We start from the raw sequence: 45,799 nt of genomic DNA on the forward strand, positions 1-45,799 counted from the left end.
ATCTTGCTTGGTGAATTTCTCGCCTTTCAACCTATAGCCAAATGCCCTTAGATGCCTATGAACCACACTATGCGATGTTCCATGTGCATCCGCAGTTTTATGAACACTCTTTAGCTCCAGATAGGTTTTCCAATAATCATTAGCTTTCTTTTTAGCTTCTGGATTTTCTGTAAGTTTTGCGCCCATTTATACGCCCACCCTATTCTTTTTCCCCGACTTGGTTTTCACACTAAATCGAGGGCCTAGTCCGGCTTTACGCGCTTGTGCTGTGGTGATGCGGAGGTTAGTCATTAGCACCTCGCTTCAACTCACCCACCTTCCCCAACAGCACTGCATTCTCTTTCCGGCAGCATTCGAGCTGGGCTTTTAACTCACCAATTTCACTCTGACGAGCATTCCAGCCCTGATAAGCTATCTGCACTGGCAACACCCGATAAATATCACCATCCTTATCAAACAGCCTGTCACCATGAATGAACCGCATGTTTGTGTAGAAGTCTTGATCCTTAAACCATTTTTCGAAACCTCTCATCACCCTTCCTCCCTACGCTGTCCGCAGATCATGCAGCTTTCAACTACACCACCTGTTACTTGATTACCCCAAAAGTGCTCACACTTCCGGCGTTCAGCTTCAAGAATGGCATCTGGTACGCCTCGGTTGAGTTTATTGAGTTCGGTTTGCATGGCTTGAGCATATTCCACAGCCCAAGCAACAATTTCCCTATCATCCACATCGTGATAGCGCGGCATACTCATGTGCAGCAAGGCATACTCATGCGCCATATCCTCAATTGACTTCATGGCATGCCTCCACGTCTGCGATGGCTTGTTCAGCCTTCTCAATTTGAATGAGAACAAGTGGCTTGTTGCAATGAAAATAAGTCGCAAGACTGAGTTTGCTCTTTGTCTCTTTTACCCATGCTTTTAGAGAGTTTAAACCGCCACACCTCTCAACTAGCTCATGACTCTCAACAATGCGTTTTAGGTCATTAATATTTACGCAATGGTCGGCATAGTTCTCTGTGGTGTTTAATCCAAACTTCTTAACAAACTCAGTTGCTTTCATAATTCCCCCTAGGCTCACGTTGTCATGCTTAGTCATGCGGTGGCTCCAAATAGTTGTTTTGCGTAATCCGTTGCACGAAAGGTGGTTGTATTTATTTTTTCGAGATAACCAAGTCTCACTAGGTGATATAAATACCCCCTGATCACTGCCTGCTTCTCATCAAGTACCGCTTCTCTCACATCCAGCACCTTGAATGGCTCCGCATGAACAGCAAAGAGGAGAATGGCGAAGTATTTCTCGAACCACGAAATCCCGGAACCTTTTAGACCTAGCTTCATGCCCCACCTCCTTGACTACTGACCTTGATTTCAACAGTGCAAATGGTGTCGTTGTGATTGCCACCATGGGCCACGGTTAATAGCTCGACAATCTGAAAACCTTTTGTTTTGCCAATACCATTAGAGTTCCAACCGAATGACAAAACTTTTCCACCTACTTTAGTGATGCGGGCAATTTCCTTTTTAAGATCTCCCCAGAATTTGGCCTGTGTGTCCTGGCTACTCACTGATAAGCCTAATTTTTTATAGCACTCTGAAACTTGTCTTGGGCTGTAAGGCGGATCAAATAAAACGAGGTCTACAGACTCATCCTCAAAAGTCTTTAAGAAACTCAAAGCATCAAGTGCAAAGTCCGTATCCATAGTCCAATCAATATCGTTGGTGACCTTTGCTATTCGTGAAGTATTTGCAAAAGGATCAATGCTCAATAATTCGCAGCTGTTATGTTTTTCAATTAGCTCTCTGATGGGCTTAATAGAAAATGTATTTTTATTTGGCATGGCCCATGCTCTGGAAAATTGACCCACCCAATCCACGGTTTTGTTGTCATGCTGATCTTTCACACCCCACCTCCCATACTCCACAACGCTCTGATCCGCTGCTCGCTGTACTGATCAATCTTGCTCATATCCAGATTCTTGTACTCGTACTGCTTCGGCTTGGGAGTACGTTTTGAACTGGCTCTACGCTTAGACTTGCTGCATGTGAAGCAGAGGCATGTTGATTTGTGGGTCATAGAGCACCTCCGATACGAGCATCAGCCCAGTTACACTGAACTACCGTCAATCCGCCATGCTGGAACCTGGACCACAAGCGATCACCCAAGTTTTCTTCAAGCTGCTTGATGGTCCAGTTAGAAATCAGCATCGTCGGCTTTGCTTCGTCATAACGGGCATAGAGGACTTTATGGACCAGCTTTAAGCGGTTTTCGTGCTGATCATTCAGGCCGTATTCATCCAGGATCAGCAAGTCATATTCGGCAAAGCGGAACACTGCATTGCTTTCGTTGTCGTCTGTTTTCTTCCATGCATTCGCAATCTCGTTTGCCATATCCTCAGAAGTCACATAACGGGCATATTTCTGTTTATCCAGAACATTACGAGCCACAGCACACGCAAGATGGGTTTTACCTGTACCAGTACGTCCCACCATGATCAGATTACGCTGTACGCCTTTGTTGAAGTCTTTGGCGAAAGTGGCACACTGATGCTTTGCAGTTTTCTGGCCGTCGTTACTAACCTGGTAATTGAGAAAACCACTTTCAGCATGACGCTTAGGCAACATGGCTCCGGCGAAGTGTTTTTCACGTACCATCTGGTTTACAGAGTGAGCATGTTCATCTTGGGCTTTGGTGACGGCTTCAACTGCGCATGACTTACAAACGGACCGGCCAAACATCGTGACCATTGCTTCGCTGTGTTTAGAGCAGAATTCAGAGGAAAGCTGAATCGTTTGTTGAAACTGAGTATGCATTGCGTTCATAGCATGCCCTCCGTGTCTACATCGTCTGTTGCTGGTGCGTATTGCTTTTCATCACCCCAAGCATCATTGACATTTCTTGAGCCTGGTTTCTCAGAACGAGAGTAGCCAGTTACCTGTTTGTTTTTGCGTTCAGCTTTTTCGAGATCTTTTTCAAATTCCTCAACAATCCACTGTGCAAACTTTCTCAGCTTCTGGTTGTCAGTGAGCTGGAAATTGTTCTCATGGTGAGTGTTGAAGTTTCCAAGATGGAATTGGAAATCTTGCATACTGAGAATTTCAGAAATACGGTGAGAATATTTTGTGCTTCTCAGAATTGAGCTTAGGTTTTCAAAATTTGGATTCCAAACTTGAGCACCTGAATTTTCTTCCTGCGCGTTTGTGTGTGTATTCTCTTGTTCCTGCTCCTGTTCCTGCTCTTGGCTTGCAAGGGGCTTGGAAGGGGCTTCGTTTTCTACTGGTTTTTTAGTGATATTTTCACGCTTTTCAGTCATGCAAAATGCTTGGCTGTATTTGTTGTAAAAGCTTTCCAGATAAGGGTTTGAAGGTAATGAGTTGTACTCGTTTTGAACCCCAATACTACGCTTATCTGTATTCTTTAATTTGTCGGCGATCTGGAAGCGAGCCATCTCATGCACCCACACCATTTCAGAAGCATCGTCATAACTACAAAAACCAGCTTTACAAGCCCATTTAAGCCCCTTCGATGCCCCTTCTATGCCTAGTCCAGTTTCGTGAGCAACATACAAAAGAGGCATGTAATAAAGGCCTAGCATGTTGGCATGAGGACAGGTCATTAGGTACAGGGACACCACGACAGATTCCGGGCACTGCCTTAACTGTTTGCCAGTTGAGCCAGTCCAAAAGTGTGGGGAAACTTTCCCATATTCACGCATAGCTTCTAAGCTCCTTCAAAGGGGCTTGTAAGGGGTAAATCATTAAATAAATGATTCCGTTTAGGGCTTATGCATTTGATACTGCATAAGTTGTGTGCTAAATTTGATTTGTTCATTTAGATTTCCTAATGTTGGTGAACACTAAAAGCCTGATCTCATCCATCAGGCTTTTTCTTTGTCTGAATCCCCGTGAATCCCTTCCGATCCCTCAGCGATAAACACCTCTGTACTTAAATCCCTTAGTAAAGCAGATACTCCCAAGCGCTCCATATTTCGAGCCTCTATACTGAGAACATGCCACTCACCAGCAATCTCTTTTTCGAGTAGCCAGGCGAGATACTGGGCCAAGTCCTTTCCTTTGATATTGGATAGAACACGTGCCCGTTCATGATTTTCAGGAGATAAACGAACATGCGTAGATTTCTTTTCAAGACTCATAAATTCACCTATGCCACTTGTTTAGTTTTGCAATGCTTTTTCCAAAGCTTTTGGAGTTTTGTTGCCAGACCATGTGAAAGGCGCTTACCACATACACCACGTTCCAGATCACTTACATAATTTTGGGAACAGCCGATTTCTATGCCGATTTGGGTCTGAGTTAGGCCTTGATTGCGCAATTCAGAAATCATGTTTTGCCACTGATTCATAAGAACCTCCTATATTTTTAAACCAATATATAGGTTTTCCGATATTTATACAATAGCCAAACCGATTGTGATTTGTATCAGAATTCCGATAGCAGTACTTAAGGAAAAATACTCATGCCAACTTTGGGTGAAAATTTAAAAAATATTCGCAAAGCGAAGAAAATGACCCAAAAGCAGTTAGCTCAAAAGTCTGGGGTAAAGCAGTCTGTAATATCAGATTTAGAAACCGGCAATGCAAAGTCAACTGGTTCTATTCTTGAACTGGCTAATGCCCTTGGGGTTACTGCCGAAGAACTAAAAAAAGGCGCATTTAGTGAAGACTCTCTAACAAACGTTATTCCAATCTCCCCTCGTATGGCTCCTGTTCTGTCATGGGTTCAAGCAGGTACGATGACGAATGTTGAAGCTGTTGATATGTCTGAGGTTGAGGAGTGGCTGCCGCTTCCAGATGGAGACTGTGAAAAATGCTTTTACTTGAAGGTACAAGGACTAAGTAATTATCCGGAATTTCATGAAGGTGATTACATCCTAGTTGATCCAACCTTGCCATTTTGCGACATGAATTCTGGTGACATTGTAGTGGTCAGGAAGGTTGACGAAGCAACCTTCAAGAAACTGGTTATCGAACCAGATGGCACTAAGTACCTCAAGGCAATAAACCCTGATTTTAAACCAAATATTATTCCACTGGATGAGGAGTGCGAGTTTCTTGGGGAGGTAGTGGATTGTATTCGCTATGTTTATCGAGCTAAGAAGAAACCACGTAAGAATTGAAAAGAGTCATTATTAAATTAAGCTGTAAGCTAGGGATGGCTTCTATTAAACCTGGAGGGGTGTTTTGCAAAAATCGAGCAGAACCTTTAATGTTTCCAATCAGACATTGAAAGATTTTTTATTACAAAAAAAATTTGTATATGAAGGTGTTGAAATGATGCAGCACCCCACAGCCACAAATAAAAATATATGGAGAACCAATGTTGTATATAATGAAGATGGGGAAACCATTCAGGGCGGATCTCTCTTGTTTTTAAGCACAAGAGCTGTTCATTATGAGTACCACTCATTTGCGCTGATTCTTAATCATAAGAATCATCAGAATATTGCAGCCCAACTTGAGGTTTTGCCCCTTGAAGAGCGTAGTCATGTTGAAGAAGGCCTAACTTGCTATGGTCCTCATTATGTAGCTTTGAATGTAACTTGCGAAGCAAGAGAAACATCTCAAGGCTGGAATTGGTTCAATTGGCTAAATGATTTTAGCTCTAGAACCAACTTGGAAATATTTGGAAATCACATCCCACCGTTTAATGGAGAGCTAGACTTATGAATAATCTGCTAACTTCCATTTTTAACAAGCATGGCAATCAATCATACTGGGCTACCGATAATACCTTGTGTGTAAGTACGCCTCATATCTTTACTGGTGGCCGACCATCAATATATTTTATTAGTCAAAACCCCAGTGGTCTTGTAAAAATTGAAGATTTTGGACTAAATTTTAACTATTTTGCACAATCCCTTCCTAATCCTGAAAACGCTGAAAAAACCATGCAAAGATTAGTCAAGAGACTAGATAACAGTGTGCAGTTTGAAAATCAGGGTTTAATTTTAGAGGCGCAGTCAGAGGATGTTGATCTGGCTATAGGACGTTATTTGGATGTCTTGTCTCACTTAACTACCTACTCCCCTAGAACCACAAATAATCAAGAACTTAGAGAGATTCTTGATGCTATCTATGATTTTTTATCTCTTAAGTTTGGTGAAAGTTTAATCTTAAAACCAAAGATACTCGGGCACTCTGGCAGTGAACACAGTTTTAATTTTCAAGCTGGAAATAAGCTGGTTGATTATGCCAAACCTAAAGCAGAAAAAACTGGGAATTTACTCAGAAAGATCGTTGATGTAACCAATTTAAATGAAGAAGCTAAGATTCAAATCGTTCTTGAGGATAGAGAGAATAAAGAGGCATTTAAAAGGGAGAGTCAAATTTTAGCCAATTTTGCCAGTATTATGCCTGCAAGCACACTCCTATCAAGTAGATCTTTGCTTTCTTAGTTTTCTTAACTCCCTTCTCAACCCACCCCGTGTGGGTTTTCTTTTGTCTATCAAAACATAGTTAAAAATAAAAATATCGGTTTTTCTATATTTTTATCGGATTTCCTATTGACTAATAATATCGGAAATGCGATATTTAATTCACCAAGACAACAAAAAAGCCCCTAGCTTTCGACGGACAGGGACTTTTACTCAGTGAGTGAATTAATTATGAATGCAAAACTTACTTTATTCAATAGCCTCCTAATTGCTTCAGTAGTATCAGGCTGCAACTACGCCGATGCAAGTGGGCCTGCACAAGAAGTTGAAGTCTCTATCAATCAGGCTAAACCATTCGTTGCCCTTCAAGAGCTATCAGTTCAGGGCAAGCTTTACCCACATGAACACGAAGGCACGGAATCAATCGGCAAGGCAATCGTATGGCTAGAAGGTCAGGAGGATTGCTCACTACAAGTTGAGGTTCTGCAAGTCAATGAAGATGGTCAGCAATGGATTGAACTTGGGGAAATTCGATTTATCACCCCGGATGACCGCGATTTAGGTGCACCTGATTTTGAAGAAGGTATGACCAGCAAAATCGTTGCAGAGCTTACGACTGAGTTTGAAGAACAGCTTGTTGTGACGAAGGAGGCTTAGTGATGGCTAAAAATCCAATAAAAGTCATGTCGTCAATGCTGACTGGTCGAATTTATGCAGGTCGCGTTAATCCTAAAAACCAAATGTTTATTGGCGAAAAAGATGATGTGACTGATACCGCTGTTAGTGCTGTGGCGCAGCACCTTTTGAAAGAAGAAATTTGCTTGCAGTTTGAAGTAAAAGGCAAAACTTACAGATTAGAAGTTCGTGAGGTGCAGCAATGAAAATCAAAACCGCTTTTGCCGAGCAGTTCAGCACTCACGACTACGACCCTGATTTTGCAGCCCACTACTTTGGCCGCATCGAAATTCACTTGGATACGCAGTACATGCTGCTTGATGACTTGCACACCCAGCGCGTCACGCTATCCATTTTAGTGCTACAGGACGGCACAGTCGACACAGACCAGGTGTGCACAGTTAAGACTTACCGTGGTCTGCCGGATGACTGTGTGTTTAACGATGAGTTTATCGCAATTGATGAATTGACGACTCAGCAGTTTGATTACTTCACGAATTTAGAAGAAGTGAAGCGCGAAATTGGATTGTTTGGGATGGAATTGGCACAGGTTGCTTAGGAGAAGAATATGAATGCACCGGTAAATACCTTAGTTACAGCTCAAATTGCACAGGTTGCAGATGTATTGGGTTTATCAAATATAGATCCGCAAGAGCTGAAAGATACACTGATTCAAACAGCTTTTCGTACTGAAACGCCTGCAACTGATGCTCAAATGGCTTCTCTCTTAATTGTTGCAGGCCAATACAAGCTAAATCCTTGGACAAAAGAAATCTATGCTTTTCCAGATAAAAACAAGGGGATTATTCCGGTTGTTGGTGTAGATGGTTGGTCTCGCATCATCAATGGGAACTCTAATTTCAACGGCATGGAATTTAGGTTTTCAGAAAACATGGTTCAAATGGATGGTGCCAAGGTTGAAGCGCCTGAGTGGGTGGAATGTATTATCTACCGCAAAGACCGTGAACACCCTACTATTGTCCGCGAATACTTGGCTGAGTGTTACCGCGCTCCATTTAAATCGAAATCTGGTTATGTAGTTGAAGGCCCATGGCAAAGCCATCCTTCACGCTTCTTGCGCCATAAAGCTACTATCCAGTGCGCACGTTTAGCCTTCGGTTTTGTAGGCATTCATGATCAAGATGAGGCTGAGCGTATTGCTGAAAATCAAGAAGTTAAAACTGTTTCTGGCGTAACCAATAGCACTGTACCAGAGGGCTACCAAGCATTTGAAGCCGAACACCTGCCACACTTCAAAAATGAAGCGCAGTACGGAACCAAGCGCCTGCAGTCCGCCTACTCTGTCCTGCCAAGCAGCAATCTAAAAAATACATTCTGGTCAAATCATGCTGCAGGTCTAAAAGAAATCGCACAATTTGCTGATCAGGCTTTGGCTCGCGAAGGAGAAACCTATGAACATTCTCCAGCGTAGTGATGACTGGCATTCTGAGCGATGTGGCAAAGTAACTGCTAGTCGCATCAAGGATATAGATGCCAAGCCAGCCAAGGGCAAAGTGCTTAATTCATTAGGCTTAATCATTCTTTCCGAGCGCCTCACTGGCGTTCAGGAAGAAACTAAAACTACTCAGTTGATGCAATGGGGAATCGATCACGAGCCACATGCAATCACAGCCTATGAAAATGAAACAGGTGAATTTGTAGAAGGTACAGGCCTAATTGACCACCCTTCTATCCCGTTGTCTGGCGCTTCTCCTGATGGGTTGGTTGGCAAGCAGGGTCAGCTTGAAGTGAAGTGCCCAAACACGACTACGCATTTAAACACGTTGCTCAGTCGCAAAGTGCCAGATGAGTACATTCCACAAATTACATGGCAGTTGGCTTGCACAAAACGCCAATGGTGCGACTTCGTGAGTTATGACCCTCGCCTGCCTGAGTATTTGCAACTCGTAATTATTCGTGTGTTTGCAAAAGATTTAGATATTGCCGGGCTTGAGGAAAGCGTGATTGCTTTTAACAAAACGATAGATCGGGCAATTGACCAGCTCGCATTAAATCAGAAGCTAAAAGTCGCATAAACCTACTTTAATAAAAAAGTAGCCCGGATTTTTAGCATAGTTATTTATTTTAATAAAAGATTGGTGGTGAAGATGGATAAGAAAGATGAAGCTTTTGAATTAGCATTTTCAAAGACTAATTTTTATAAGGGGATGGTTGAGTCATTAAAAAACAAAGACTGTCCTTTTGAATCTGTTTTAGAAATTCGTAATGGCAAATATCGTAGTTCATACGTTCAGTTGTCACATGAGATATGGCAAGCAGCCCAAGCGGTGCCGGAAGGGTTTGTTCTAATGCCGCGCCAGTGCACAAATAGTATGGCTCAGGCTGCTAAAGAAATAGATGGTCGATTATCTGCATTTAAATATGGCGATGTCTATCAAGCTATGATCGAAGCCCAGGAGTCCACATGAAAAAACATCACATGGAACACCTCGAATATTTGTTTTTGGGTTGGCTGCTGTTGGGGCTGATTGGGTTTGGTCTGGCTGCGATGGGGTTTTGAGATGATCCTAAAAGACAGTGATTTGCCGGAAGAAGTGGTCATCAGTTTGGGAGAGGTGGTATGAATCTGATTGAACAGTTGGGCGGGTCTAAGGCTAGACACAAATCAAGAACTGGTGTGGCAGGAGTTGGTTACAACACATCAAACATACCCGCAAAAGTTAACGGGAAGCACACCAGCGAATACGTGCTATGGAGAGAAATGCTAAGGAGATGCTACAGTGAGTCTTTCCAAAAAAAATGCCCTCAATACAAAGGGTGTTATGTTTGTGATCGGTGGCACAATTTTATGAACTTCTATGATGACATAATAAAAATGAAAGGTTATGAACATATCTCCGAAAAGCGGGCGGTTAACTTGGACAAGGATATAATCCTCAAGGGCAACAAAGTTTATTCACCTGAGCTTTGTCGGTTAGTTCCACAAGAGATAAACAAACTTATCACTAATAGAAAAGCCTGTAGAGGAGACTTGCCCATAGGAGTAACTTTCTCAAAATCAAAAGGAAAGTATGTGGCGTCTTTGGGTTTTTTGAAAGGCGAGCAAGTAAAGGGGAATGTGTTTGATACACCCAATGATGCTTTTCTTTTTTATAAGAAGCATAAGGAGGCTCATATTAAAAAGGTGATTGCTAAATTTAAAGATAGACTAGATGTTGATGTTTTTAATGCCTTAAATAACTATGAGGTTAACATAGATGATTAAAACACTTGATGAATATGAAAAGGCTAAAGGTTGGATTGAAGTAAATGCAATCGATGTCGATTGGTTGCAACTGGGTAAATATCGGAAGGAGCTTCTCGAATACCGCCGCCAGCACAATATTTTTGAGGTTGGGGATAAGGTTGTAGAGATAACAGATTATCCCAGCAATGATGTACTAACAGTTAAATCTATATTCGATAAGCTATTAGTGTGTGAGAGTGATGATTTTAACGCAAGTTATGTTTTGTCTAATAAGTATAAGCCTTATTTTTATGTTAGACACGCTACCGATGCAGAAATCGAAGCAGGTAAAAGATTGGAGGTGGTTTGATGGGTATATACCAGATCACTGTACAAGGTGAGGTGCCTCAGCTCTTTTTAGGGGCTGAGGTTGGTGGTGCGAAGGTTGTGGCAATCAAAGATGTAAGTCCAAAACTGGTCGGATCTAAATATCTTGCGGAAATTTACAATATCAGTGAAGAAACAGTTAGGTCGCGATGTGCTCATATCAACCGTGGCACTAGAGGGAAATCACAATACAATCCGGATGAAGCACATCTGGTCTTGAGCGAAAAACCAAGTAAACGCGTAGGCAGACCAAGGAAAAACTAATGGATCTAAATGAAATCAGAAAGAACGCGCCAGAGGGTGCGACGCATTATAACTTGATATTCGGGGATATTATTTACTGCAAGATAATATCAAGTCAGCTATATGGATATGCCGACGGTATCGGGTGGTATAAGTATTACGGAAACATTCCAATCAAGCCCCTATAATGGGGCTTTAATTTATGCATCTAGCATATCTGCAATATCATTCACATCAGGGTTGTAATAAGTATTCACAAGCATCTTGATATTCCTGTGCCCTGTCACTTTGGCTAACACTTCAACCGGTAGCTTTTGATTATTCACAAACCGTGTAATTGCTTCATGGCGAGTATCGTGAAAATGAATATCAGATAGCCCTGCCTTCTCCTTTCTGCGCTCCCACATTAATCTAAAAGCATTCTCAGTCTGAGGAATTAGTTTGGTTCCGTCATGCCGGATTAGCTCAAGCAAAGCTAATGCCTTTTTGGTTAAAGGAACATTACGGGCATCACCATTTTTAGTTTTCGGCAAATGGACATGACGATCATAAATATCTTTCATCTGAATACCAAGTATCTCCCCTCTACGCATGGCGGTTTCCATGGCAAATAGAAAAGCCCATGCAACATAGTGCTCAGGGAGCATTGGGACCTTGCCTTCGTGATAGTCTAGTGCGCTTAGAATCTGGGCAATCTCATCTTCCCGGATTCTTCTATGTCGAGACTTTGGCTTCTGTGGTTTCTTAACTAGAGACCAAGGATTGCTGTCCAAAAGGAATAGCTCTTTAATGGCATAAGAAAATACAGAGCTATATAAAGCCATTTCCCGAAGCACAGTGTTTGCACCTACTTCTTTAAGTCTTTTGTTTCGCCAGTTTGTTAAATGCTTGGGTGTGATGTCATGAATCGACATTTCAGCCAAAGCGCCAAACTTCTCATCGAATGGCTTGAGCTGTTCTTTAACGTATTTGGCACCACGAAGCTTTTTACCGACTTCATCATAGTATTTATAAAAAAGCGTTTTGAATGGATAGTGTGGCTTTATTCCAAGATCATCGGCAGCCTGTTTGGCTTTGCTTTCTAATATTTTTTGGGCAGCCCATTGCTCACATTCTTTTTCAGTATCTCGGGTAGCAGAATGGCGCTTACCCTTAACCATAATTTCAATAAAGTAGCTTTGCCCGCGTTTTCTCGGTTTTGGTATCTTCATGACGTAAACTCGGAAACCTTGACGTAATTCTGACGTAAATCATAACCGCAAACTGGCGAAATCCGCCAGTTTGACCAACATGACCAAAAATAAGATAAAAGTGACAGGCAATAAAAAAAGGCTTCAAGTACTTGTATTTCCTTGAAACCTTTACACCATAAGGTGTCATATTTGGTAGGCATATCCAGACTCGAACTGGAGACCTCTACGATGTCAACGTAGCGCTCTAACCAACTGAGCTATACGCCTAAGTGTTTTGCATCATATGCATTTTTTATTTTTCTGACAAGTTTTTTTATTCAGCTTTAAAGCAAATGAACAGTCTTTAAGCAATTTCTTAAACATTTTAAGATTCTCTGGTGTGTCCTGTTGCATGAACCGAATTTTTTGGTCAAGTTGAGCTAGTTCATAAAAAGAACTTGTATCATTACTGTATTGAGCCAATCTTATCATCCAATGTTGAAAAGTCTCATAAGAGTCCTTATGCAGTTCAACGGGAAGATTCTTAGTAAATTTTCTTATAGAACGTTCATAAGGGGTCATTTTTTGCAGATTTTGACGATACTGTATCAACAAGTAGATTAGAACCAGCATCACAATACTAATAAACAAAATCAGAATATAGCTATAGACAGATTTTAAACCTAAACGTGCAAGCCAGTTTTTTTGTTTATCAGTATCATATCCTACGACCTTGCTTTGCCATTGATAAGAAGCATAATCACTCCATACCCGAATATTTTTAAGCAAAGCAAACTGTTGATATTGCAAGCCAGAACGGTGATTATTGCCTAGTGTAGAAGGCTCTTGTTCCAGATAGTCCTGCATGCCCGACCCTACCCGTTCTGGTGCTACCGCAGCTGTTGCATCAACTCGATGCCACTGGCCATTTAAATAGACTTCCGACCACGCATGAGCATCCATCTGTCGCACCTCCCAGCTTTGTCCATCTGGAGCCGGTTGTCCTCCCTGATACCCGACTACTACCCGAGCAGGAATACCGGCATAGCGCATCAACATTGTAAAACTACCTGCATAATGCTCACAGAAACCCTGCCGGGACTTAAACAGGAATTCATCTATTCTGTCTTGCCCGAGACGGCCTGGACTTAAAGTATAGACAAAGCCATTGCGACGATACCAGTTCAATACATTCTCTACATACCGGGCAGGTTGCTGATTACTCTGTTTAAATAAATTGCTGGCTAACTGCCGGGTCCGGGGATCAGTGCTACTCGGTACTTTCAGGTTTATAGCCTGAACTGTATCCGAATACTGGGGTGCTACCGTCTGAGCTGACTGTCCCAACCATTGCAGTCGAATGGGCTGTGCACCCTGATTTGGACGGGTTGGAGTAATACTCCAGTCTTGATGTAACTGGAAGTTCGCCTGTAAAGGAATAGACTTTTCAAGCGATATTACCCATTGCTGTTGTGAGTCAGCAGGCAGATACTGGTAATCTAGCCCGTCAGTTATATGAAGAGATGGCAATGTCTTAGGTTGCTGATTAATAAAATGGCTAGTCCAAGTCCGTCCATCAAATTCATCCAGCACCATCGCGCGCCAGTACAGCTGCTCACGCTCAGGTAGTTTCTGTATATTGCCTAAAATCCGGAATGCCAGCGCACTGGATTGAGAAATCTGGGCGATATCTCCTGGTGACATCCGGTCACTTATGCCGGTGGTGGCACGATCGGTCTGTAATGGTACTGACCAGAGTGGAGGCAACCGTGGGAAAAAAATAAATAGTACTATAAAAAATGGTATGGCATACAGAATCAGCTTAGTTACATGCTGAAAGTCCTTTCTTAAACGGCCTTTAACCTGCTCTTGTTGAAAATCACTTATCTGAATCCGGTACAGCCCGATCAAGCAGCTGATGAGTGAACATAAGATCAGGATAGCCATCCCGATGTTTTGGCTGTAAAGGAACAGGCTGGCGCTTACAAATAGTGCAAAGTTAAAAATAATTAGATAATCACGCCGAGTTCGAGTCTCTAAAGCTTTACCATACAGGCCAACTGCTAATAGTGTTACCCCTGCTTCTACACCGATGAAACTCCGATACTGCCAGTAAATCGCAGCAAAGCTGAATAGAACAAAAATGACCTGAAAAATTTTAGATTGTTTTTTATGGAGATTTTTATGATATTGCCATGCCAAGCTTATTATTACACAAGCAAATAGAAGGCTGTTCATTATAGGAGTGAAAGCCAGTTGTGCCAGCCAGATCAGCCCGAGAGCCAGCAGCATGGCGCCATGAACAGGTCGATTTAACATGGTTAAGCCTGCGCCAGTAATTTTTGTGCTTTCTGAAATTGAGCCTCACCTGATCCGGTGGCCAGCTCGTCCTGCGGTAAAACCAAACGATAAGGGCATTGTTGCTGTTCGCATTGATCTACCAGCCCCATCATTAAACTCAGTTTTTCTTCATGCTCTGAACTTGGCATATGCTCATAGCAAATTTCTATCTTATTCTGCTCGGGATAGCTTTCAAATACCTTGATATAAAGGCCCTGACCTCGAGCAGCCTGCTTCCATGACACCGCATGGTAAGAGTCACCCGTTTTAAAATCACGCAGTTCTTGAAATTCATCCATATCCTGTGCCTGTTGTAATGCATTTTGTGCAGCATTCTCAGCTTTAAAATCTAAAGCCTGAGGGGCAATCCAGCTCATTTGTTCCAGATAAAGATAGGTCCAGGCACGAACCAGTCCGAAAGGATAAGTAGAATATATCTGTAGGCGCTGTAAATGTAATGCTCCGCGTTCTTCTGGCCACACCAGTAAATGAAAACGCTGCTGTTTATGCTGTACTAGAACTGGAATGATTTGCTTTGCATAATACAGGTTTAAATAACGTACAATCTCTCGCTCCTGATAAAAAATAATCTCTATTTGCATGGCTTGGCCTACCCGGCCGACTTCAGGCACGATCACTTCTATTTTGAGTTGATGCAACTGTTTAAAAGCAAGATAAAAACTGATACAAAGTACAGCACTGATTAAAAAGCAGAAACCCAGTATCAGGTTATTGGCATAGTTAACGCCGGCAATAAAAGTAATCAGTATGAGAACCAAATACAGGTAACCCTGCTGATACATAAAGACCAGTATATCCCGCTGCTTGAGGGTTCTTTGCCCATCAATCCGGAAACGCTTGGCAAGCCAGCCTTGGATATGTTTCTGCAAATGGTGTGCTCCTAACTAACCGCCACACTTTGCAGAAGCTTATAGCTTTCTGCATCAGTTGTTCCGAGACGATGAGAAACCACAGCATTAAATACGGCCTGTACATCATCTGTAGTCGCATAACTGCGCTTTTCTAATAGAGCATAGGCCTGCGTAGCTTTTTTTAAGGCCAATATTCCGCGGGTAGATAACCCATGTCGGCCTTTACGGGTCATTTCAGCCAAATCCAGAATATAATCCAGCACTACATCACTTAAATAAATATTACGTGCCAGTTGTTGAAGATTCAGAATATCCTGCTGGCTAAAGACATGCTCAATTGTTGATATTAATGCCTGACGCGAGTCCTGTTGTAACAGAATCCTTTCTGCCTGGCGCGATGGATAGCCCAAGGATAATCGCATTAAAAAACGGTCCAGCTGGGACTCTGGCAAGGCATAAGTTCCACTCTGGAATAAAGGGTTTTGTGTAGCAATCACCCAAAATGGCTGAGGTAAAGCATGTCGGACACCGTCTACCGTGACACAACCTTCCTCCATAGCCTCCAGCAAGGCACTCTGTGTTTTCGGACTACAACGGTTAATCTCATCAGCCAGTAAAATCTGGGTAAAAACCGGGCCTGGTTTAAACTCAAAAATATGTTCAGCCTGATTAAATATATTAATTCCAATTACATCACTGGCCAACATGTCATTGGTAAACTGTATACGCTGAAATCTTAAACCGGCAATATGCGCTAATGCACTCGATAAAGTAGTTTTACCTAATCCGGGCAAGTCTTCAAACAGGACATGCCCACCTGCTAGCAAACAACTTAAGGCCAATTTGGTTTGCTGCGGTTTATCCAGAATAATGGTATTGATCTGCTGTAAAAAGCTGTCTATTTGTGAGGCATACTCTCCTATCTGCCTGGCTAGTTTTTTATTCTGTTGATCTTTTTCATTCTTTTGAAGCCTGTTGGTTCCCCACATCCCCTTCCTTCCTGAATAAAAAAACGGTGTATATTTAACATACACCGTTTTTATGTTTTTCTAAGTTACTAAATTATTACTAACATGGACATTTTTTTAAATCTCCACCTGCCGATGGATAACGTGAATCTACACAGTGGCGATAAAATGTTTTAGCGTCCATTGCTTCAAGATCTGGATGGTGCTGTTTCATGTGTTCTAAATAAGTCTGATAATCAGGCACCCCTACCATCAGGCGAAAACTTTGTTGCAAACGTTGCCATAAAGTCGCGATACGTGACCAGTTCTTTGGAGAGAAAATCAGATGCTTTTGCGACAAAAGTGTAAACTTGATTATCTTTGCCAGAACAGTCGTACTATTTTTTGCAAGCTTCAATTTCATTAAGACTCTCCTCTGATCGAAGTTACAGGCGCTGTCTCATCACGATATACCGCGGGTGCTTCATTTACTGTCGGTGTTGGGCTAGCCAAAGCACGACGTACTACACGGATAGATGCAATGACCATCACAATTGCCACAATCATAAAGAAACCGCAGAGGACGGCATTAATCTGATTCGACATGACAATCATCTGCATCTCAGCAATACTTTTTGCCGGAGCCAGTATCTCATTACGAGCAATTGCATCAGAGAAGCGATTAGCCTGCGCCAAGAAACCAATTTTCGGATTTTCATGGAAGATTTTTTGCCAGCCTGCTGTCATTGCAGTGATGAAAAGGAAAATAGTAGGCAAAATCGTGACCCAAACATATTTTTCTTTCTTCATTTTGAAAAGGATGACTGTACCTAAGATTAGTGCCATTGCTGCCAGAATCTGGTTACCAATACCAAATAATGGCCACAAGCTGTTAATACCGCCTAGCGGATCGACAACGCCCTGATATACAAAGAACCCCCAACCGGCTACAGCTACCGCAGTCCCCAGCAGGTTTCCAAAGAAATTATGAGACTGTTTTACAGCCGGAATTACAATACCTACTGTATCCTGTACCATAAAACGGCAGGCACGTGTACCGGCATCGACTGCTGTCAGGATGAATAAAGCCTCAAACAGAATAGCGAAATGATACCAGAATGACATCATGGCACGGCTGTTAAAGATTTCGGAAATAATATGAGCCATACCAATTGCAAATGTTGGCGCTCCCCCTGTACGGGACAAAATCGTAGTTTCTCCTACCTCTTTTGCGAGCAGTGCTAATGCTTCGGGTGTCACAACAAAGCCCAGATTACGTACAGCTTCTGCTGCACTTTCAACTGTTGTGCCCAAAACAGCAGCAGGAGCATTAATTGCAAAATATACTCCTGGTTCCAGTACCGTTGCACAGATCATTGCCATAATTGCAACAAAAGATTCCATCAACATACCGCCATAACCAATCATGCGGATATGAACTTCATTTTCAACCAGCTTTGGTGTGGTACCTGAAGAAACGAGCGCGTGAAAACCTGAAATTGCACCACAGGCAATAGTAATAAACAGAAATGGAAAGAGCGAACCGGCAAATACAGGCCCAGTACCATCAATAAAGTGTGTTACAGCTGGCATTTTTAGTTCTGGCAAGGCAAAAATAATACCAATAGCCAGCCCGACAATTACCCCAATTTTCAAGAAGGTCGATAGATAGTCACGTGGTGCAAGCAACAGCCATACTGGGAGTACTGAAGCCACAAAACCATAAATAATCAGACACCAGGTCAACTGTGTACCTGAAAGTGTAAAAAATGGCCCCCAGTATGGATGTGCAGCAATATTTCCTCCATACACAATGGCTAGCATCATCAGAATGAAACCAATCACTGAGACTTCTGCAATCTTGCCCGGGCGTATATAGCGCATGTAAATGCCCATGAAAATTGCAATAGGAATAGTAGCTGCAATACTGAATACCCCCCAAGGGCTATTCGTTAAAGCCTTGACTACGACCAGTGCCAGTACTGCCAAAATGATAATCATCACCCCAAGTGCACCCAGCATCACAATCACACCGGCAAAAGATCCAAGCTCCTGTTTTGCCATTTCCCCCAGTGAGCGTCCATCACGCCGGGTAGAAATAAACAGGACCAGAAAATCCTGTACAGCACCGGCCAGTACTACACCAGCCAGCAACCAGATCGTTCCGGGCAAGTACCCCATCTGGGCTGCCAGAATCGGTCCTACCAAAGGTCCCGCACCGGCAATTGCAGCAAAATGATGGCCAAAAAGTACATATTTATTGGTTGGGACATAATCCAGGCCATCGGTCATCCGATAAGCTGGAGTGAGCCGTCTGGCATTAAGCTCAAACACCTTGTTGGCTATAAACAGGCTATAAAAACGGTAAGCAATACTATAGACACAGGCAGCAGCAAGCACTAACCAGACTGCATTAACATGTTCACCACGACTGACAGCAAGTATCCCGAAAGATATTGCCCCGATAATTGCTACAATCACCCAGATCAATTTTGAAAAGGGGGATGACTTAGTTTGAATTGATTCCATCTTGACCTCGTATTTCAATTATTTAAGCAGGTTAGTTATTGTTATTCATCGTGCTACTTTCCCTTTGCAAATTTCCTTTTTTGACTCTACTCCTCATCTTTTTGTTTTCATCTAATACTTTGGCATTAAAAAAGGGATGATCATGATCATCCCTTTTGATAATAGTCTATTTTTAAACCATTATGCACGTTCTAAGTATTCACCAGTACGGGTATCTACACGAACACTTTCTTCTTGCTGTACAAATAATGGAACACGTACTACTGCACCAGTTTCCAGTTTTGCCGGCTTACCGCCACCACCAGAGGTATCACCACGTACACCCGGATCAGTTTCAATAATCTTTAAGGTTACGAAGTTTGGTGCACTTACGTTTAAAGGTACACCATTAAACAGCATAATTGTACAGGTTTCATTTGAATCATCTTTTAACCATTTTGCTGCATCGCCCATAGCGTTTTTATCAGCAGCAATCTGTTCAAAAGATTCAGGGTCCATGAAATGCCACATTTCACCATCGTTGTACAAGTAGTTCATTTCTACTTCTACAATATCGGCGCCTTCGAGTGAATCACCTGACTTGAATGTTTTTTCTAATACTTTGCCCGTTTTCAGGTTACGCAGTTTAACGCGGTTAAACGCCTGCCCCTTACCCGGTTTTACGTATTCGTTTTCCATGATTGAACATGGGTTGCCATCAAGCATAACCTTGAGGCCTGATTTGAAATCATTTGTAGAATAATTGGCCATGACTGGCACGCTCCAAACTTACTAACTTAAATCTATTAATGCTAGACTAGCATTATTTTTAACGTGTGGCATGATAAACTATTTATATCAAGAGCAAAACTGGCAATCACAACTCAGTGACCTAATTACTGACCCGCTAGAATTGTTACACGCGCTTCAGCTTTCACCCGAACAGTTATTATCAGGGGCAGTTCTGGCTTCTGAAAAGTTTAAATTACGCGTACCGCGCGCATTTGTTGCAAAAATGTGCATTGGTGACCCTCTTGATCCTCTTTTGCTGCAAGTCTTGCCACATCATCTTGAACTAGAGGATTTTCCAGGATTTGTTACTGATCCTTTAGGTGAAGAGGCAGCCAATCTCTTACCTGGTGTTTTGCATAAATATAAAACACGTTTCCTGCTTACTTTAACAGGTGCCTGTGCAGTTCATTGCCGCTACTGCTTTCGACGTCACTTCCCCTATCAGGAAAATTTACCTAAAAATGAAGACTGGCCAGCAATTAAAAATTATATTTTAAGTCAACCTGAGGTTCATGAAATTATTTTAAGTGGTGGTGATCCACTGACTTTATCCAACCGTAAACTCGGCTTATGGCTGGAAAGGCTTGAGTCTATTCCCCAGATTGATACGCTTAGAATACATTCACGTGTGCCGATTGTGATTCCAGACCGTATTGATCATGAGTTAATTTCTCTTTTGGAAAACAGTAGGCTACGTATTATACTGGTGGTACACTCTAACCATGCTTCAGAACTCGATGACTTCACCTGTTCAAAATTGCATGAACTGGCACGTCGTCAGGTCACTGTGCTCAATCAGGCCGTTTTACTTAAGGGTATTAATGATTCAGCGGAAGTATTAATCAATTTAAGTTATAGACTGTTCGAGGCACGGGTTATGCCTTATTATTTACATGTGCTGGATAAAGTTAAGGGGGCCCATCACTTTGACTTGCCCTCTTCAAAGATTGATGAAGTTTATAAAGAGGTCCTAGCAAGTCTGCCAGGTTATTTAGTACCTAAACTGGTTAGGGAGATTGCAGGTGAGAAGAATAAAACACCGCTGTTTGGGACTATAACAATTTGAGTTTCTATAATAAGTATGATGAATAGTACATTTTCAGAAATATTTCATTCCCCCAATGTTCTTGATAGGGAAAAACTTAGCTTTGCACCTGCTACAGTGAAAGATCTGGAAATGTGGGCAGGTAATCTGTCTTTCATGCAGCTTGGTGACACCTCTAAGTCGCTGTTTCATGCCGTACTCGAAATCTCTCGCTTAAAATGTAGTGAAACACTCAGATTTGACCTGATTCATAGTTTGCATCCTACCATCGATAAAGTACTGGCCAGCTTAGAAAAACATTTTTTTAATCAGGGTCCTATCAGTACTGACCGTAATGAGCATATTATTGAACTGGCTATGCTACTACGCTGTCACTTTGCAGGAGTTTATATTAATATTGCGCGTTCTGCGCACGAGCAGCTCGCTCATCAAAAATTTTCTCTTTTTGCTTTTAATCAGAAAAAAAACTTATCTATAGCTCGAACATTGGCAATTTATTATGCCCTGCAACAACTTGTCAGCCTACTGTATCAACAGCAAATACTTTATAGTCACTATTTTACCGGTCAATGGCTCATTGCTCATCAGCTGTATGATATTGCTTTAAAAAATGATTTTCATATGAACAGTATTAACCAGATACAGGGCACTCAAAATATTTTAGCCAATATTAATCAGACCTATGCCCAGCTGATCTTACTGGACATTTTTAATGCCCATCAAATTCGGCCCTCTGAAATTCAGTCACTTTATGAATGCAGTTTTGACTGGGCCAAGCTGATCCAAATTTTACCTAGAGCAACGACTCTCACCAAATATGTTGTAGATTGCAATAAAGACTACCCACCAATTCACCAGAAAAAACAGAATCCGGATTTTGAACCCAGTTTTTTTATTACTACTCAGGAATTGCTGGAACACATCAATGCGACTTTTGGAAGAACGCCAGAATTTTTATCAAAACATGAACAGAAAAATTTAAGTTTGGCACTCAAATTCCATGTACAAACCATTTTAGGCAGCACGACAGAACGCCGTCATGACCGCTATCAATATTCTGCACAGCTAGATATCTGTTTTAGTTTATTGTCCGCACATTTCTATCTTTCAAAAGCCAAGACTTTTAATGAAACATTAATGCTGGAAAATAATTATGGCTTTCAAAGTGAATCAAAATTATTATTAAACTGGGATAAAGATACGCCTGATACTCTTCCCCAAGTCAATTCTAGCCGGCTATTGGATCGGGAAGCCAAACAACTTTATCAGACCAGCGTGCTTGATGTCAGCTTAAATGGTTACCGAATTAAATGGAAAGGTGAAACCCCAAAAAATTTACGCACAGGCGAATTTATACTGGTTAAGGAAGAAACCCAAGAGAAATGGCGAGGTGGAGTCATTCGCTGGATTAAGCAGTCTACTAATAAAAGCCTGGAACTTGGACTGGAAATTTTGGCACAAGAGATGTATCCGTGCGCAGTTCGAATGCAGATTGATCTTCATACAATTAATTATCATCCTGCTTTACTTATTCAAAAAGCCGTCTTTCAGCAGCAGGTCACCCTTATTTTACCAGGTTCACAAACCTTTAAAGAACACCAAACTATTTACTTGCGCTTGGGCCAGGAAGAAATCAAAATTTGTCTTACCAAGGCATTGTTGATTACCCAAAGCTTTATCCAGTTCAATTTTGAGTTGATTAACGAGCAGCAACAGGGGTTACTCGATCAGTTTATGGATAAACAGGCGCAAGAATTAAATAAACAAGATTTATGGGAAGCATTGAAGTGAGAAACCCGCTACTCTCCAAAAAATTCAAACGTACTGAAACGCGTCTACTCATTATTGATGATAATCAGATCCGTTATAACCAGATTATAGAGATTTTTGCTCAGCAAGATCACCTGGTACAGGCAGTGCTGTTGGATGACTTAAAAAGTTTTGAAAAGCAGCTTCATCTGGATTGGGATCTGATTATTTTCGGCCGGGCCTATGATCTTAAAGTTGAACAGGCTCTTTCAATCGTACAGGCATCAACCCAGCCAAGTTTGCCGGTGCTCCTTATAAAACCTGATCAATATGAACCGGCACAATATAATCACTATATATATAAAGGTATCTATGATGTCATCAACTTGGATTTTCCAGAACGTTTTTATATAGGGCTGGTACGGGCACTTTCATATTACCGACTGGTACAGGCTCAACAGCGTTTAAGTATTGAACTTGAGATGGCCCAGAATCAGGCGCAGACCCTGGTTCAGGAAAGTCATAAAGCTGTTGCTATTATTCAGGAAGGAATTCATATTCAGGCAAATAATGAATACCTGAATTTATTCGGCTTGGAAAAAGAAGATGAAGTTATTGGATTACCTCTTTTAGATATATTACAGCCTGAAGATCTGAATGATTTTAAACAGCGTTTTAAAAAAATCAGTCAGGGGCAGTTTGATCAGGGGCATTTCGAAATACGCACTCTAAACAGTCAGGTTGCCTGTTCATCCGCACTTGAACTTGAATTTGTATCTGCTGCTGAGGAAGACGCTCTACAAATTAGAATTAATTGTGACTCAAGTAATTCTAATACCTTGCTCTCTAATAATAGCTCACCCCAGATATCAGAGAAAAACTCAAATTCAGTTAACCCTTTTCAGCTGGTCAACCGTTATTTAATTAGCCAGCCTGCAAAATTTAATGCTCTGGTGGTATTTAGTCTGGCCACCTGCTCTGATCAGATTTTCAAGAGTGACTGGAATACTTTAAAAACTTACTTTTTGAATATTGAAGACTTTATTAGAGAGCAAACTCATACGCTGGTCTTTAAAGTTCATACCATATTATATGGTGCCCTGTTTCAAGCAGAATCTGAAGAAATATTAGAATCTCAGTTAATGAGTCTGCGCGCCCTCGAAAAAGCCCAGCTTCTGACAGTTAATGATGTGAATTTCTCTTTGCAACTACAAATTGGTTATACACTCATTCCAGATGAAATTCGGGACAATGATCATTTCGAAGAGCTTCTGGAGTATGCATTTAACCATCACCTGCCTGAGCTGGAACATGAGCCTGAACTAGAATTAACTGCTCCGCTTGAAGTTGAGCCGGCTCCGGTACCTGAAGTTCCAGAAACCGCTCTGAGCGCAGCCACCTCTACCCCTTCACTGGTACAAGTATTGGCCCAGAAACTCCAGCAGGCAGATATTCATTTAAGATATCAACAGCTTTATGATAAGCAGGATATCAATCTTTATACTTATGAAGTTACCAGCGGTATTATTTATGAAAATCGCTGGCAAGAATTTTCTGGTTTAGCTGACCTACAAGGAAACAATGAGCTTTCAATCAAACTTGATCGCTGGGTACTGGTAGAAGCCTGTAAACAATTACATAATTTTATTCGCCAGTATCCTGACGCCAGACTGATTGTTAACTTGAATCAGCATATTTTATTTAATGACTCACAGCTTCCTGAATTGGTGGCTAAACTTATTACCATTATTGGTAGTAAACAGTCCCATCCACTTATTTTGCAATTTGCTGAGGAAGAAATTCTTTACAATTTACCGGCAGCACAAAAGCAGATTGCGCTATTACGTCAATATGGTGCAGAGATCTCAATCCGGAATTTTGGAAATTCTATTTATAGTGAATCATTACTAAATCAGATAGAGCTACAGTATGTCACCTTAGATCAACAGTTAACACAATTGATTTCTAATGATAAAGAACTAGGCAACCTGCAAGAAAAAATTATCAATTTCCTGGCAATTAAGCCTGTTGAAATTATTTTGCGTGAACTTGATGACATGAACCTGTTTGCCAATGCATGGAATATTGAAGCACGTTATTTGGAAGGTAATTATTTCCAGAAAAAACTAGAATTCTTAACTGATGTACAGGATCAGTAATTCAGGCTGCTGTTTTGAAGCGTAAAAAAAACGGGCTTACTGCCCGTTTTTTTTTCTAGTATTAACGTTTGATAGAACGTGACATACCAGCGAAACGTTGTTTGAACTTGTCAATACGACCGCCAGTGTCAACATTCTTCTGCTTACCAGTATAGAATGGGTGACAAGCTGAGCAAACGTCCAGATAAAGAGTTTCTTTACCTAAAGCAGAACGAGTTTCGATTACGTTACCACAAGAACAGGTAGCAACAAGTTTTTCATATTTTGGGTGAATATCGGCGCGCATCGTCGATTACTCCTAAGTAAAGAAAGGTTTTGCTATCATCGCAATTGACCACTCTCAAATCATTTGAGGAAGGCCGGGCTTAATAAAAACCACAGCAGATCAACACCACAACAGACCATTCTCTTGGCCCACCGAGACGGTTTCCGTCAGGGCTAAGCACAACAAGTGGCCAGTATTATAAATTAAAAATTAATTTATAGCGAATTATTCTGCCGCCTCTTCACCTATATATTCCTCAGTGTCCTGTTTAGACCAATAATTAGCAATTACGCCGCAGACCATAAGTTGAATCTGATGAAAGATCATAATCGGTAGAACAATCATGCCAAGTGGCTGCCCTGCAAACAGAATCTGTGCCATAGGTACACCACTAGCCAAGGTCTTCTTTGAACCGCAAAAAAATACTGCAATCTGGTCTGGTCTGTTGAATCCCAGCCATTTAGGAATATACCAAGCCAACAACATAATCACTGTCAGAAACACTGAACATATTAAAGTCAGGTTAAATAGAGTCAGCCAGCTTACCTGTTGCCAGAGACCTGTTACAACAGCACCACTAAATGCGCCATAGACCACCATTAAAATAGTGCCCTGATCAAAAGTTTTTACAATGCTTGGCGCTTTTTGCATAAGGGGAAAAACATAAGGCCTTAATAACTGTCCCGCAATAAATGGAACAAGCAGTAATAAAGTAATTTCTATAATGGATGAAGTCGGATCATAATCATGTTTGGATCGTCCAAAAATAAAAAGACTGACAAGAACCGGAGTAATAAACATACCCACTAGATTTGAAAATGAAGCACTACATACTGCCGCCGCAACATTGCCTTTGGCAACTGAAGTAAAAGCAATTGAAGATTGAACTGTAGATGGCAAAAAGCACATAAACAGAAAACCCAAGTATAGTTGCTCACCAAGCATCGGAAGTAGCACAGGTTTGGCTAATAGGCCAATGATAGGAAATACAGCAAACGTAAAAGCAAAAACCACTACATGCAACTTCCAGTGCAATATACCTTCAACAATTGCCTGGCGTGATAATTTTGCTCCATGCAGAAAAAATAAAATGGCAATTGCTATATTGGTAATAACCCCGAAGACTTTAGCTGGCTCACCACTTACTGGTAAAAAAGTTGCCAGTACAACCATTACAATCAGCAATATAGTAAAGCGGTCCAATGCCAGTAATTTTAATATATTCATAATCAACATCCTGTTTTTTTATAGGCTGAAAATTAATAATAGAAAAGCCCAGTCAGACGATTTTACCTTTAGGTAAAGTTTCATCTTACTGAGCGTAATTATTTAAGCTAGTGTTTAGCTAAAATGTTCGGTATTTTCTTTGAACACTTAGTCTTTTACTTAATTGTTCCTGGCATTGTCATCCTGTTGAATTAGCTCAATCTTATAACCATTTGGGTCTTCAACAAAGGCAATTACGGTAACTCCGCCTTTCATCGGTCCAGCTTCACGAACCACATTACCACCACGTGCTTTAATTTCCTCACATGCCTTGTAGGCATCTTCTACTGCAATGGCGATATGACCGTAAGCATTGCCCAATTCATAACTTTCTGTATCCCAATTGTGGGTTAACTCAAGTACTGTATGGTTTGCTTCATCACCATATCCTACAAATGCCAGAGTAAAGCGGCCCTCTTCATAATCACGTTTACGAAGTAAAGTCATACCGAGCACTTCAGTATAGAACTTGAGAGACTGTTCTAAATTGCCTACTCGTAACATGGTATGCAGCATGCGCATGATTAATCACCTTTATGTTCAGATTCTAGAGATTGATGTTCTCGCAGTAATTTTGCTACCCATACGACTAATACCAAAATCGGAATACCGATTAGTGTAGTCATAAGGAAAAACTTCGGATAACCGATATTGGAAACAATAGTACCTGAATACCCTCCTAAAATCTTAGGAGTTAATGTCATAAGTGAACTAAAAATAGCATATTGAACAGCGGTAAAAGAAACGCTGGTCAAGCTAGATAAAAAGGCAATAAATGCCGCACCTGCCAGACCGGACGCCAGATTATCAACAATAATGGCAAAATATAACCAGAGCGAGCTATAAGGTTTAATGACTTTACCACTTACAACTGTTGTGTCTTTTTGGGGGTCAACAACAGAAAGTGGCTGAATATCGATATCAAGCTGTTTGGCTGTTTTTAAATTATTCACTTTATAAGAGTGTGTGGTTTGTAATTTTACCTGCTTGTTTTCTATCAACTCCGCAACAACTGTTTTACTTGGAGAATTGACTAGCAGATGAGCATCTATTGCTGCGCTAAATATACCGTTGTCATCAAGTTTGGCATCGAAATTATGACCATCCAGATGTAAAACTATTTTTTGCTCTGGATTAAAAGCAGGGCCAGCATACTGTCCTCTTACCACCAGGCTATTTTTCTGCTCCTGCTGATCTAGCTGGTTATCACTGGTAATGGGTAGCAACAGCAGTTGAGAACGGTTATGATCCTGAGTTAAATAAGGTATATAGGCATTAACCTGCTCAGGACTATCTGTATACTGAGTTTTTACTGAAATCTGGCTTTGCTGTGCAAGCTGGTTGTTGGGTATTGCTACACTCCAAGTTCCTACTTCATCCGTAGTAGTCTGATAAGTTTGATGACCCACTGAAATTTCAATATCACCTAATGGCTGACCAGATTTAACCAAGCCAATAAAGATTAAGTTGGTAGAACTGGCCAATACTGCTCCTACAAACATTAATTTCATAATGTTAATGCGCTGCGCCAGCAAACCGCCCAAGAAACCACCGATTAGGCTAAAAATTACGCCATACACTTTAACCGCTTCGGCAATCTGTTCTTTACTAAAATTGAGATCCTGATAAAACACATTAGATATAACACCAGCAATAATATCGGAAATTCGGTAAAAACCAATTAACAGCAATAATACCAGAGCTAGTTTTAATCCATAGCGTTTAAAAAAATCTAATATTGGATTTACCCAGGTTTCAAAAGCCATCTGCCGGTTTACAGCGCCCAGTTTTACCAGCGTAGCACCCACCAGTATTGATACTGCGCCTGAGCCTAAAAAGCGCAAAGCTTCAAACAGGAACAAAAGAAAACTATCTTCAATACCCATATTATGAACAAGTGCTTCAACGGCAGTACCTGAGTAAATATAGGCAGTAACGAAGCTGATGACCGCAACAAAAAATACTGCCACCAGCCGGTAGTAATCACTACGTTTATATTCTTTATAGATACGGTTTACTTGTGGCTCGCGAATAATAAGTGTAGTCAATACACCAACTAACATGACGGCTGCCATAACCAGATAAGTAGTCTGCCATGCAGTATAGATGTAATTACCTTTAGCAGTTCCTAAATATGCTGCCAGGAATAAAGCACCTGCACCGGCGACAATCATACCAATCCGGTAACCGGCATTATAAGTAGATGCAAGGACGGTCTGCATTTCTGTTTCAGCAAGCTCGATTCGGTAGGCATCAATTACAATATCTTGTGTTGCTGCCGAGAAACCTAGTAATACGGCACCTGCTGCCATCTGGATCAGATGACTCTGCCCGAGCGCCGGATCAGAAAAAGCCATAATACAAATTGCAGTAATGATCAAACACTGTGCAATGAGCAACCAGGCTCGGCGACGCCCTAGAGTTCTGGTCAGATATGGGACAGGCAGCTCATCAATTAAAGGTGCCCATACAAACTTAAAAGAATAGCCCAATGCTGCCCAGCTAAAAAAAGTCACTGCACTTTTATCTATCCCTGCCTCGCCCAGCCACAGTGACAGGCTTGAAAAAATCAATAAAATAGGGATACCGGCAGAAAAACCCAAAAACAGCATAATAAGGGCTCGGCGGTCAAGAAAGGCTAAGAAAGCAGCTTTCCATCCTGAACTTTGTGTGGACATTGAATAATTATTTTCCAGTGAATCTTAAATTTTGCTATTCAAACGTTTAATTGATCAGGTTTCAATGCTTTTTATGAAATCCGCTGTCTTTTATAATGAAAGCTGATTCGCCTGCTTGATATTTTCCCTTAAACCTGTATACCTTTAAAACTCTAGCGAATATTAAGTTTTGGATTTTACAGTGACCCAAAGACTCGATCAAATGACATCTTCTTTATCTACCACTACTACAATTAATCTTGAGAAACAACTTGATCATGCCTATCCATCAGCATTGGACCGGACTGAAATTCAAAATACTTTAAACTTAACTGCGCTCAAGCCAGAACAGCTTACTCATATTCCTGATCTGGAGAAAATTCCTTCCTCAACAAAACGGATCAAGCCTCTTAATAATTTTTTAGGTCAAGACCGGGCCAAAGCCTCTGTCGAGGCCGGAATTACGCTACCTTATTCAGGCTATAATATCTTTGCTGTAGGTACAGCAGGTCTAGGTAAACGTACTATGATCCGGCGCCTGTTACAGCAGCATGCCAAAGCCATGCCTACGCCAGACGACTGGGTGTATGTCAATAATTTTGAAAATGCCCGCCAGCCCATACTACTACGTTTTCCGGCCGGACATGGACCCAAGTTTCAAAAAGCCCTGCATCAAACCTGGCAGGTTGCACTCAAACAGTTAGAACGGCGCTTTAGTGCCGAGACCTATCACAACCAGATCGAGTTAATTCGTCAGCAAACCGGCAATGAACAACAGCAGGCACTGGTAGAATTAACCAAAGAGGGCGAAGGCCTTGACCTTAAACTGGTCTCCCATCAAGAACAGCATTGCTTTGTTCCTGTACAGATTAAAGATGGCAAACTTGAAGAACTGAGCCAGACCGAAATTAATGCACTGAGCAGCAAAGAACGTGCTGAAATCGCATCCAATATGCGTTATATGGATAAAAAACTGGAGCGATTGGGCTTACATTTGGGTGATCTTGAAGATGAAGCCAGAGATCAGGTATCAGACCTGAACCGCGAAATTGCTAAACAGGTGGTAATGCCGCGAATTGAGAGTATTCTCAATAAATACGCTGAAGTTGCCGGCTTAGAGAAATACCTGAAGCAATATGCAGAAAACATTATTGAAAATGTCGAGATGATTCTGGATCAGGAAGAAGACGAATTCTCGCCTGCTTTATTCAGTCGTGTCCCTTCCCGCTATCAGGTCAATACTATAGTCAGTAATAAGCCAAACAGCGGCGCCCCTGTTATTTTTGAAGATTTCCCAACCCACTACAATCTTTTAGGCCATGTTGAGCAGCTAACTCAAAATGGTACGATCAGTACAGATTTTAGTCTGATCCGCCCTGGTGCACTGCATAAAGCCAACGGCGGATTCTTAATTTTAGAAGCAGAACAGCTTTTAGAACAGCCTTATGCATGGCAGGGTTTAAAACGTGCCTTAAAGTCTGGGCAGCTTAAATTATCATCGCTTGAACATATGCTAACTTTGACTGGCAGTATTTCAATCGAACCTGCACCCGTACCTTTAAACTTAAAGGTGGTTCTACTAGCTGAACCTGAAATTTATTATGAGATTCTGGAGGTTGAACCAGAACTCGACAGTATTTTTAAAATCCGTGCAGATTTTACTGATACATTACAACGTAATGACACTAACGAACAGGCTTACATGCAGCTCATTGCAGATTATGTACAGGCAGACAAGTTATTACCCTTTGACCGCTCTGCACTTGCTGCGCTCCTGACAGACTCAAGCCGCCAAGCAGAAGATCAAAGTTCTCTGTCTTTACATGCACTGACTTTAGGTGACCTAATACGTGAAGCTCATCATCATGCCCATCAGGCGGGTGACAAGGTGGTTTCTGCCAAATACATCAATATGGCACTTGATCACCGTAAATATCGCTTAGGTTATTTAAGGGAGCTTTATTGGCAGGACCTGTCCCGCGGTACTCAGCTGATTGAAACGTCTGGGCACCGTCTGGGCCAGATTAATGCCTTATCTGTAATTCATTATGCAGATGTAGAGTTTGGTCTGCCTTCCCGCCTGACTGCATCGGTATACCAAGGCGGTGGAGATATTCTTGATATCGAACGCAGTGTTGAACTTGGTGGTTCTTTGCATGCTAAAGGCGTACTACTGATGTCCAGCTTTTTGAAAGCACATTTTGGCCGCGAGCAAATGCTTCATTTCTCGGCAGCATTGGCTTTTGAACAGAGTTATGGACAAGTAGATGGAGATAGCGCCACTGTTGCAGAGTTATCGGCCCTGCTCTCTGCTATTAGTCAGATTCCGATTGACCAGTCTTGGGCAATTACAGGCTCTATGAACCAGCTTGGACAGGTACAACCGGTGGGTGGCGTCAATGCCAAGATCGAAGGCTTCTTTGATGCATGTAAACTGCAAGGTCTAACTGGAAAGCAGGGCGTCATTATTCCACGCCAAAACATGCAGCACCTGATGCTACGCCAAGATGTGATTGATGCTGTCAATGCCGGCCATTTTCATGTCCATGCTATTAGCACGATTGATCAGGCGCTAGAGATTTTAATGGCCCAACCTGTAGGTATATTAGATAAAAAAGGCCGTTATAGTAAAGGTTCCATCTATGCGGCAGTTATGGAGCAGCTTGAATACTGGCAAGCACTTGAAGATGGTGAAGAAATGAGTGAGGATCCTAAGAAGAAGAAAAAAAAGAAGAAAAAAAAGAAGAAAAATGAAATAAAGATTGCCATTGAAGGGAATACAGTCGATCAAATACCAGCAGGTAATATATCTGCTGAACTTTCTGGTCAGCCCTGACCTCTTAATAAAAAAGCGCCTTTAACAAGGCGCTTTTTTATGGTTGGGCAGTTACTCAAGCTTCTGGAGCTGGGCTATACTGCTCGACCAATGGCTTGAGCTCACCATTTTGAAACATTTCCAGCATAATGTCACTTCCGCCTACCAGCTCACCATTTACCCAGAGTTGTGGGAAAGTTGGCCAGTTAGCAATTTTAGGCAGTGTTGCACGAATATCCTGATTTTCCAGAATATTTACATACGCAAATGGACGGCCAATTTGACTGAGTGCTTCTACAGCACGCGCTGAGAAACCACACTGCGGAAATTGTGGAGTGCCTTTCATATAAAGAAGTACAGCATGTTTAGCGATTTGATCGCGAATTAACGCTTCAGTATCACGTGCTTGTTCAGTCATAGATCAATCCTCAACTATTCTATCGGCCATTATACCTAAAACTGAGGAAAACTGGGTCCGTGTCAAAGATATTTCTATGTTAATTTGATTTTTGGCCTTTTATTCTGAGGCTGTTTTTGCTTATATAAACTTTTTAATCCACCTAACATCAAGAGTTAGCCATGAATAATATTACCCTCGCCCCTGTACAAGCTGATCAACCATCGCATCTGATGCCAGTCTTTGGCCGTCAATCGATCAGTTTTGTCCGAGGTCGAGGAGCGTATCTTTATACCGAAGATGGCACCGAGTATCTGGATGCACTTACCGGTATTGCCGTATGCGGTTTAGGCCACGCTCACCCAGTACTGGCCGAAGCAATTGCCGAACAGGCGATGACTCTCATTCATACCAGCAATCTGTTTGAAGTGCCTTGGCAAACAGCTGCTGCGCAGAAACTGGCTCAGGTCTCTGGTATGGAAGAGATTTTCTTTTCAAACAGTGGTGCTGAATCCAATGAAGGTGCTATCAAAATTGCACGTAAATACGGTTATCAGCAAGGTATAGCTACCCCTAAAATTATTGTAGCGGATAAGTCTTTTCATGGACGGACTTTGGCAACTTTATCTGCCACAGGTAATAAAAAGGTCCAGGAAGGCTTTGCTCCACTGGTAGAAGGCTTTATCCGTGTACCATTTGGCGACCTCGAAGCCATTGAAGAGGCTGCACTTCAGCATCCGGATATTGTCGCTATCCTGATTGAGCCTATTCAGGGTGAAGGTGGCGTGAATACTGCAGCACAAGGCTTCAGCTATCTGGAAGATATCCGTCGAATTTGCAACCAGCACAACTGGCTGATGATGCTGGATGAAGTACAAACCGGAAATGGACGTACCGGCAAATATTTTGCTTACCAGCATACCAATATTATTCCAGATGTACTGACGACTGCTAAAGGCTTAGGCAACGGTTTTCCAATTGGTGCGGTAATGACTCAAGGCCGTGGTGTAGGCGTACTTGCTGCTGGAAATCATGGATCAACCTATAGTGGTTCAGCACTGGGTTCACGTGTAGTTTATACCGTACTTGAACTTTTGGAAAAGGAAAATGCACTGGAGAACGCAGCTCAAATCGGTCAATATATTGTAAACCAGATTCGTGAACAGCTAAAAGAATATCAGGTTAAAGTCCGCGGTTTCGGAATGATGATTGGTATTGAATTACCGAAAGACTGTGGCAAACTGGTGAATATTGCACGCGACGAGTACAAACTGATTATTAATGTAACTGCTGGTTCTGTGGTCCGTTTATTGCCGCCACTTAATATGACACAAGAGCAAGCCGATGATCTGATTCAGCGTCTAATCCCGGCAATCAAAAGTTTTCTTAAGGCTTAATAGATAAGAAAGTAATATAAAAAAAGCCGCTCAGTGCGGCTTTTTTATAATCTTGTTTAAGATGCTTCCTGATAGACTCTGCCACCGGGAAGTTGACTAAAATACTGTTTCAGAGCATCCAGACAGCGATGAATTTTCATTGGCTGCTGTTCACGTCGAGAGATAATTGCATAAAGAGTAAAAGCAGGCAGTTTCCACTCAGGCAATACCTCAACCAAAGATCCATTAATCAGATCTTTCTGCACATCCAGATAAAGAATACGCGCCAAGCCATGTCCATGCTGACATAATGATTTCGCAACCAGCACATTGTTACTGTACAGACGGCTACGCATTTCCAGATCAACAACTTCACTTGTCACACCATGCTGGAATGAAAACTGCTGATAATTATTCATGACATTAATTGGAATAAGATCATGATTTTTTAAATCTTCAGGACGTGATATTGGAGCAGACTGGTTCAGGTAACTTGGAGAAGCAACCAGAATCTGCTCAACACGGGCCAGCGGCACGGCAGTCAGATTAGAATCCTCTATTTTTGAACTCATGCGTACAGCAATATCAATACGGCCTTCAATCAGGTCAATATATTTATTCTCAGCCTCAAAATGAACAGATAAACCGCGATGTGCAGATATCCAGTGAGACAGAGCAGGTACAAGATGCATGGCACCTATTTCTGGCGTGGTCGCAATGCGCAGGTCACCGACCAGTTCATCGCGCAGTTCATTAATTCGAACCTTTCCACGTTCAGCAGCAGCGAGCATTTCTCGACAGCTGTGGAAAAAAGCTTGTCCCGCTTCGGTCAGACTCAACTTCCGGGTAGAACGATGCAGAAGAATTACTTCCATTTCATTTTCTAATGAGCGGATTTGCTGACTGACGGCGCTTGTCGTAATACCAAGTTCACGAGCCGCACCGCTAAACGAGCTTTTTTCAACAACGCAAGCAAATACTCCCATTGCCCGGAGTTGATCTAACATAAAATTCCCTCTGAACTTTGAGCTGTCTTTATTATTCAATATTTGATAAAAACAACTCGTTGTATTATACGGGGATTTTCTAGTTTTGCATTAATTTATTAATTAATTGGTAAAATGCTTGCCGGATTGATCGGTTTACCATCCAGACGGATCTGGAATTCCAGCATAACCTGATTCGTACCACTAGAACCCATTTCAGCAATTTTTTGTCCTGCTGTTACATTATCACCGCTTTTTACCAGCATTTTACTATTATGTGCATAAGCACTAATATAACCATCTATATGCTTAATCAGGACCAGATTTCCATACTCTTTCAAGCCATCTGCCGCATAAACCACCTGTCCGTCTGCTGCTGCAAATACTGGATCGCCCAGATTTCCTGAAAAACGGGTTCCTTTAATATTACTTGCCGGATTATAAGCCTGAAGTACAGGCCCATTGGCCGGTTTCACCCATCGTAATGTCGTACTACGAACCGGTATGCTCGGTGTAGGGCTGGTTGGCTGGACAGTCGTACGAGTAGTTGTGGTTACAGGCGGCGGTGTTGGCAGAGCAACACGCTGACGCTGAATTGGGGCAGCCTGGGTAATCGGCTGGGTTTGACTACGGCGTGTACCTGAATTTTTCAGGCGCAGTGACTGGTTTACATAAATCCGGTAAGGGGCTGAAATATCATTCATTTCAGCAATACTTAAATAGCTCAGACCATAACGCGCTGCAATACCGCTTAAGGTGTCACCAGAGCGTACTGTATAGTAATCTGGTGCAGTTGCATAACGAGTCGGATTATTGATCTGAGGTTTAGAAGCACAACCTGTAAGAATCAGGGTAGAAACAACAGCAACCGACAACACTATTTTTTTCATGATTGTTGTAGTTGGAACAGGAAATAGGCGGTGTTGTGGAACCAATTGCATTGATCTCCCTCTCTTATATAGACTCAAAAAACAACTGCGCTAAGGGTATCAAAAAAGTCCGGTGAAAATCATTTCACCTTTCCTTTTTCACAAACTTATAACATAACTGGTTTGTCCGTGTTTAGCTGAGCTCAAGATCTGTTTGTAAACTCTCCAGTATTGCATAGTTGGTGGCGTCCATCTGAATTGGCGTAATACTCACATAACCATTGGCAATTGCAAAAAAATCTGATTGAATCTGGTGAATATTTTCTCGCGGTTCTGTTACTGCCTCACCAGCCAGACCAATCCAGTACACTTGGCGGCCACGTGGGTCTACATGGCTGGTAATCGGTTTAGATTGAGAACGCTGACCCTGATAAGTAATCTGGGCACCTTTAAGTTCCTGTAGGTCTGGAATATTAATATTCAAGATATGACGTGGCGGTAACTGGGGCAAACCACGAGCAATAAAATCATGAACCCAACGAGCAGCAACCTTGAACTCATCAGGATGTACATATGAGCGTACATTACCGCCAGCAAGTGAAACGGCAATAGCCGGCTGCTTCATGAGACGGCCTTCAAAAGCAGCACCTACTGTACCAGAGTACAGTACGTCATCGCCTAAATTAGCTCCACTATTGATACCACTGACGACCAGATCAAACTCGAAATTAAACAGGCCATTCATAGACAGGTAAACACAATCTGCAGGTGTGCCATTAACAGCCCAAACATCTTCAGCAATAGGTACCGGTCTTAAAGGACGGTCTAGGGTTAACGCACTCGAATAACCACTCCGCTCGGCTTCAGGAGCAACCACAACTACACGACCTAAAGGTTTCAAGGCCTGTGCAAGCGCCTGTAGGCCTGGAGCAAACACACCATCATCATTGGCAATTAGAATATTCACACAAAAATCTCGGTTAAAAAAATGACTGTAGAGGACATTAAATTGAATTATTCAATAAATTATATATATTTGACTCTCTACATCTACCTATAAATTTGTGAAAACAATGATTAAGTCATTTTTATTACGGGGACTAATGAGTCTGGGGTTTGTTGCAGTCATGTCTCAGGTGGCACTGGCCAATGAGGGCTTGACTCAGCAAGAGGCTGATACACTGGTCAAAGAAGATATTGCAGGCACTCAGGTACTGGCAGAGGTATGTCCAGCAATCTTGGGGAAAAATACTCGTCTGGACACTAATATCCAAAAGCTGATTAACAGCTATCTGGGAGAATACTCTGATTCCTCAATGACTTATGCCCGTTTGCAAAATGATATAGAGTATAAGCGTGTGCTTGCTGAAGCACGTTCAGCTGCAAAAGAAGCTGATCAGGAAGAACAGAAATCAGTATGTCAGGATGTTCTGGACTTTGAGTAAAACATCGACTTAAAAATATAACCTGTTTTAGAAATCCCGGCTTTTCCAAGCCGGGATTTTTATGGTGCATGTACAGGCTAGATACACTTTATCTATTTTCTTTCCATGATTTTTGATTAAGCTGTTTTGCTAATTGCTTGTATTATGAGACTAAAACTGTATGAAATTAAAACACTTCTCTAAAATGGGTTTAGGTTTGTTCACAGCTCTTATGTTAACTGCGCCTGGTACTTATGCGGCAGAAAACAACAAAGCTGGTTCTGAAAATATTGATGTAACACCACAGCAGCAGGTTACCCAAGAAGAGCTCGCCGCTATTTATGTGTTGTCTGAGATTTGTCCGGGACTGATTGGTAAAGACCAGAAATTTAATGAGGGATATAGCCGTCTGGCTCAGGCACATATGCCTGGCGAGAAAAATGCAGTTTCTGCCCTAGAAAAACGCAGTAAAGCAAAAAATTTCCAGAGTGTTCTGAAAGAAGCACGTCAGGATGCTAAAAATGCAGGCAAATCTAAAAACACCCAAGTTTGCCGTGACGTCGCTAGTTACGGTGCCTAATACCCGATAGTTACAATACTGTATGAAATAAGCTGGCTTCCTGGTAGAAGTCAGCTGTGCTTTGGCCTAAAATGCTAGCCTCTTTTTGTGCTCATATTAAGTATTGGAACCTCCTAGAATGACCCGAAAAAGTGCCATTGCTGCCCTACTCTTATTACCATCTTTCTCATATGCAGCAACAGTCCTCTCTTCTCCACCAGAATTGAATAATAAATCCTATGTTCTGATGGACTATGAGACCGGGCAAATCCTGGCTGCAAAAAATGAAAATGAAAAGCTGGCACCTGCCTCAATGACTAAAATGATGACCAGCTACATCATTGAGCAAAAATTATTAAAAGGTGAACTCACCGAAAACGAACAGGTTCGTATGAACGAGTCAGCCTGGTGCCGAGGAAGCAGTTCTGAATCATGTATGTACGTTCCTTTAAATGGAACAGCCTCTGTCCTAGAAATGCTGCGAGGTATCATCGTACAATCTGGTAATGACGCATCAAAGGCCGTGGCTGAACACGTAGCTGGGAATGAAGGTACCTTCGCCCATATGATGAATCAGGAAGCAAAACGTATTGGCATGGTAAATACCCATTTCGTTAACTCGACAGGTATGCCAGCTGAAGGTCATGTTTCTACGGCCAAAGATATGGCCATACTTGCACAGCACATCATTAAAGACAGCTCTAAATATTATCCGATCTATTCAGAAAAAGAATTTACCTTTAACGGTATCAAACAGGGTAACCGTAATGCCCTGCTTTATACTGACCCAAGTGTGGACGGCTTGAAAACAGGACACACTGATGAAGCTGGCTTCTGTCTGACTACTTCATCAAAACGTGGTCCAATGCGACTAATTTCAGTAATCTTTGGTGCGCCAACCATGCAGGAACGCGCAACTCAGACTCGTGATCTGCTGGGATGGGGTTATGCCAACTTTGAAACTGCCAATGTACAACCTGCAAAACAGGTTCTGGCTAAATCAAAAGTCTGGTTTGGTCAGGAAAATGAGGTTGAAGTAGGTCTTGCCGAGAACTTTAACGTGACTATGCCAAAAGGTCAGGCCGACAAAATTAAAACCCAGCTGGTGGTTCAGCCTAAACTAAATGCTCCCCTGCAAAAAGGCCAAGTAGTAGGTAAACTGGTGGCTAGCCTAGATGGTAAAGTTATTGCAGAAAAGCCATTAGTCGCATTAAAATCGGTAGAAGAAGCAGGTTTCTTTTCACGTATGATCGACCATATTAAACAGTTCTTTAGCAACTTGTTCTAATTACACTTTTTAAGCTTATGCTAAAGTTAGGGCATCTTTACTGCGGTATGGATGCTTTTTATTTTATACTGACCTGATTTTTGATTGGTTCCCCAGAAATGAATAACAATATTCGCTCCTACCTCGAACATACACCACAAGTTGATAACAGCTGCTACATCGATAGCATGGCAGTCGTTATTGGAGATGTGCATTTGGCTGAAAATGTTTCTGTCTGGCCTTTTGCAGTGGTACGTGGCGATGTAAACAGTATTCGTATTGGAAAGAACAGTAATGTACAAGACCATTGCATGCTGCATGTTAGCCATAAAAAAGCTGATAAACCTGAAGGTTCTCCACTGATTATTGGTGAAGATGTGACGATTGGACATCATGTAATATTACATGGCTGTACTATAGGAAACCGGGTACTGGTTGGCATCAAGACCGTTATTCTGGATGATGTCATCATTGAAGATGACGTAATGATTGGGGCAGGCAGTCTGGTACCGCCACGCAAGCGACTGGAGAGCGGTTATCTATATGTAGGGAGTCCTGTACAAAAAGTTCGACCACTTACAGACAAAGAAAAAGAATTTCTTCCATACTCAGCAAGACACTATGTGAAAGTCGCAAATAATTATCAGGAAAATTAATTTATAGCCTAATGATATCTCTTCTATCATTTAGGTTTAAAATTATCTTGTCCAAGAAAAAATCTATGAACTCTGCTTAAGATCAACACTAACCTAAACATAGTCAGCTATGAGAAAAGACTAAAAATGATATTAAAAAGTATAGCTTCGAAGGCATTTCAGTAAATGCTACGGACAGCTCTCTTTTATATAGTATTAGGCTTTTTAGACTTATCAGCGTTCCGAAAATTATATGATTGAGCTTGTCTGTCGTCAGTAGCATAATCAGCCCTGTAACTGAGCCGGTTGAGCAAGGTGAATTTTATGAGTAGAAGAAAAGCTATAATCATTTTTTAAGAAAAGTCGATCTAATTTTTTATTGATTGATGAAAAAAAATTTAAAGACTATTTTGGTATAGCACTCAGCTACTATAACAATGCTTTTATCCTGCACTTTATCAACCTGGGCCATCTGTAAAAGCAGATTCGTTTGACAAGGTTAACTCTGATATAAAGTTTCTGTATGATCAGCCGCTACTTGACCGGAATAATACAGCTATCAATTTTTTAAATCTAAAAATTCAGTTATATCTATAGTTCAGAAGTAAATAAAATTTAAGGGATTAATATTACTAAAGATATAAGTATGGTGGCTTTGGAACATCGGATCTTGAAACATCTGACTGTAAATGACGTTTGTGATCTGTAATATGGACAGGTAGCCAAACGAAAAAATTTCAATAATTGATCGATATTTTCCAGCACAGATAATAAGCAATAAAATATTATTCAATACTTAGTCTGGCATGAGCATAGCCATATCCACCTAAATTTTGTAGAATACGGCTTTTACCTTACGGTGCTTTTAAATGACTGCTTGGACACCACATGTGACTGTCGCAACCGTCGTAGAAAAAGATGGTAAATTTCTGTTTGTTGAAGAACAGGCTGAAGGCGTAACTCATACTGTATTTAACCAGCCTGCAGGCCATGTCGAAGCAGGTGAAACAGTCGTTCAGGCTGCTGTGCGTGAGACCATGGAAGAAACTGGTTATGAGGTAGAAATACACTCTTTGCTAGGCATCTATACTTATACCCCTCCCATGTTTCCTGATCGTACTTATTATCGTTTCTGCTTTCTTGCCAAGGCAGGCACTTACAATGCTGATGCACCACTAGACACTGGTATTGTCGGCGCAGTATGGATGACTCTAGACGAGCTGACCGAGACAGCCCGTGCACGCAGTCCACTGGTCATCAAAGCAGTTCAAGACGCACTGTCAGGGCAAAAATTTCCTTTATCGCTCATCTATGAGCACCAAAATTCTCCCCTTATTTCAAATCTGGATGCTTAATCCTATGCAACAACGTGTCATCGTCGGTATGTCTGGTGGTGTAGATTCTTCTGTTTCTGCAGCACTTCTTCTTCAACAGGGTTATCAGGTTGAAGGTCTCTTCATGAAGAACTGGGAAGAAGATGACGGCACGGAGTACTGTACTGCAATGAAAGATCTGGCTGATGCACAGGCTGTCTGTGACAGAATCGGCATCAAGCTGCATACCGCAAATTTTGCAATGGAATATTGGGATCGTGTATTCGAACATTTTCTGGCCGAATATGCTGCAGGCCGTACGCCTAATCCGGATATTCTTTGTAACAAGGAAATTAAATTCCGTGCATTTCTAGATCATGCCGTAAAACTGGGTGCAGATTTTATTGCTACTGGTCATTATGCTCGCCGTGGTGAAACTAAATATAATTCGCAAGGTGAAGCTTATGCAGAACTATTGCGTGGCGTAGATACGAATAAAGACCAGACCTACTTTCTGCATGCTGTTCATGGCCGTGAAATTAACAAGACTCTATTTCCAGTAGGAGAAATAGAAAAACCGCAGGTACGTAAAATCGCAGAAGAGCTTGGTCTGGCCACAGCAAAAAAGAAAGATTCAACCGGTATCTGCTTCATTGGTGAACGCCGCTTTAATGACTTTCTTAAACAGTATCTGCCAGCACAGCCGGGGAAAATCGTTCTCGATGATGGTAAAGAGGTTGGTGAGCATCACGGGTTAATGTACTATACACTCGGCCAGCGCGGCGGTATTGGAATTGGTGGCTTAAAAGGTGCGGCTGAAGGTGCGTGGTTTGTGCTGTATAAAGATATTGCGGGTAACCGTCTGGTAGTAGGCCAAGGCCATGAGCATCCTCTTATGCAGAGTACAATTCTTTGGAGTGAAGCGATTGACTGGGTTGCGGGTGAACAGGAAATTCCTGCATCCGGATTACGTTGTACAGCAAAAACTCGTTATCGCCAAGCTGACCAGGATTGTACGGTTTATAAAGATGATTCTAGTACGCAAGGGGTACGGGTTGAATTTGATGATCCCCAACGCGCAGTTACACCAGGACAAAGTGTAGTATTTTATAGTGGTGAAGTTTGCTTAGGTGGTGGCGTGATTCATCATACCAATGCACCTGTTCCCGATTTTATTTAGCAAGGAAGTGATCAGGCATGGTTGATTTCCCCTTTCAACAGCCTCAAACCCTGAGTGAGCGCCAAAACAGGGCTTTAGCCTTGGCAGCCGTATTCCAGGCTACTCAGCTTACTCATATGACCGCCATGTCCGGTCAAAAAAGTATGGGCGAAAGTGGCAATTTCTATTTCGAACAGCTGATTAAAGCCAGTTTGAATATTCGCCCAACTGTTAATCATTCTAGCCAGACACTCGATTTTTTTAATCACCTTGCCGATATATCTTTAGGTTTAAAAACGCTGGAAAGCAGTATAATCCAGCCTTTTTCAAGCACCCCCAAATCTCGTATTCCTAAAATCTCGGCAGCTAAACTGCCCATGTCGTATGCTATGGCCTTGCTGCAATTAGAAAAGAAGGTTTATCGGAATCCGGAATATGTCCAGATTATTGAAAAATCTCAGCAAAAAATATTAAAACAGCTTTCTTTTTTCGATAATAATTATTTGCACCCCAGTATTCTTGCCAATCTTGCCCAGACCTATGTCGATACAGCAGGACAGATTAATCCGCGTATTTTAGTTCGTGGTAACGCTGAAGCATTTAAAGACACACAACATACCAACCGGATTCGCGCCAGCCTGTTTACTGGTCTGCAAATGGCACATTTGTGGCGTCAGCTCGGTGGCAGCTCCTGGAATATGATTTTCAGGAAACGTAAATTACTACAGGATATTCAGGATCTCGCTCGTTTACAGTATCAGGCGGTTTAACTGATGCAAAATGGGCTTGCTGCTTAGCTTTAATTCCAGACTTCAAGGAATCACTATGAACGCTTTAACTGCACTTTCACCACTCGACGGGCGCTACGCAAGCAAATGCGATGCATTACGCCCTTATCTTTCTGAGTTTGGCCTGATCCATGCCCGTGTTACTGTTGAAGTGCGTTGGTTACAAGCGCTCGCAAAACATCCTGAAATTACTGAAGTTGCTGATTTTAGTGCTGCAACCAATGCTGCTCTTGACCAGATTGTTACAGAGTTTTCTGAAGCTGATGCTAACCGGATCAAGGAAATAGAGCGCACCACTAACCATGATGTCAAAGCAGTCGAATATTTCTTGAAAGAAAAAATTGCCGGTATTGATGAGCTAAAGAATGCAGGTGAATTTATTCACTTTGCCTGTACATCTGAAGATATAAATAATCTGTCTCATGCATTAATGCTGAAAAATGGCCGCGATGTGCTACTGAAAAGCATGCAACAGTTATTAAACTCAATTATTGCCCTGGCTGAAACGCACGCAGACCAGCCAATGTTGTCCCGTACTCATGGCCAGACAGCCAGTCCGACTACCTTGGGTAAAGAAATGGCAAATGTTGCCTATCGTCTGGCGCGTCAGATCAAGCAATTTGAAAATGTTGAACTGCTTGGGAAAATCAATGGTGCAGTAGGTAACTATAATGCCCACCTTTCAGCTTATCCAGATATCAACTGGCCAGCACACTCTCAGGCTTTTGTTGAGTCTCTAGGTCTCACCTTTAATCCGTATACAACTCAGATTGAACCGCATGACTACATGGCGGAACTCTTTGATGCCCTACGCCGCTTCAACACCATCCTGATCGATTTTAACCGGGATGTATGGGGTTACATTTCTCTAGGTTATTTCAAGCAAAAACTTAAAGAAGGTGAAGTTGGTTCATCCACCATGCCACACAAAGTTAACCCGATTGACTTTGAAAACTCTGAAGGTAACCTCGGTATCGCTAATGCAGTACTGGCTCACTTGGGTGAAAAATTACCTGTTTCTCGCTGGCAGCGTGACCTGACGGACTCTACCGTACTTCGTAATATGGGTGTAGGTTTTGCACAAAGCCTGATTGCGTTTGATGCATGTCTTAAAGGTGTAGGTAAGCTTGAGCTAAATGCTAACCGCCTGCTTGAAGATCTTGATCAGGCACAGGAAGTACTGGCAGAACCGATTCAAACAGTAATGCGTCGTTACAACGTAGAAAAACCTTATGAAAAGTTAAAAGCATTGACTCGTGGCCAGGCTATGACGCGAGAGATGATGGTAAACTTTGTAAATGGCAATGAGCTGGAAGCCGTGCCTGCTGCTGATCGTGCCCGTCTTGCTGAAATGACCCCCGCAACTTATACCGGCAATGCTGCTGAACAGGCAAAACAGCTTAAAGAGCTGATTGAAAAAATCTAATTGAAAAAATAAAAAAGCGGAGCTTTGGCTCCGCTTTTTTATTATGATGACTTTAACTTATATATTTAAACTTAAAGTTTTCTAAAATTAAAATGATTGATTACCATTTACATGCGAAACATTGGGGTGTCTTTATAATTTTAGCTTTGGCTGTGATGATTGCCAGCATTCATCCAATGGAGCTATCTTCTTATCTTCTCCATCAACTCGGCACCCTATTGATGTGGATTGCTCTGATTATTCTTATTAAGAAAATCGGACTCGGCTTTGGTAGCGTAACTTCTTATATTATCTTTCTGCTGATTCATGTATTAGGTGCCCATTATCTCTATTCTTATGTTCCTTATAATGAATGGTTCATTCAGTTATCAGGGATAGATTTGAATCAGATGATGGGCTGGCAACGTAACATGTATGACCGTCTGGTACACTTTGCTTATGGTTTACTACTCTATCCGGTATTTTTAAGGTTACATCAGGTTTGGCTACCAGATTTGAAACCTTGGATATGGTTTATCCTTGTGATTGAGTCTGTCATGAGTACCAGCCTGATTTACGAATGGATAGAATGGCTGATAGCAATTAACTTATCACCTGAAGCTGCAGAAAACTATAATGGCCAGCAAGGTGATATTTGGGATGCACATAAAGATATATTGCTTGCAACTCTCGGAGCAATAATGACAGGTATCATCGTTTTAATTAAGGAGAATTATAAAACTTTATTAAATAGATCTTGAAATATTATTAAATAATTTTTTTTAATATTTTTATAACATGTAGTTATCTAGATTTATGCTAATATCCTTTTAAACAAAAATTTATTTTACTTAGCTGAAATAAATATACACACATTAATATCCAAAATAAAAAATTAAGCTTGAAAAATTAAATTTATTGTTCATAAATAATTACAATCTACCCTTAATAAAGTTCTAATTTGTATATTACGAGCAATAATTATATTTTATTGAGATTATAACCCTTTTCTCTGTAATTATCATTTACTCTAAAAATACACTTAACTTTTTCTTTGATTATCTTTAATTTTATTAAAAATTATCACAACTTATATAATATCCATTATTAAAACTAACTTTATCAAAAATGTTTTATTAGAAGCTGAATACTATTCATTTTTATAAAAAATAAGAAACAAAATATTAGTATTAATTTTTAATAAAATTAAATATTATAAAAATCAAATTAATACAATATAATTTTTATTATATTCACAAAAGTTAACTATTTCTCTTATTTTAATATTGTATGAATATTATACACATTATAATCAATACAGGTGAAGAAATGGCACATAATATTATTTTAGTTACTTGGAATGAATCAGCACAAGCCTTTGAAAATTTTAGTAAATTTAAAGACTCCCCTATTAAGGATATTAATGAAGTTACGCTTTTAAAACGCCAAGAAAATGGTAGTTTTAAAATTGAAGAACAAATAGATCCCAAACAAAATAATGGGATTTTAAGTGGCAGCCTACTGGGTTCTTTAATTGGAATATTGGGTGGCCCACTTGGCTTACTTTTAGGTTTTACCACGGGTGCATTAATTGGTGGAACCTATGATATTAATCGTGAACAAGATGATTTAGCTGTACTGGCTAGAATTAGCCAAGCATTACCCCTCGGCACTGTGGGTATACTCATTGATATTCATGAAGCGTCTGAAGATTTTATTGATGCGCTTTTTGAAAAAACCGGAGCAACAATTTATCGCTGGGATTATGAAGATGTACAGGCAGAAATTGAAGCCAGGGCGAATTCAAACATGAGGTGCGACAGTTTGAAAAGTCTTATGATAATCAACAAGCTGAGCAAATTTCTCTAATGGTGTAAGCCAATCTAACGCTTTTCTAGGACGAGTATTCAGTGACATGGCAACTTGATTTAAATAATGCTGATCTGCCTGATTTAAATCAATCCCTTTAGGTAAATATTGCCTAATTAAACCATTCATATTTTCGCATGTGCCTTTTTGCCAGGGTGAATGTGGGTCACAGAAATATACATCTATGCCTAAATCTTCTTCAAGTATTTTATGTTCTGCCATCTCGCGTCCACGGTCATAGGTCAACGTTTTACGCAGTTCTGCAGGTAAATATTT

The 45,799-nt window shown here is 41.3% G+C and carries 54 protein-coding genes and 1 tRNA gene; 27 read left to right on the forward strand and 28 right to left on the reverse strand.

Annotated elements, in window-relative coordinates:
* From N518_RS16215 to N518_RS0110180, 11 genes are all read right to left on the reverse strand, one after another.
* On the reverse strand, positions 1 to 186 hold a 186-nt coding region (locus N518_RS16215; protein ID WP_034593899.1), incomplete at its 3' end, for a hypothetical protein.
* Positions 187 to 283: 97 nt separating this feature from the next.
* Positions 284 to 532, reverse strand: a complete 249-nt coding sequence (locus N518_RS16220; protein WP_034593901.1) for a hypothetical protein — start codon at positions 530 to 532, stop codon at positions 284 to 286.
* Positions 532 to 801, reverse strand: coding sequence for a hypothetical protein (locus tag N518_RS0110145; protein WP_026444197.1), 270 nt, complete (start codon positions 799 to 801; stop codon positions 532 to 534). The genes N518_RS16220 and N518_RS0110145 overlap by 1 nt, the downstream gene beginning before the upstream one ends.
* On the reverse strand, positions 788 to 1,102 hold the full coding sequence (locus tag N518_RS0110150; RefSeq protein ID WP_026444198.1) for a hypothetical protein: 315 nt from the start codon (positions 1,100 to 1,102) through the stop codon (positions 788 to 790). The genes N518_RS0110145 and N518_RS0110150 overlap by 14 nt, the downstream gene beginning before the upstream one ends.
* Complete coding sequence (locus tag N518_RS0110155; protein ID WP_034593904.1) at positions 1,099 to 1,344, reverse strand: hypothetical protein; 246 nt, start codon at positions 1,342 to 1,344, stop codon at positions 1,099 to 1,101. Before N518_RS0110155 ends, N518_RS0110150 begins: the two co-directional genes overlap by 4 nt.
* On the reverse strand, positions 1,341 to 1,907 hold the full coding sequence (locus N518_RS0110160; RefSeq protein WP_051531898.1) for an adenine-specific DNA methylase: 567 nt from the start codon (positions 1,905 to 1,907) through the stop codon (positions 1,341 to 1,343). The genes N518_RS0110155 and N518_RS0110160 overlap by 4 nt, the downstream gene beginning before the upstream one ends.
* The gene (locus tag N518_RS17105) at positions 1,904 to 2,080 is read right to left on the reverse strand and encodes a hypothetical protein (RefSeq protein WP_155756713.1); all 177 of its coding nucleotides are present in this window, start codon (positions 2,078 to 2,080) and stop codon (positions 1,904 to 1,906) included. The genes N518_RS0110160 and N518_RS17105 overlap by 4 nt, the downstream gene beginning before the upstream one ends.
* Entirely contained in the window at positions 2,077 to 2,826 is a 750-nt protein-coding gene (locus N518_RS0110165) for an ATP-binding protein (protein WP_026444201.1), read from the reverse strand. Before N518_RS0110165 ends, N518_RS17105 begins: the two co-directional genes overlap by 4 nt.
* Positions 2,823 to 3,719 (reverse strand): hypothetical protein, encoded by an 897-nt coding sequence (locus tag N518_RS0110170; RefSeq protein WP_026444202.1) that lies wholly within the window; start codon positions 3,717 to 3,719, stop codon positions 2,823 to 2,825. The genes N518_RS0110165 and N518_RS0110170 overlap by 4 nt, the downstream gene beginning before the upstream one ends.
* 162 nt (positions 3,720 to 3,881) lie before the next feature.
* The gene (locus N518_RS0110175) at positions 3,882 to 4,157 is read right to left on the reverse strand and encodes a hypothetical protein (protein ID WP_026444203.1); all 276 of its coding nucleotides are present in this window, start codon (positions 4,155 to 4,157) and stop codon (positions 3,882 to 3,884) included.
* Between the two features lie 8 nt (positions 4,158 to 4,165).
* Positions 4,166 to 4,366 (reverse strand): helix-turn-helix domain-containing protein, encoded by a 201-nt coding sequence (locus N518_RS0110180; protein WP_026444204.1) that lies wholly within the window; start codon positions 4,364 to 4,366, stop codon positions 4,166 to 4,168.
* 114 nt (positions 4,367 to 4,480) lie between these two features.
* Between N518_RS0110180 and N518_RS0110185 the strand changes: the two genes are divergently transcribed.
* The 12 genes from N518_RS0110185 to N518_RS0110245 all read left to right on the forward strand — a co-directional run bounded on the left by N518_RS0110185 (position 4,481) and on the right by N518_RS0110245 (position 10,910).
* The gene (locus N518_RS0110185) at positions 4,481 to 5,140 is read left to right on the forward strand and encodes a LexA family protein (RefSeq protein WP_026444205.1); all 660 of its coding nucleotides are present in this window, start codon (positions 4,481 to 4,483) and stop codon (positions 5,138 to 5,140) included.
* A 64-nt stretch (positions 5,141 to 5,204) separates the two neighbouring features.
* Positions 5,205 to 5,690 (forward strand): hypothetical protein, encoded by a 486-nt coding sequence (locus N518_RS0110190; protein WP_026444206.1) that lies wholly within the window; start codon positions 5,205 to 5,207, stop codon positions 5,688 to 5,690.
* Positions 5,687 to 6,418, forward strand: a complete 732-nt coding sequence (locus N518_RS0110195) for a hypothetical protein (protein WP_026444207.1) — start codon at positions 5,687 to 5,689, stop codon at positions 6,416 to 6,418. The genes N518_RS0110190 and N518_RS0110195 overlap by 4 nt, the downstream gene beginning before the upstream one ends.
* 195 nt (positions 6,419 to 6,613) lie before the next feature.
* On the forward strand, positions 6,614 to 7,054 hold the full coding sequence (locus N518_RS0110200) for a hypothetical protein (protein ID WP_026444208.1): 441 nt from the start codon (positions 6,614 to 6,616) through the stop codon (positions 7,052 to 7,054).
* Positions 7,055 to 7,056: 2 nt separating this feature from the next.
* Entirely contained in the window at positions 7,057 to 7,278 is a 222-nt protein-coding gene (locus N518_RS0110205) for a hypothetical protein (RefSeq protein ID WP_026444209.1), read from the forward strand.
* Positions 7,275 to 7,631 carry a hypothetical protein gene (locus tag N518_RS0110210; RefSeq protein WP_026444210.1) on the forward strand — a complete coding sequence of 119 codons (357 nt, stop codon included), beginning with the start codon at positions 7,275 to 7,277 and terminating at the stop codon, positions 7,629 to 7,631. Before N518_RS0110205 ends, N518_RS0110210 begins: the two co-directional genes overlap by 4 nt.
* A gap of 9 nt (positions 7,632 to 7,640) precedes the next feature.
* Entirely contained in the window at positions 7,641 to 8,504 is an 864-nt protein-coding gene (gene bet / locus N518_RS0110215; protein WP_026444211.1) for a phage recombination protein Bet, read from the forward strand.
* The gene (locus N518_RS0110220; protein WP_026444212.1) at positions 8,485 to 9,108 is read left to right on the forward strand and encodes a lambda exonuclease family protein; all 624 of its coding nucleotides are present in this window, start codon (positions 8,485 to 8,487) and stop codon (positions 9,106 to 9,108) included. The genes bet and N518_RS0110220 overlap by 20 nt, the downstream gene beginning before the upstream one ends.
* Before the next feature lie 72 nt (positions 9,109 to 9,180).
* A complete protein-coding gene (locus tag N518_RS16225) occupies positions 9,181 to 9,501 on the forward strand; it encodes a hypothetical protein (protein ID WP_034593909.1) in 321 nt (106 codons plus the stop codon).
* Positions 9,502 to 9,653: 152 nt separating this feature from the next.
* Positions 9,654 to 10,298: a hypothetical protein gene (locus tag N518_RS16230; RefSeq protein WP_051531897.1), complete on the forward strand. Its 645-nt coding sequence runs from the start codon at positions 9,654 to 9,656 to the stop codon at positions 10,296 to 10,298.
* Positions 10,291 to 10,629 (forward strand): hypothetical protein, encoded by a 339-nt coding sequence (locus N518_RS0110240; protein WP_026444213.1) that lies wholly within the window; start codon positions 10,291 to 10,293, stop codon positions 10,627 to 10,629. Before N518_RS16230 ends, N518_RS0110240 begins: the two co-directional genes overlap by 8 nt.
* Positions 10,629 to 10,910, forward strand: coding sequence for a hypothetical protein (locus N518_RS0110245; protein WP_026444214.1), 282 nt, complete (start codon positions 10,629 to 10,631; stop codon positions 10,908 to 10,910). The genes N518_RS0110240 and N518_RS0110245 overlap by 1 nt, the downstream gene beginning before the upstream one ends.
* 179 nt (positions 10,911 to 11,089) lie before the next feature.
* On the opposite strand, the gene N518_RS0110255 is transcribed toward N518_RS0110245, so the two are convergent.
* The 8 genes from N518_RS0110255 to efp form a co-directional block, all read right to left on the reverse strand.
* On the reverse strand, positions 11,090 to 12,100 hold the full coding sequence (locus N518_RS0110255; protein ID WP_026444215.1) for a tyrosine-type recombinase/integrase: 1,011 nt from the start codon (positions 12,098 to 12,100) through the stop codon (positions 11,090 to 11,092).
* Positions 12,101 to 12,272: 172 nt separating this feature from the next.
* A tRNA-Val gene (locus N518_RS0110260) sits at positions 12,273 to 12,349 on the reverse strand.
* 12 nt (positions 12,350 to 12,361) lie between these two features.
* On the reverse strand, positions 12,362 to 14,380 hold the full coding sequence (locus N518_RS0110265; RefSeq protein ID WP_026444216.1) for a transglutaminaseTgpA domain-containing protein: 2,019 nt from the start codon (positions 14,378 to 14,380) through the stop codon (positions 12,362 to 12,364).
* A 2-nt stretch (positions 14,381 to 14,382) separates the two neighbouring features.
* Complete coding sequence (locus N518_RS0110270) at positions 14,383 to 15,291, reverse strand: DUF58 domain-containing protein (protein ID WP_005404841.1); 909 nt, start codon at positions 15,289 to 15,291, stop codon at positions 14,383 to 14,385.
* Between the two features lie 11 nt (positions 15,292 to 15,302).
* Complete coding sequence (locus N518_RS0110275; protein ID WP_005025356.1) at positions 15,303 to 16,262, reverse strand: AAA family ATPase; 960 nt, start codon at positions 16,260 to 16,262, stop codon at positions 15,303 to 15,305.
* A 79-nt stretch (positions 16,263 to 16,341) separates the two neighbouring features.
* Positions 16,342 to 16,644 carry a YbdD/YjiX family protein gene (locus N518_RS0110280; protein ID WP_005014997.1) on the reverse strand — a complete coding sequence of 101 codons (303 nt, stop codon included), beginning with the start codon at positions 16,642 to 16,644 and terminating at the stop codon, positions 16,342 to 16,344.
* Positions 16,644 to 18,749, reverse strand: coding sequence for a carbon starvation CstA family protein (locus tag N518_RS0110285; protein ID WP_005025354.1), 2,106 nt, complete (start codon positions 18,747 to 18,749; stop codon positions 16,644 to 16,646). Before N518_RS0110285 ends, N518_RS0110280 begins: the two co-directional genes overlap by 1 nt.
* Positions 18,750 to 18,929: 180 nt before the next feature.
* The gene (efp, locus tag N518_RS0110290; protein ID WP_005015000.1) at positions 18,930 to 19,499 is read right to left on the reverse strand and encodes an elongation factor P; all 570 of its coding nucleotides are present in this window, start codon (positions 19,497 to 19,499) and stop codon (positions 18,930 to 18,932) included.
* A gap of 70 nt (positions 19,500 to 19,569) precedes the next feature.
* Between efp and epmB the strand changes: the two genes are divergently transcribed.
* The 3 genes from epmB to N518_RS0110305 are packed head-to-tail and all read left to right on the forward strand — an operon-like array spanning position 19,570 to position 24,473.
* The gene (epmB, locus tag N518_RS0110295; protein WP_005015001.1) at positions 19,570 to 20,586 is read left to right on the forward strand and encodes an EF-P beta-lysylation protein EpmB; all 1,017 of its coding nucleotides are present in this window, start codon (positions 19,570 to 19,572) and stop codon (positions 20,584 to 20,586) included.
* Positions 20,587 to 20,601: 15 nt separating this feature from the next.
* Positions 20,602 to 22,356 carry a hypothetical protein gene (locus tag N518_RS0110300; protein ID WP_005025352.1) on the forward strand — a complete coding sequence of 585 codons (1,755 nt, stop codon included), beginning with the start codon at positions 20,602 to 20,604 and terminating at the stop codon, positions 22,354 to 22,356.
* A complete protein-coding gene (locus tag N518_RS0110305) occupies positions 22,338 to 24,473 on the forward strand; it encodes an EAL domain-containing protein (protein ID WP_005025350.1) in 2,136 nt (711 codons plus the stop codon). Before N518_RS0110300 ends, N518_RS0110305 begins: the two co-directional genes overlap by 19 nt.
* A gap of 61 nt (positions 24,474 to 24,534) precedes the next feature.
* Here N518_RS0110305 and rpmE read toward each other — a convergent pair whose 3' ends face one another.
* From rpmE to N518_RS0110325, 4 genes are all read right to left on the reverse strand, one after another.
* Positions 24,535 to 24,759, reverse strand: a complete 225-nt coding sequence (gene rpmE / locus N518_RS0110310) for a 50S ribosomal protein L31 (RefSeq protein ID WP_005015004.1) — start codon at positions 24,757 to 24,759, stop codon at positions 24,535 to 24,537.
* A gap of 204 nt (positions 24,760 to 24,963) precedes the next feature.
* Positions 24,964 to 25,965 carry a bile acid:sodium symporter family protein gene (locus N518_RS0110315; RefSeq protein ID WP_017401220.1) on the reverse strand — a complete coding sequence of 334 codons (1,002 nt, stop codon included), beginning with the start codon at positions 25,963 to 25,965 and terminating at the stop codon, positions 24,964 to 24,966.
* A 159-nt stretch (positions 25,966 to 26,124) separates the two neighbouring features.
* On the reverse strand, positions 26,125 to 26,526 hold the full coding sequence (gene gloA, locus N518_RS0110320) for a lactoylglutathione lyase (protein WP_005025346.1): 402 nt from the start codon (positions 26,524 to 26,526) through the stop codon (positions 26,125 to 26,127).
* Between the two features lie 2 nt (positions 26,527 to 26,528).
* Positions 26,529 to 28,682, reverse strand: a complete 2,154-nt coding sequence (locus tag N518_RS0110325; protein WP_010700345.1) for an AmpG family muropeptide MFS transporter — start codon at positions 28,680 to 28,682, stop codon at positions 26,529 to 26,531.
* A gap of 181 nt (positions 28,683 to 28,863) precedes the next feature.
* Between N518_RS0110325 and N518_RS0110330 the strand changes: the two genes are divergently transcribed.
* The gene (locus N518_RS0110330; protein ID WP_005025342.1) at positions 28,864 to 31,497 is read left to right on the forward strand and encodes a Lon protease family protein; all 2,634 of its coding nucleotides are present in this window, start codon (positions 28,864 to 28,866) and stop codon (positions 31,495 to 31,497) included.
* A 55-nt stretch (positions 31,498 to 31,552) separates the two neighbouring features.
* Here N518_RS0110330 and grxD read toward each other — a convergent pair whose 3' ends face one another.
* Positions 31,553 to 31,894, reverse strand: a complete 342-nt coding sequence (grxD, locus tag N518_RS0110335) for a Grx4 family monothiol glutaredoxin (protein WP_005015011.1) — start codon at positions 31,892 to 31,894, stop codon at positions 31,553 to 31,555.
* Positions 31,895 to 32,055: 161 nt separating this feature from the next.
* Between grxD and N518_RS0110340 the strand changes: the two genes are divergently transcribed.
* On the forward strand, positions 32,056 to 33,270 hold the full coding sequence (locus N518_RS0110340) for an aspartate aminotransferase family protein (RefSeq protein ID WP_026444217.1): 1,215 nt from the start codon (positions 32,056 to 32,058) through the stop codon (positions 33,268 to 33,270).
* 56 nt (positions 33,271 to 33,326) lie between these two features.
* On the opposite strand, the gene N518_RS0110345 is transcribed toward N518_RS0110340, so the two are convergent.
* From N518_RS0110345 to surE, 3 genes are all read right to left on the reverse strand, one after another.
* Positions 33,327 to 34,256, reverse strand: coding sequence for a LysR family transcriptional regulator (locus N518_RS0110345; protein WP_005405327.1), 930 nt, complete (start codon positions 34,254 to 34,256; stop codon positions 33,327 to 33,329).
* Between the two features lie 98 nt (positions 34,257 to 34,354).
* On the reverse strand, positions 34,355 to 35,176 hold the full coding sequence (locus N518_RS0110350; RefSeq protein WP_005025337.1) for a peptidoglycan DD-metalloendopeptidase family protein: 822 nt from the start codon (positions 35,174 to 35,176) through the stop codon (positions 34,355 to 34,357).
* Between the two features lie 121 nt (positions 35,177 to 35,297).
* The gene (gene surE, locus N518_RS0110355; protein WP_017401219.1) at positions 35,298 to 36,071 is read right to left on the reverse strand and encodes a 5'/3'-nucleotidase SurE; all 774 of its coding nucleotides are present in this window, start codon (positions 36,069 to 36,071) and stop codon (positions 35,298 to 35,300) included.
* Positions 36,072 to 36,177: 106 nt separating this feature from the next.
* Here surE and N518_RS0110360 point away from each other — a divergent pair, with 106 nt between their 5' ends.
* The 10 genes from N518_RS0110360 to N518_RS16235 all read left to right on the forward strand — a co-directional run bounded on the left by N518_RS0110360 (position 36,178) and on the right by N518_RS16235 (position 45,523).
* Entirely contained in the window at positions 36,178 to 36,549 is a 372-nt protein-coding gene (locus tag N518_RS0110360; protein ID WP_005025334.1) for an MCR_0457 family protein, read from the forward strand.
* A 160-nt stretch (positions 36,550 to 36,709) separates the two neighbouring features.
* Entirely contained in the window at positions 36,710 to 37,108 is a 399-nt protein-coding gene (locus N518_RS0110365; RefSeq protein WP_005025333.1) for an MCR_0457 family protein, read from the forward strand.
* 118 nt (positions 37,109 to 37,226) lie between these two features.
* Positions 37,227 to 38,375, forward strand: coding sequence for a D-alanyl-D-alanine carboxypeptidase PBP5/6 (gene dacC / locus N518_RS0110370; RefSeq protein ID WP_005025331.1), 1,149 nt, complete (start codon positions 37,227 to 37,229; stop codon positions 38,373 to 38,375).
* A 98-nt stretch (positions 38,376 to 38,473) separates the two neighbouring features.
* Positions 38,474 to 39,010 (forward strand): gamma carbonic anhydrase family protein, encoded by a 537-nt coding sequence (locus N518_RS0110375; RefSeq protein WP_005015027.1) that lies wholly within the window; start codon positions 38,474 to 38,476, stop codon positions 39,008 to 39,010.
* An 848-nt stretch (positions 39,011 to 39,858) separates the two neighbouring features.
* Positions 39,859 to 40,344 (forward strand): NUDIX hydrolase, encoded by a 486-nt coding sequence (locus N518_RS0110380; RefSeq protein ID WP_005025328.1) that lies wholly within the window; start codon positions 39,859 to 39,861, stop codon positions 40,342 to 40,344.
* A 4-nt stretch (positions 40,345 to 40,348) separates the two neighbouring features.
* Complete coding sequence (gene mnmA / locus N518_RS0110385) at positions 40,349 to 41,482, forward strand: tRNA 2-thiouridine(34) synthase MnmA (protein WP_005025326.1); 1,134 nt, start codon at positions 40,349 to 40,351, stop codon at positions 41,480 to 41,482.
* A 17-nt stretch (positions 41,483 to 41,499) separates the two neighbouring features.
* Complete coding sequence (gene hflD, locus N518_RS0110390) at positions 41,500 to 42,231, forward strand: high frequency lysogenization protein HflD (protein WP_005015036.1); 732 nt, start codon at positions 41,500 to 41,502, stop codon at positions 42,229 to 42,231.
* A gap of 55 nt (positions 42,232 to 42,286) precedes the next feature.
* Positions 42,287 to 43,675, forward strand: a complete 1,389-nt coding sequence (gene purB, locus N518_RS0110395; protein ID WP_005015038.1) for an adenylosuccinate lyase — start codon at positions 42,287 to 42,289, stop codon at positions 43,673 to 43,675.
* Between the two features lie 92 nt (positions 43,676 to 43,767).
* Complete coding sequence (locus tag N518_RS0110400) at positions 43,768 to 44,415, forward strand: DUF2238 domain-containing protein (protein WP_005015040.1); 648 nt, start codon at positions 43,768 to 43,770, stop codon at positions 44,413 to 44,415.
* A 568-nt stretch (positions 44,416 to 44,983) separates the two neighbouring features.
* Positions 44,984 to 45,523 (forward strand): DUF1269 domain-containing protein, encoded by a 540-nt coding sequence (locus N518_RS16235; RefSeq protein WP_228133332.1) that lies wholly within the window; start codon positions 44,984 to 44,986, stop codon positions 45,521 to 45,523.
* Here N518_RS16235 and N518_RS16780 read toward each other — a convergent pair.
* On the reverse strand, positions 45,458 to 45,799 hold a 342-nt coding region (locus N518_RS16780), incomplete at its 5' end, for an IS30 family transposase (RefSeq protein ID WP_033854892.1). The genes N518_RS16235 and N518_RS16780 overlap by 66 nt on opposite strands.

Source organism: Acinetobacter sp. UNC436CL71CviS28, from assembly GCF_000620525.1.
Taxonomy (GTDB): domain Bacteria; phylum Pseudomonadota; class Gammaproteobacteria; order Pseudomonadales; family Moraxellaceae; genus Acinetobacter; species Acinetobacter radioresistens.

What these genes read in the sequence shown, in the direction of transcription:
- N518_RS16220 (WP_034593901.1), bottom strand. Translation starts at nt 532, where the DNA reads ATGAGAGGTTTCGAAAAATGGTTTAAGGATCAAGACTTCTACACAAAC.
- N518_RS0110145 (WP_026444197.1), bottom strand. Translation starts at nt 801, where the DNA reads ATGAAGTCAATTGAGGATATGGCGCATGAGTATGCCTTGCTGCACATG.
- N518_RS0110150 (WP_026444198.1), bottom strand. Translation starts at nt 1,102, where the DNA reads ATGACTAAGCATGACAACGTGAGCCTAGGGGGAATTATGAAAGCAACT.
- N518_RS0110155 (WP_034593904.1), bottom strand. Translation starts at nt 1,344, where the DNA reads ATGAAGCTAGGTCTAAAAGGTTCCGGGATTTCGTGGTTCGAGAAATAC.
- N518_RS17105 (WP_155756713.1), bottom strand. Translation starts at nt 2,080, where the DNA reads ATGACCCACAAATCAACATGCCTCTGCTTCACATGCAGCAAGTCTAAG.
- N518_RS0110165 (WP_026444201.1), bottom strand. Translation starts at nt 2,826, where the DNA reads ATGAACGCAATGCATACTCAGTTTCAACAAACGATTCAGCTTTCCTCT.
- N518_RS0110170 (WP_026444202.1), bottom strand. Translation starts at nt 3,719, where the DNA reads ATGCGTGAATATGGGAAAGTTTCCCCACACTTTTGGACTGGCTCAACT.
- N518_RS0110175 (WP_026444203.1), bottom strand. Translation starts at nt 4,157, where the DNA reads ATGAGTCTTGAAAAGAAATCTACGCATGTTCGTTTATCTCCTGAAAAT.
- N518_RS0110180 (WP_026444204.1), bottom strand. Translation starts at nt 4,366, where the DNA reads ATGAATCAGTGGCAAAACATGATTTCTGAATTGCGCAATCAAGGCCTA.
- N518_RS0110185 (WP_026444205.1), top strand. Translation starts at nt 4,481, where the DNA reads ATGCCAACTTTGGGTGAAAATTTAAAAAATATTCGCAAAGCGAAGAAA.
- N518_RS0110195 (WP_026444207.1), top strand. Translation starts at nt 5,687, where the DNA reads ATGAATAATCTGCTAACTTCCATTTTTAACAAGCATGGCAATCAATCA.
- N518_RS0110205 (WP_026444209.1), top strand. Translation starts at nt 7,057, where the DNA reads ATGGCTAAAAATCCAATAAAAGTCATGTCGTCAATGCTGACTGGTCGA.
- N518_RS0110210 (WP_026444210.1), top strand. Translation starts at nt 7,275, where the DNA reads ATGAAAATCAAAACCGCTTTTGCCGAGCAGTTCAGCACTCACGACTAC.
- bet (WP_026444211.1), top strand. Translation starts at nt 7,641, where the DNA reads ATGAATGCACCGGTAAATACCTTAGTTACAGCTCAAATTGCACAGGTT.
- N518_RS0110220 (WP_026444212.1), top strand. Translation starts at nt 8,485, where the DNA reads ATGAACATTCTCCAGCGTAGTGATGACTGGCATTCTGAGCGATGTGGC.
- N518_RS16225 (WP_034593909.1), top strand. Translation starts at nt 9,181, where the DNA reads ATGGATAAGAAAGATGAAGCTTTTGAATTAGCATTTTCAAAGACTAAT.
- N518_RS16230 (WP_051531897.1), top strand. Translation starts at nt 9,654, where the DNA reads ATGAATCTGATTGAACAGTTGGGCGGGTCTAAGGCTAGACACAAATCA.
- N518_RS0110240 (WP_026444213.1), top strand. Translation starts at nt 10,291, where the DNA reads ATGATTAAAACACTTGATGAATATGAAAAGGCTAAAGGTTGGATTGAA.
- N518_RS0110245 (WP_026444214.1), top strand. Translation starts at nt 10,629, where the DNA reads ATGGGTATATACCAGATCACTGTACAAGGTGAGGTGCCTCAGCTCTTT.
- N518_RS0110255 (WP_026444215.1), bottom strand. Translation starts at nt 12,100, where the DNA reads ATGAAGATACCAAAACCGAGAAAACGCGGGCAAAGCTACTTTATTGAA.
- N518_RS0110265 (WP_026444216.1), bottom strand. Translation starts at nt 14,380, where the DNA reads ATGTTAAATCGACCTGTTCATGGCGCCATGCTGCTGGCTCTCGGGCTG.
- N518_RS0110275 (WP_005025356.1), bottom strand. Translation starts at nt 16,262, where the DNA reads ATGTGGGGAACCAACAGGCTTCAAAAGAATGAAAAAGATCAACAGAAT.
- N518_RS0110280 (WP_005014997.1), bottom strand. Translation starts at nt 16,644, where the DNA reads ATGAAATTGAAGCTTGCAAAAAATAGTACGACTGTTCTGGCAAAGATA.
- N518_RS0110285 (WP_005025354.1), bottom strand. Translation starts at nt 18,749, where the DNA reads ATGGAATCAATTCAAACTAAGTCATCCCCCTTTTCAAAATTGATCTGG.
- efp (WP_005015000.1), bottom strand. Translation starts at nt 19,499, where the DNA reads ATGGCCAATTATTCTACAAATGATTTCAAATCAGGCCTCAAGGTTATG.
- epmB (WP_005015001.1), top strand. Translation starts at nt 19,570, where the DNA reads ATGATAAACTATTTATATCAAGAGCAAAACTGGCAATCACAACTCAGT.
- N518_RS0110300 (WP_005025352.1), top strand. Translation starts at nt 20,602, where the DNA reads ATGATGAATAGTACATTTTCAGAAATATTTCATTCCCCCAATGTTCTT.
- N518_RS0110305 (WP_005025350.1), top strand. Translation starts at nt 22,338, where the DNA reads ATGGGAAGCATTGAAGTGAGAAACCCGCTACTCTCCAAAAAATTCAAA.
- rpmE (WP_005015004.1), bottom strand. Translation starts at nt 24,759, where the DNA reads ATGCGCGCCGATATTCACCCAAAATATGAAAAACTTGTTGCTACCTGT.
- N518_RS0110315 (WP_017401220.1), bottom strand. Translation starts at nt 25,965, where the DNA reads ATGAATATATTAAAATTACTGGCATTGGACCGCTTTACTATATTGCTG.
- gloA (WP_005025346.1), bottom strand. Translation starts at nt 26,526, where the DNA reads ATGCGCATGCTGCATACCATGTTACGAGTAGGCAATTTAGAACAGTCT.
- N518_RS0110325 (WP_010700345.1), bottom strand. Translation starts at nt 28,682, where the DNA reads ATGTCCACACAAAGTTCAGGATGGAAAGCTGCTTTCTTAGCCTTTCTT.
- grxD (WP_005015011.1), bottom strand. Translation starts at nt 31,894, where the DNA reads ATGACTGAACAAGCACGTGATACTGAAGCGTTAATTCGCGATCAAATC.
- N518_RS0110340 (WP_026444217.1), top strand. Translation starts at nt 32,056, where the DNA reads ATGAATAATATTACCCTCGCCCCTGTACAAGCTGATCAACCATCGCAT.
- N518_RS0110345 (WP_005405327.1), bottom strand. Translation starts at nt 34,256, where the DNA reads ATGTTAGATCAACTCCGGGCAATGGGAGTATTTGCTTGCGTTGTTGAA.
- N518_RS0110350 (WP_005025337.1), bottom strand. Translation starts at nt 35,176, where the DNA reads ATGCAATTGGTTCCACAACACCGCCTATTTCCTGTTCCAACTACAACA.
- N518_RS0110360 (WP_005025334.1), top strand. Translation starts at nt 36,178, where the DNA reads ATGATTAAGTCATTTTTATTACGGGGACTAATGAGTCTGGGGTTTGTT.
- N518_RS0110365 (WP_005025333.1), top strand. Translation starts at nt 36,710, where the DNA reads ATGAAATTAAAACACTTCTCTAAAATGGGTTTAGGTTTGTTCACAGCT.
- dacC (WP_005025331.1), top strand. Translation starts at nt 37,227, where the DNA reads ATGACCCGAAAAAGTGCCATTGCTGCCCTACTCTTATTACCATCTTTC.
- N518_RS0110375 (WP_005015027.1), top strand. Translation starts at nt 38,474, where the DNA reads ATGAATAACAATATTCGCTCCTACCTCGAACATACACCACAAGTTGAT.
- N518_RS0110380 (WP_005025328.1), top strand. Translation starts at nt 39,859, where the DNA reads ATGACTGCTTGGACACCACATGTGACTGTCGCAACCGTCGTAGAAAAA.
- mnmA (WP_005025326.1), top strand. Translation starts at nt 40,349, where the DNA reads ATGCAACAACGTGTCATCGTCGGTATGTCTGGTGGTGTAGATTCTTCT.
- hflD (WP_005015036.1), top strand. Translation starts at nt 41,500, where the DNA reads ATGGTTGATTTCCCCTTTCAACAGCCTCAAACCCTGAGTGAGCGCCAA.
- purB (WP_005015038.1), top strand. Translation starts at nt 42,287, where the DNA reads ATGAACGCTTTAACTGCACTTTCACCACTCGACGGGCGCTACGCAAGC.
- N518_RS0110400 (WP_005015040.1), top strand. Translation starts at nt 43,768, where the DNA reads ATGATTGATTACCATTTACATGCGAAACATTGGGGTGTCTTTATAATT.
- N518_RS16235 (WP_228133332.1), top strand. Translation starts at nt 44,984, where the DNA reads ATGGCACATAATATTATTTTAGTTACTTGGAATGAATCAGCACAAGCC.